Genomic DNA, 43,692 nt, shown 5'->3' on the forward strand with positions numbered 1-43,692 from the left:
AACACGTTCAGTTGACTGGTACTAATTGCTCGATAGGCTTGATTTGATCCAGTAGAAGCAAGACTTCGACTTATCTATCAAAAGCATACACATACAATCAGTTGTACATGACTTGGAAATAACAACGCTTTGCGCTTCAGTGGTGACGGAGCGGGAACGGGCATCCTTCGGATACCCTGCCTCCCGCCGTCGCTCTGCAGAGCAGAGCGCTTTATCAGGAATTTATTTGGTTTGGTGATCATAGCGCGAGCAAAACACCTGGTCCCATCCCGAACCCAGCCGTTAAGTGCCGTAGCGCCGATGGTACTGCGTCTTAAGACGTGGGAGAGTAGGTCATCGCCAAACCTAATAAGTTCCTAGTATAAAGTATCTCTCGATACGATGACCAATAACAAAACCGCCGCAGCAAACAAGCTGCGGCGGTTTTGCTTTGTTGGGACTTAGTCTTGGCTTGTCCTCAGTAGGCGCATAAGGCTGCACCTCAAAGCTTTATCCCAGCCGTTAGACCCAACGTGCCGCGCCTATTGGCATGAACTATGGTCCGCACTTTCGCATGGATAACTTTGGCGCGCGAAAGCTAAAGGCCGTGCAGAAAAACTCAAGAATTTTTCGATTATTCGTGCGAAGCCCCTTGCAGCCTCTCGGCGTTAAGTTTAGACGGAGGGCATTGGCGCGGGATGGAGCAGCCCGGTAGCTCGTCAGGCTCATAACCTGAAGGTCGTAGGTTCAAATCCTACTCCCGCAACCAATTAGATGCGCTCTAGCGCTTTCATAAAGGCCTGCCGCTTCGGCAGGCCTTTATGCGTTTGGGTATTCCGCTACCGGGCTGCGTGGGCCAGTCTCGGAAGACTGGTTTCAGCAGGCCGAACTGATGGAAGCATGATCAGCCAATAGAACGCAGCTTCCCCGCCCGTCGTCCGCATTGCGCTTATAGAGGGTAACTAAGACCCACTGAGCGATAATATCTTCAAGATAAAGCCAAGGACGCTAGAGGGGCGGAGCGATAGACCCTAATTCTATAAGTAGTTACTCGTCGAACCCTAGGTGGCGAACTCCCTCCGATCTAGCATGCCAGCGCAGTTGGTCTAATTCGCCTCGCCCGCCTACCGCGCCCGAAGAGCGCTTCTTCAAAAAGCGCAGCACTTCGGAACCCTCCAGCGTGGGAAAGTTGTTTTTCAGTCGAAGGATAGCGGAAGACGCTCCGCTAGCAGAGGAGGAAACGGCTATGTCTTATTGGAAATTTGCTGCGATGATTGTGACCTCGACAGTGGTCATGTTCATCCTCATGTACCTCAACACCTATCTAACCACCCACCTGTTCTGGTCAGAGACCCGCGCCTATATGGCTGTTCTCATGGGGGCCACGATGGCCTTTATCATGTTGGCCTACATGCTTTCGATGTATTCGAACAAAGCGTTGAACATTGCGATTTTTGCCGGGTCGATTGTCGTATTCGCGGGCTCTCTCTGGTTGGTCCGCAGCCAGACCACAGTAGGCGACACCAGCTATATGCGCGCGATGATCCCGCACCATTCGATTGCAATCATGACATCGAGCCGCGCGAATATCGAAGATGCGCGGGTGCGCAAGCTTGCTGACGAGATCATATTTGCGCAGGATAAGGAAATCGCAGAGATGCGGTATCTGGTGGATGATATCGACGCCCGTGGCGTGCAGTCGGAACTGGATAAAGAACCTAAGAAGCCGACAAAGATCGCCAGTCTTGAAGAGGCCCTTTCGACAGCCAATGTCGCCATCTTGGACCCGGGCTTCTTGGAAGATTCAGAAATTGAAGAGGCTCTTCCTAGTGGGCCAGTTTGCTCGTTCTCCTATACATCCGACAGCGATCCTGTGTTCGTGACCGGCGTAGCGCCTGAAGGTACGGCGGGCATTGTCAAACTGAGCGGCGATTTGGTTGGTGTCGATATGACCGATACACCGGACCTCGCCCGCGGGTTTGAGACAACGTCGGACGGCATGACGATCAAGATCCAATCTCCAAGCGGCGACGCGTTGAACGCCAGCGGCGCGACCCAAGAGGCGGATATGATCTTGGAGCTGGATGCTGGGCTGAGCGCGGGCTACCGCGGGTTCTATCGGTGCGCAGCGTAGGCAGGTTGTAGCGCCAATCGGAGAGGGGCGGCTCCCTCTCCGATTGGTTTGCGCTCCCATCTACCCGGTGAACGCAGCCGCCGCGGTAGAATGCGTGATTTTACTGCCCGGCGCGGCGTTATTGGCAGCGCGCACTTGACTTCCTGAGCGGCAAAAGGTGTACCTGGCCGAAACTGGAAACAGCCCTAGGAAGGGACCATCATGCACGCCTATCGCAGCCATACCTGTGCCGATCTGAGCCTCGAGAACAAGGGCGACGACGTCCGCCTGTCCGGCTGGGTGCACCGGGTGCGGGATCACGGCGGTGTGCTGTTTCTCGACCTGCGCGACCATTACGGCATCACCCAAGTCATCTGTGACCCCGACAGCCCGGCCTTTGCCGAGATGGAAAAAGTCCGCGCCGAATGGTGCGTGCGCATCGACGGCACAGTCAAGGCGCGCGACGAAAGCCTTGTGAACCCCAAGTTGCCCACCGGCGCGATCGAGGTCTATGCCCGCGACATCGAAGTGCTGGGCTCGGCCGCCGAACTGCCATTGCAGGTCTTTGGCGATCAGGAATACCCCGAGGAGACGCGTCTGCGCTACCGCTACCTCGACCTGCGCCGCGAGAAGATGCAGAAGAACATGACCCTGCGTTCGGATGTGGTGACCTCGATCCGCAAGCGCATGTGGGATCAGAACTTCCGCGAGTTTCAGACGCCAATTATCACCGCGTCGTCCCCCGAAGGCGCGCGCGACTTTCTGGTGCCCTCGCGCCTGCATCCGGGCAAATTCTACGCCCTGCCGCAGGCCCCACAGCAGTTCAAACAGCTGCTCATGGTCTCGGGCTTTGACAAATACTTCCAGATCGCGCCCTGTTTCCGCGACGAAGACCCGCGCGCCGACCGTTCGCCCACCGATTTCTACCAGCTCGACATGGAAATGTCCTTTGTCACCCAGCAGGACGTTTTTGATACGATCCAGCCGGTGATTGCAGGCGTTTTCGAAGAGTTCGGCGGCGGCAAGAAGGTCGACCAGACGTGGGAGCAGATCTCCTATAAGGACGCTGCGCTGTGGTATGGCTCGGACAAGCCCGACCTGCGCAACCCGATCAAGATGCAGGTGGTCTCGGACCATTTCCGCGATTCCGGTTTTGCGATCTTTGCCAAACTGCTGGAGCAGGACGGCACCGAGATCCGCGCGATCCCTGCGCCCACAGGCGGCAGCCGCAAGTTCTGTGACCGGATGAACGCATTTGCGCAAAAAGAAGGTCTGCCCGGCATGGGCTACATTTTCTGGCGCGATCAGGGCAATGGCATGGAAGCAGCAGGCCCGCTGGCAAAGAACATCGGGCCTGAGCGCACCGAGGCGATCCGCCAGCAGCTGGGCCTTGAGGTCGGCGATGCGGCCTTCTTCCTTGGCGGCAAGCCAAAGTCCTTTGAAGCTGTCGCAGGCCGTGCGCGGAACGTGATCGGCGAGGAGTTGAACCTCACCGACAAGGACCGTTTCGCCTTTGCTTGGATCGTGGATTTCCCGATCTACGAAAAGGACGAAGAAACCGGCAAGATCGACTTTGAGCACAACCCCTTCTCCATGCCCCAAGGTGGGATGGAAGCGTTGCAGGGCGATCCGCTCGAGGTGCTCGGCTATCAATATGACCTTGCCTGCAACGGCTATGAGCTGGTGTCCGGTGCGATCCGGAACCACAAGCCTGAGATCATGTTCAAAGCTTTCGAGATTGCGGGCTACGGCGAAGACGAGGTGCGCAAGCGTTTTGGCGGCATGGTCAACGCCTTCCAATACGGCGCCCCGCCCCACGGTGGTTGTGCGGCGGGCATCGACCGGATCGTCATGCTTCTGGCCGAAGAGGCCAACATCCGCGAGGTCATCCTCTTCCCGATGAACCAGCGTGCCGAAGACCTGATGATGGATGCGCCCAGCGAGCCGACCAGCGACCAGCTGATGGAACTGGGCCTACGGGTCATTCCGCAAGAGTGATCTGCATGAGGGCTCTTGCCCCGCGCTAGAACAGAAAAACGCACCGGCGCAGTCCGGTGCGTTTTTCGATTCAGAAGCGGTTTGCTTGGCGGTCAGTCTTCCAGACTGTCCTCGCGCTTTTCTTCAATCAGCTTGGCTTCCTTGTCCTTGCGCGTAAGGAAGGCCTCGCCAAACTTGTCGTTGTCCTCTTCACCGATCACTTCTTTGGCGCGGGAGAAGAGGTCTTCTTCTTCCTCGTCCATATGGTGCTCATAGTCGTGCTTCAGCTTTTTGAAGGTGGTGAGCCATGCAGAAGACGACATATCGGTCTCGCGCAGCTCTTCCATCAGGTCATCCAACTGCTGGTGCTCATGCACCGAGTGGCGCGCGTGATCCTGTCCCCATGTTTCGGACATGAGCTTGGAATAAAAGGTCTCTTCTTCGGCGGCGGCATGGGATTTTACGTCATTATAAAACGTCTCCCAAGCTTCTCGGCGCTCGGCACTGTCGCCTTCAGTCTCGGCGATGGTGTTCAGAAGGGTGCGGTGATCGTCGTGATCGGCTTTGATCGCATCATAAATGGAGGGCATGGGAATATCCTTTGGTGGTACCTTCGGATAACGCCGCAGCTGCCTGAGGGGTTCCGCCGCTAGAAGATCGCGCCACTCCCGGCGGATCTTGCGACCTGCTGGATCGCCCCGCCCGCATTTGCGTGGAACGCTGCAAGCACCACGATGCTGAGGCCAAGGATGTTGGCGCTAAGCACAATCCAGTCGACGGGCTGTGCTGCGGTCTGGGTTGGCGTCTGTTCTGCTTCGTCGCTCATGTCACCCTCCCGTGGGCCGTTCCTTGGTGATCAACATAAAGTTGAATGCTGAATGTGGCATGAATGTGTGGCCTTTTCGTTTCTTTCACGGCCTGTGGGTGTGGGACCAAGCGCGTTCTGCTCTTGGCGGTGTTCGGGGTTTGTGCATAAGTTTTTCTATGAACCAATCGCATGCCGATCGCCCGCTCGGGGCACCCGTTGAGAACTGGACACCGCCGCGTCGCCCGGGTGGGGAGGTGCTGGCCGGGCGCTATGCGCGGCTTGAGCCGCTCTCTGCCGTTGACCATGCAGCGCTGCTTTACCGGGCCTATGTCGGCGCGGATCATGTTTGGGACTACTTGCCCTATGGTCCGTTCTCTTCGGCCTCGCAGTATCACCGCTGGGTGCGCGACAGCGAAGCCAAGCCCGACCCCTATTTCATGGCAGTACAGAACCAGACTTCGGGGCAATGGGAGGGCGTCGCAAGCTTTTTGCGGATTGATCCGCAAGCCGGAAGTATCGAAGTCGGCCACATCAACTTCAGCCCCGCGCTGCAACGGACCGCGGCGGCCACAGAGGCGCTATTTCTGATGATGCAATGGGCCTTCGAGGCAGGCTATCGCAGGTTCGAGTGGAAATGCGATGCACTCAACCTTCCGTCTCGCCGGGCCGCGCAGCGGTTGGGGTTGAGCTATGAAGGTGTGTTTCGTCAGGCGACGGTGGTGAAGGGCCGCAACCGCGACACCGCTTGGTTTGCAGCAATCGATGTGGAATGGCCTGCGCTGAAAGAAGCCCTTGAGGCTTGGCTTTCCCCGAGCAATTTCGATGCGCAGGGCCAACAAAAGGAGCGGCTAGGCGATTTGACAGCACTCGTCCGGGCAGCGAGCGATCCGGCACTCTAGGCCCAAAGCAGCAGGCGCGTGAGCCTACGGTCTTTGTTAAATTGCGATCTTCTCTGACAGCCGATGTTGGATCATTCCCGCCAGCGCCGCCGTTTCTGACCCGGCAGGCTGCCCTAAGGCGCGTTTATGCGCCAATGCCCGAGCCGCAGCCTCAAGCCCGCTGTCATCCGCCGCACGCGCGACCCCGCAAAGGAACTGCGCCACATAGTCGAGCGCATGTTCATCTGGCGGGTCTTCCAGCACATCAGCGATATGGGCCATGTCGTCTTGATAGGCGATCCGGTCGGGGGCGACGGTTTCATCCGGCAGCATGCGCGGTCCTGTGGGCCGCCGGTCCGCGGGCAGGCTGGAGAGGATAGCTTCTTGGAACGATGAGAGCGAGGTGATCGGTTTGGACAGGAACCCATCGACACCTGCCGCGCGCGCATCCGGCTCCATATGAGTATCGCCGGAGATCGCGATAATGGCTTCAATCCGCGGCTGGCTTTGGGTCAGTTCCGTAATCAGGTCCAACCCGCTGCCATCCGGCAGGCCAAGGTCCACCAGCGCGACAGTGGGGCGGTACACCTGCAAGTGCCGGCGGGCGGAGCGCAGGCAGTCGGCCCGGCGAATACGCGCCCCCGAGCGCAGGCACAGCAGTCGCAACGCTTCGCAGGCAAAGCGGCTGTCTTCCACCACCAGAACGGTCAAGCCCAGCAGGGGGCGCGCTGCCGTGGGGGCAGGGGTGGCTTTCGCAAAAGGGTCGGTATCGTCCATCATCGCCTCCAACAGCATTCGTTTCGCAATGGTTACGCCGCGTTGGCTAATGACGCGTTAACGTGACGCATTGTTGTTTTGCAGTGGGGTGGGCATATTGCGGCCAAATCAGCAGGAGCTTGCAGAATGATCGGACGTCTGAACCATGTGGCCATTGCCGTGCCAGACCTTGAAGCCGCGGCGGATCAGTATCGCCACGCGCTTGGCGCCAATGTGGGTGCGCCGCAAGAAGAGCCGGATCACGGTGTAACCGTCATTTTTATCGAACTTCCGAACACCAAGATTGAATTGCTGCATCCGCTCGGTGCCGACAGCCCCATCAACGGGTTTCTGGAAAAGAACCCTGCCGGCGGTATTCACCACATCTGCTATGAGGTCGATGACATCATCGCCGCGCGCGACCATTTGAAATCCACCGGCGCGCGGGTGTTGGGCACGGGCGAGCCGAAGATCGGTGCCCATGGCAAGCCGGTGCTTTTCCTCCATCCGAAAGATTTCAACGGTGCACTCGTTGAGCTTGAGGAGGTCTGAGCATGGGCATCGTCTCGGGCCTCGTGCTCTTTGCCGTCATCTGGTCGATGACCTTTCTGGTCGCCCTGCCGATCCGGGTGCAGACCCAAGGGGACATGGGTGAAATCGTGCCCGGCACCCATGCAGGCGCACCGGAGCATCATCATCTGGGGCGCAAGGCGCTGTGGACGACGCTGGTCGCTGCGATCATCTGGGCGATCTGCGCGACGATTATCCTGTCGGGCTGGATCAGCGTTGCGGATATCGAAGGTTGGCTGCACCCGAACGCGGCACCAGCGAATGGTACAGGTGGGTAAAGGTCGCCGCTCCTAGGATCGGCACCAACAGGTTGATGAGCGGTACCGACAGCGGCACCGCCATCAGCACCCCGGCCATCCAGATCGTACCGGCATGGCGGCGGCGCAGGCGTTTCGCCTCGGCCCGGTCATGGCGGCGCAGGGCGGCGAGGGTGAAATACTCTCGGCCCAGCAAGAAGCCGTTCAGCCCCCAAAAGATAAACAGGGCCGCCGGGGCGAAGAGCAGGTAGAGGATCAGCGCCAGCAGGTTCGCCCCGATCAATACGCCGAGGAAGTTCACCGTATCGCGTATGGAATCGCCGAGGCCAATTCTATGAGCGGGGGGCAGTTGCGGGTAGTGGACCTCTTCCACAGCATCAGCCACATCGTCGAGAAACATTGATGAGATTGCCGAGGCCACTGGCACCATCAGAAAGACTGACAGGATCATCAGCAGCAAGAGCGCGCCCCAGCTGAGCAGATCGTCGAGCCAGTTGACTTCGCCCAGCACCGGCAGCCAAGCGTCTTCGGGCGTGACCCATTCCACCAGATAGGCAAATCCCGCCGTCGCCGCGATGAGCAGCGCTAGTGACAGGCCTACGCCCAGCAGGACCACCCGGCGAAAGCGGCTATCGCCCAGCTGACTTAACGCGCGGGTGAAGGACCGTAAGATGACGCCTACAGCCATGTGGTGATCCGGTCGATGTCCGGGCGCGGCCGCTCGGGCGGGGCGGTTGTCTCGGTCCCGATGTGAATGATTCCCGCGATACGCTCGTGCGAGGCGAGCGACAGCCCTTCCTCCATGAAACCGCGATCATGGCTTGGCCAACCGGTTAGCCAATTGGCTCCCCAACCTGCCGCCAGTGCTGCGTTCAGCAGCGCAAGGCAGACGGCACCTGCCGAATAGGTCTGCTCAAGAGGGGGGATCTTGGGCGAAGGCTTCTGCACCTCGATCACCGCAACCGCCAGATGACCTTGGTCAAACTGGCTGCGGCCTTTGGCGATGTCTTCGGCAGGTAGGCCAAGTGCCGCGCCGCGGGTCTCCACTACATTGGCCAGACGTTCCATCGCCGCCCGGTTGATGACGACGAAACGCCAAGGCTCAAGCTTGCCATGATCCGGTGTGCGCGCAGCAGCCGTCAGCAGCGGTCGGAGGGCTTCGGCCTCGGGCACCGGGGGGCAGAGCGTCTTGGCAGGTCGCGAGCGGCGGTTTTGCAAAAAGGCGAGGGCGGCGGGGTCAGGTGTTGGCATCAGGGTCTCTCATAGGTCCAGTTGCCGCGCCATATCGTCAATCGACTGGCGCAGGAAGGCATCAAAGTCAGGGGCCGGCTGGCGGATCTCAAAAGATCGGGCCAGCGGGTCGGGGGCAGCGGTGTTGCTGCCCGCTAGGGCGGCAATGGCGGCATGGCCGCAAAAGGGCACATAGGCTTCGGAATAGCCGCCCTCATGCACCAGCACCAGCTTGCCACCGCAGAGCTTTGCGGCAGTGTCACGCATACGCCGCGTCATCGCAGCGAATGTCGCCGCCGTCGCTTGCATCCTAGCCAATGGGTCGATCATAGCAGCGTCATAGCCGCAGGCGACAATGATCAAATCGGGCTCAAAGGCCTCAATCGCCGGGATCACTACCCGGTCCATCGCATGAAGGTACGCGGTGTGGCCCGAGCCTGCGTGCATCGGCAGGTTGATGTTGTACCCCTCACCGGCGCCGCGCCCGCGATCCTGCAAAGCGCCAGTGTCGAGCGGGTAGTTCCCCTGCTGGTGCAGCGAAATCGTCAGCACATCGTCGCGGTCGTAATAGATCGCCTCCGTGCCATTGCCGTGGTGCACATCCCAGTCTAGCACCACAACCCGCTTTGCCAGACCCTTGGCCTGAGCCGCCTCAATGGCAACGGGGATATTGGCGAGCAGGCAAAAACCGTTCGGATCCTCCGGCAAACAGTGGTGCCCCGGTGGACGGCTAAGCGCGTAGGCGTTGTCGAGTTCCCCTGTCGCGACCGCATCTACCGCCGCGACGGCCAGTCCGGCTGAGAGCGCGGCCAATTCGAAGCCGCCCTTACCAAAAGGCACGCAACGCCCCAATTCGCCGCCGCCTGCATCCGACAGACGTTTGAACTCGTCGAGGTAAGTTTCAGGATGCACCCGCGCTAACGCTTCATAGCTGGCAGGCTCTGCGCTGCGGTTGTCGAGTTCTGCAAACAACCCGGTCACTTCCAGCAGGTTCTTGAGCCGCCGCTTGGTCTCGGGGTTCTCCGGCAACCCTCCCGCCGTCATGGGCTGCACCAGCCCGCCCACTGGCATGGTAAAGACGTAATTGCCGCCCGCATGCCAGAAACAGCGTTCGTCCCAGAAAAAGCCTGTTGCCATGGCGTCGCCCCTTATCCCGTTAGACGCGAAACTGGCGCAGGGCGGCGGGATTGTCCATATGGCGGCTGTCAGCTGGCCTCGGCCAGCAACGCCGCGACGTCGAGCGGCGCGTTGACCATTTTCAATCCGCCGTCTGCATCCCGGGGCCAATCCGCCTCTGGCCGGTCACGGTAAAGCTCGACCCCGTTGCCGTCCGGGTCGCGGAGGTAAACCGCTTCGCTGACGCCGTGGTCCGCCGCCCCATCCAACGTAATGCCCGCCTCCAGTACCCGACGCAGAGCGCGCGCCAGTTGCAGTCGGTCAGGGTAGAGGATGGCGCTATGGTAAAGGCCGGTATGCCCCGGCGGGGGCGGTGTGGCTCCGGCGCTTTCCCATGTGTTGAGACCGATGTGATGGTGATAGCCACCGGCCCCCAAGAACGCCGCCTGATCGCCGTAACGCTGGGTTAAGGCAAAGCCCAGCAGGTCGCGATAGAAATGAATGGCGCGGTCAAGGTCAGCGACTTTGAGATGCACATGGCCGACGCTTGGGTGGGTCATCGCTCTGTCCTTTTGCTGTTCGGCCAAAGGTGACAGTGCAAGCAACCCAAGGCAATTGCGCAGGGGTGCAGAGGGGCTGTGCAGTCCTGCGCGCAGCCCCGTCCGTTAGCCGACCATGCCGATGATCTCATAAGTGCGCTTAAGGATCGGCGCAGTGATCTCGCGCGCCTGTTCTGCGCCGCGTGCAAGGATACGATCGATCTCGGCTTCGTCACCCATCAGCCGGTTCATCTCGGCAGTGATTGGCGCCATCTTGGCCACGGCAAGTTCTGCCAGCGCTGGTTTGAAGGTGCCAAACTGCTGTCCGCCGACCTCTGCCAAGACCTGTTCGACCGACTGGTCGCTCAGGGCTGCATAAATGTTCACAAGATTGCGCGCTTCGGGACGTTCCTTCAGCCCTTCTGCCTCGGACGGCAGTGCATCGGGATCGGTCTTTGCCTTGCGGATCTTCTTGGCGATCGTGTCGGCATCGTCGGTCAGATTGATGCGGCTTGCGGGAGAGGGATCAGACTTCGACATCTTCTTTGTCCCATCACGCAGGGACATGACGCGCGTGGCCGCCCCTTCGATTACCGGTTCGACCAGCGGGAAGAAATCGACGCCATAGTCATGGTTGAACTTGGCCGCGATGTCGCGGGTCAGTTCCAGGTGCTGCTTCTGATCCTCGCCCACCGGCACATGGGTGGCGTGGTAGATCATAATGTCGGCGGCCATGAGCGCTGGGTAGGCAAAGAGCCCCAGAGACGCGGCCTCGGCGTTTTTGCCGGCCTTGTCCTTCCACTGGGTCATGCGGCCCATCCAGCCCATGCGGGCGACGCAATTAAATATCCAAGCCAGCTGCGCGTGTTCGGGCACTTGGCTCTGGTTGATCAGGATGGATTTTTCCGGATCGATGCCCGAGGCGATGAAACCGGCGCAAAGCTCGCGGGTGCTTTTTTTCAGGTCCGCCGGGTCTTGCCAGACGGTGATCGCGTGGAGATCGACCATGCAATAGATCGACTGAACACCCTGTTCTTGCGCATCGGCAAAGCGTTTCAGTGCGCCCAGATAATTGCCCAAATGCAGGTCGCCCGAGGGCTGAATGCCGGAAAACACGCGCGGGGTGAACTGGTTCTCTGACATGGAACGTACCTCTGGGCTGGAAAGTCTTGCGCGGCAGGCTTACTTCTGGCCGCGAACCCCGTCAAGGAGCGCCCATGCAAGACCCTGATCTTCAGCCCCCCGTAAACCCACTGCCGCCCGCGGTCGTCGTGCTCTTTCTGGCCATCGCCGGGGTCGAGGTGGTGCTCTCGCTGGCCGAAGCCGGGCTGGTCGGTGGCCCCGGTGCAGTGGGCTGGCGTCTTGGGCTGGTGCGCGACTATGGGTTCTCCGGTCTGATATTCGACGCGATGATCGGGGCAGGTCAGTACCCGATTGAGCACATCTGGCGCGTGGTCACCTATCCCTTTGTCCATCTGGGCTTCACCCATGCGATCTTTGCCGTGGTGCTGCTCTTGGCATTGGGCAAGATGGTGGCCGAGGCGATGGGGCAACTGGCCTTTGTGGTGATCTTTGTGCTGTCAGGCGTCGGCGGCGCGCTGGTATATGGCGCGCTCCTGAACGATCCGGTTTGGTTGGCCGGTGCCTATCCCAACGTCTACGGCCTCATTGGGGGCTATAGTTTCGTGATGTGGCGACGGCTTCTAGGCTCAGGCGAGCCGCAGTATCAGGCCTTTACGCTGATTGCCCTGCTGATGGGCCTGCAACTTTTCTGGGGCATTTTCTTTGAGACCGGCCTTCTGTGGGTCGCGGAACTGGCCGGGTTCTTTTGCGGCTTTGGTCTCAGTTTCCTTGTCGCGCCCGGCGAATGGGCACGACTAAGGGCGCGATTGCAGCAGCGTTAACCGCGCCGCACGGCCTGTTTGAACTCGGAGAGCCGGAAGGCGCCGATCATTTGGCCAATGCCAAAATAGCTGACTGCGGCAATCAGGATGAGCAGTACCAACGCCAGCCCACGCCACCACGGCAGGCCCAGCATCGGTTGCAGCGCCGCGTTGCCAAGCCATAGCGCACCGCCCATCGCTGCCGAGGCGATCAGAATGCGCCAGATGCGCTTGTGAAAGCGCGCGTCGAACTTGGCTGCCGCGCCATAGCGCCGCGCACCGATGGCAAGACAGGCGAACATGGTCCAGCCCGCGGTCGTGGCGGCAATGGCAGGGGCGAGCCAACCGACCCAGGGGGCCAAGCCGACGGCGAGGGCGGCATTCACCACCATCGCGACAATGGCAAAGTGGAACGGGCGGCGGGTGTCTTCGCGGGCGAAATAGACTGGTTGCAAGATTTTTTGCAGCACAAATGCGGGCAGGCCGAGGCCATAGATCATCACCGCCGTGGCGATGGCCGCGGTGTCATCCACGCTCGACGCGCCGCGTTCAAACAGCACTGTTACCAGGGCAAAGGGAATGACGATCAGCGCGACAGCCGACGGGATGGTAAGTGCCAGCGAAATCTCAGCCGCGCGGCTAAGCGCGGTCTGCGCGCCGTCGTTGTCCCCGGCACGCAGCCGGCGAGAGAGGTCCGGCAACAGCACGATGCCTACGGCAATCCCCACCACCCCCAGCGGCAATTGATACAGTCGGTCAGCGGCAAAGAGCCATGAAACGGCCTTGTCGTATTGGCTGGCGACCAACTGCCCGACCACAAGGTTGATCTGCATGACGCCTGAGGCCAGAGCCGCGGGCAGGGCGATCAGGATCATCGCGCGCATGTCCGGTGTCCAGCGGGGCCGCGAGGGACGCAGCGCAAACCCAGCCTGCGCCGCCGCGCGCCAAGTCAGCGCCAGTTGCGCCACGCCTGCCAGCGGGATCGACCAGACCAGCCAGAGCGCAACGGTACCGCCTGTGAAGGCCGCAATGCTCATCGCGGCGATGACAAAGATATTCAGCAAAACGGGTGCTGCGGCAGCCACGGCAAAACGGCCCGTGGCATTCAGAATACCCGAAAACAGCGCCGCCAGTGACATGCAAAGGATGTAAGGAAAGACGATCCGGCCAAAACCGACAGTCAGATCAAATCGCTCGTCGCCGGTAAAGCCTTCGGCGGTCAGCCAGACCAGACCGGGCATGAAGATCATGCCCAATGCCGTCAGCACCAGCACCACCATCGCGAGCCCGTTGAAGGCATCGCGGGCAAAGGTGCCAGCGCCCTCTTCACCTTCCAGCTTCTTGGCAAACATCGGGACAAAGGCCGCATTGAATGCGCCTTCGGCAAAGAAGCGGCGGAACATATTGGGCAGGCGGAAGGCGGCGACAAAGGCGTCCATGACCGGGCCGGGGCCAATGAGCGACAGCAGCAGCACCTCACGAAGGAACCCGAGCACACGGCTCAGCAGGGTCCAGACCCCGACAGTGAAAAAGCCGGACATAAGACGAATGGGTTTCATTGGGGGAGCCTTGAGTTGCGCTGCTCATTCCCTAGCGCGGGCAGGCTGGCGGCGCAATGCAGCGCGGCCCGCTTGAGGGGGCCGCGATCTTGTCCGGCGGTGGGGCGCTCAGGCGCCGGTAGGGTAGATAAAGCCGTTGATCGGATAGGTCTTCCCAAAGCTGCCGGGTTGGCTCTCAACCCGCACAGCGGACCAGTCGTTGGCTTTGGACACATCGATCACCGCCATTTTCAGCGAGACCTGATTGCGCTTCCAATTGGCGTGGTCCACCCGAATTTCACGGGGCGAGACAACCTCGGACACCACGGCGATATGGCCCATGGGCATGGAGTTCGTCGCACTAAAGGCCATGACCGCACCCACGACAGGATCTTTCCCGCGCGGATAAAGCCCTTTTGCCTTGCCCCACCATTTTTCTGCATTTCCGCGAATTTGGATGCCGCTGACATTGCGGGCAAAGGGCACGCACCAAACGCGTTGGCCCTTGGCGCGCATGTCTTGCGCGGTCTGCACCGCCATGAAGTGACGCTGCGGATCAAGCCCGCCAAAATCATAGCTCTCGATAACAGCAGGCGCTTTGGCACAGGCGCTGGTAAGTAGGAGAATGGCCCCAAGGGCCATGAGGCCTCGCGATGGCGGTGTGGCGCGTGTGACGCTCATATGTCCCTCAGTCATGAAAACCCCGGCTTCAGCCGGGTTGGGGGGATTTTGATGATCCAGTGCCAGAAGCAAAGCTTTGATCTCGCGGGCGGCAAAACTTCGCCGATTTGCCTGCTGTTTTCTACTTCTCCGCGCGCTCGACCCCGGCCGCAATCGCCTCGCGCAAGCGTTTCTCCAACACGCGCTGCTTGGCTTCGGTATAGTATTTCAGCCCAAACATATCTTTGACGTAGAAGGTATCGACCACCTGTTCGCCATAGGTCGCGATGACCGCATTCGCGATATAAACATTGGAAGCCGCCAAAGTGCGCGTCAGGTCATAGAGCAGGCCGGGCCGGTCGCGGGTGTCGACCTCGATGATTGTGTAGATTTCCGACCCTTCATTGTCGAAGGTGATATGCGTTGGCACCTTAAAGGCCCGCTCGCGCTTTTTGACCTTGTCACGGGATTTAAGCGCATCGCGGGCGACGATCTCACCGCGCAGGGTCTTTTCAATCATCTCGCGCAGACGCGGCAGCCGTGCAGATTCAAACGCATGACCTTCGGAGTCCTGAATCCAGAAGGCATCGGTCACGAAACCGTCCTTAGTCGTATAGCTGCGCGCATCGACGACATTTGCCCCCACCAGTGCCAGCGCGCCCGCGAGACGCGCAAAGATGCCGGGGTGGTCGGCCATAACAAAGCAGGCACGGGTGGCGCCGCGGTCTTCGTCCGGGTGCAGGTCGATGCGGATGTCGTCATTGCCAATGTCCCGCAGCATTTCGGCAAAAGCGATATGGGCCGTTACATGCAGGCCCTGCCAATAGGGCGGATAGTGGCGCGCGGTTTCACGCTGCAACACCTTGCGCGGCCAGTCTTTCAACGCGGCACGCAGGGTCTTCTTGGCTTCGGCGCCCCGGTTCTCTCGGTTGAGGTCCTCGAGCCCGGTCTCCAGCGCCCGTTCTGTCTGACGGTAGAGCGCGCGGATTAGGACGGCTTTCCAATTGTTCCATGTGTTCGGCCCAACGCCGCGAATGTCGCAGACCGTCAGCACGCAGAGCAGGTCGAGCCGTTTGACCGTCTGCACCGCTTTGGCAAAGTCCCGCACGGTGCGCGGGTCGGCGATGTCGCGTTTCTGTGCCATGTCGGACATCAGCAGGTGGTAGCGCACCAGCCATTCTACCGTATCAACCTCATCGCGCTTCAGCCCCAGCCGCGGGCCAATCCGTCGCGCAAGCTTCGCGCCAATAATCGAATGGTCCTCGGGCCGCCCTTTCCCAATGTCATGCAGCAGCAACGCCACATAGAGCACCTTGCGGTTCACGCCGCGCTCGAGGATCGAAGAGGCGACGGGTAGTTCCTCTTCCAGCTCGCCTTTTTCGATCCGGGCCAGATGGGCGATACATTGGATCGTATGCTCATCCACCGTGTAGCTGTGATACATATTGAACTGCATCATCGCCACAATGGGCTCAAACTCGGGGATGAAGGCGCTGAGTACGCCCAACTCATTCATCCGGCGTAGGGCGCGCTCGGGATTGCCGTGCTTTAGTAGAAGGTCGAGGAAGATACGCCGTGCTTCGGGCGTGCGGCGCATATCGTCGTCAATGAGCGATAGGTTGGCTTTAATCAGCCGCATGGCGTCTGGGTGGATCAACATACCGGTGCGCAAAGCTTCTTCGAAAATGCGCAGCAGGTTCAGCTTGTCAGACAGGAATTCGTCGTCGTCCTTTACCGCGATCCGGTTGTGCACGACCTGAAAACCGTCGCGCATCTTGGGGCGCCGGCGAAAAATACGCTCTAACAGCGGCTCGGCCTTCATATGGCTGGCTTCCAGCCCGGTCACAAAGATGCGTGTGAGATCGCCCACGGCTGTGGCATGGCGGAAATAGGCCTGCATAAAGACCTCGACCCCGCGCCGTCCGCCGATGTCTTCATAGCCCATGACCTTGGCGACCTGCACCTGCATGTCAAAAGTGAGCTGTTCGGTGGCGCGGCCTGCAAGTAGATGTAGATGGCCCCGCACGGCCCAGAGAAAGGCTTCGGCCTCGCGAAACGTGTCGTATTCATCGGCGCGGAAGACGCCCAGTTCGACCAGATCGGCGACACGGTCGACGTCATGAATGAACTTGGCGATCCAGAACAGCGAGTGCAGATCGCGCAGCCCACCTTTGCCTTCCTTCACATTGGGTTCCACGACATAGCGCTCGCCCTGTTTTAGATGGCGGTTGTCGCGCTCTTCCAGTTTCGCTTCGATGAAATCGCGGCCCGCGCCGGCGAAGAGGTCGTTCTTCAGGCTGGTGTCGAGTTCATTCGCCAGGCTGATGTCCCCGTCGATAAACCGATGTTCCAAAAGGGCGGTTTGGATGGTGAAATCATCGGCACCGAGGCGGATACATTCGTCAATGGTGCGGGTCGCATGGCCGACCTTCAGCTTTAGATCCCAAAGGATATAGAGCATCGATTCAATGACGCTCTCGGACCATGCGGTAGCTTTGTATGGTATAAGAAACAGCAGATCGACATCCGAATGTGGTGCCATCTCGCCCCGGCCATAGCCACCCACGCCAATCATGGCGAGCCGTTCACCCTCGGTCGGGTTCGGATTGGGGTGCAAAATTTGACTGGCGATGCCCAGAACCGCCCGCATCAGTTGGTCGGTTAGATAGGTATAGGAAGAGGTCATCGCCCGGGCATCAAAGGGCGATTCCGCAAAAGCGGCGGCAATTGCGGCGCGGCCCGCTTCTTGTGTGCTGCGCAGCACCGCCACAATATCGGCCCGCAGTGCGGCGCCTTCGAGGGTGGTGTCGAGCTGTGACAGCGCCTGCTGTACGGCTTCGACGTCGAAAATCTGCTCGGGAGCGCAAATCAGGCGCGGGTGTCGACGCGCGCCTGATATTGTTGTCGTCTTAGCGAGGTCCAATTTAGAAACCGGCGCCGCCAAAGCCGCGGGGGGCGGGGTCAATCACCACAACACGGTTGTCACGGATCGTGGCCACAGCCAGCGCACGTTCGTTGGTCCCATCCCGGCGCAGACGGAAGATGCCGCTGGCGCCTTTGAAACCTGCGCCCTGTGTCAGCGCGGCACCAGAGAGAGCGTTGGACTTACCAGCTTTCACCAGCGATCCAATCGCTGCCATCCCGTCAAACGCCAGCCCGGCGAGCGGGTGCGGATCACTGCCATAGGCCGCTTTGTACTGGTTGGAGAAGGCCGTGCTCGCCGCCGTATCAGGCCGCGCGAACCAGCCACCCTGAACGCCGGGCAGTTCCAATGTCTGCGGAGGAATGTCCCAACGGGTCAGACCCATGTATTGCGTTGTCGCAGCTTGCACGCCAGCCTCCGGCAGCAATTGCGCAAAAAGCGGCAGGGCGCTGGCCGAAGAGGTCGTCAGGAACAAAGCATCCGCGCCAGTGCTGTCGATGGCCGCTTTGACCCGCGGCACGGCGGCGACAACGGACTCTTGGCTCAGGGCATAGTCAACGGTGCCTGCAAGTGTGGCGCGATTGGCGCTGATTGCTTGCAGAATGGCATCGCGTCCCAATTGGCCCGCAAGGTCTTGGCCATGCAGAACAACGATCTTTTCCTTACCGCTGCGCTTGGCGAAGCTCACCAGCCGGTTCGCGGTATTGGCAAAGGTGGGTCCAAGCACAAAGACGTTGCCGCCTGCAATGGTTGGGTTGTTGGAGAAGGACAGCACGTTCACACCAGATGCCGCGACAGCGACGCCCGCCGCATTCGCCGCTTCGCCGTAAACCGGCCCAAGGATGATCTTCGCGCCCTCATTCACGGCCTGAGAGGCAACGGAAGCTGCCTGGCTGGCATTGCCGGCTGTGCCATAGACGCGCAGATCGATTTGAACGCCGCCAAGATCCCGCATCGCCAGACGCGCTGCATTCTCAAGGTTCTGGGCAAGCAGATTGTCGCTTGCGGAGCCACCGCGGGGCACCAGAAGCGCCACCGGCACAGGGGCCGAAGTATCAATGCGCGGGCCGCCGGTATTGCCGCCGGTGATGGCGACAGGCTGACAGGCCGCGAGGACCGCCGCAAAGAGAGGCAGCAGAAGCAGGTGCATCTTCTTGCGGATGGCTCGGAAAAAGGCAATCATCGGTATTCACTCCCCGGTGGTGGCAGGACGGCAATGCCGCCGAAACATGGCCGCGATCATAGTGACTGCGAAAGGCGGGTCCAGCGTTGAAATTCCAGAAGACAGAGCTAACGCCGGGACTTTATTTTGTCGGTGTCCCGATCGGCACGGCCCGCGACATCACCCTGCGGGCGCTGGATGTGCTCGCCTCCGCCGATTTGCTCGCCGCCGAAGACACCCGTAGCCTGCGCCGATTAATGGAAATACATGGCGTTCCTCTGAATGGACGACAGGTGGTGGCGCTGCACGACCACAGCGGCGAAGCGGTGCAAGAGCGGCTCATCACGGCGATCCGTGAAGGAAAATCAGTGGCCTATGCCTCCGAGGCTGGCATGCCGCTCATCGCTGACCCCGGGTTTGAACTTGGCCGCGCGGCTGCCCAAGCAGGCGTAATGCTGACCAGCGCGCCCGGTCCTTCTGCCGTGCTGACGGCACTCGCGCTGGGCGGTCTGCCGACCGATGCGTTTTTCTTTGCAGGCTTTCTGCCAAATAGCAAAGCCGCGCGATTAACCGCTCTGGAAAAGCTCCGCGACGTGCCTGGCACCTTGGTGTTCTACGAATCGCCAAAACGGTTGGGGGCCATGCTGCGCGACGCCGCCACCGCGCTGGGTGCAGAACGTCAGGCTGCCATGTGCCGGGAGTTGACCAAGAAATTCGAAGAGGTGAAGCGAGACACGCTTGAGAATCTGGCCGAGGCCTATGCCGGCAAAGCACCAAAAGGCGAAGTCGTCGTGCTGATTGATCGGGGCCGTTTAGAATCTGTTAAGCAAGTTGACCTAGAAACAGACCTGACCCAAGCGCTGCAAGATCATTCAATGCGCGACGCGGTCGATCTGGTTGCAAAAGCGCATGGGTTGCCACGGCGGCAAGTGTACCAAGCGGCTTTGGCGCTCGGGAAGGATGGTTGAAAAGGTTTAGGGTTCATGGCGGTAGATTCACGTTCCAATACAAAGCGACAGCGTGGGCGAATGGCCTACCACGCAGGTCTCGCTGCTGAAAATCGGATCGCGCAGGATTATGAACGACGTGGATTCGCCGTTGCGCGGCGACGCTGGCGCGGCCGCGTCGGAGAAATTGATCTTATTCTGCGCGACGGCGCCGCGCTGATATTTGTAGAGGTCAAGCAAAGTCGCGACTTCGCACGCGCAGCCGAAAGTCTGTCTACACGACAGATGCAACGTATCTACAAATCGGCTGAAGAATTTCTTGCCGGTGAGCCCGCAGGAAGCCTGACAGAAGTCCGCTTCGACGTCGCCCTCGTGAACGGGCAAGGGGCGACCGAAATTATCGAAAACGCCTTTGGGTTGGGCTGACCTATTGCGCCCAACCCCCTGCTGCGCCATCTAAGAAGGGTCCTTCTCGCCCGGTCCAATTGGTCCGGGTTCGAATGTGACCGAGGCCAGCAGCAGGGAGACCCCAATGAAAATCGCCTTTCAGATGGACCCGATCGGGAACGTCGACATCAATGCCGACAGCAGTTTCCGCTTGGCCGAAGAGGCTCAGGCACGCGGGCATGAGCTGTTTTTCTATACCCCCGACCATCTGGCCTATCAGGAAGGAAGGGTTACAGCGCGGGGGCATGATTTCACTGTTCAACGTGTGCAGGGCGCGCATGCGCAGTTTGGTGAGGAGCGTGAGGTTGATCTGAGCGAATACGATGTGGTTTGGCTGCGCCAGGACCCACCGTTCGACATGCATTACATCACCTCGACCCATCTTCTGGACCGACTTAAAGACACGACTTTGGTGGTGAACGATCCATTTTGGGTGCGCAACTACCCTGAAAAACTGATGGTCCTTGATTTCCCGGATCTCACGCCACCCACGACCATCGCGCGCGATCTTGATACGATTAAAGCGTTCAAAGCCAAACATGGCGATGTGATCCTCAAACCGCTTTACGGTAACGGGGGCGCAGGCGTGTTCCGGCTGGATGCCAATGATCGCAACCTGACTTCGCTACATGAGTTGTTCACCGGCTTTTCGCGTGAACCCTTGATCGTGCAGAAGTTCCTGCCCGCCGTTTCAAAAGGGGACAAACGCGTCATCCTCGTGGATGGCGAGGCAGTTGGCGCGATCAATCGGGTACCGGCGGAAGGGGAAACCCGGTCAAATATGCATGTCGGCGGTCGGCCTGAGAAGGTGGGCCTGACGGAACGGGACCGCGAAATCTGTGCGGCGATTGGTCCTTTGTTGAAGGAAAAGGGCCAAGTCTTTGTCGGCATCGACGTGATCGGGGACTATCTGACCGAGATTAACGTGACATCGCCGACCGGCATTCAGGAGCTTGAGCGGTTCGATGGGGTAAACATCGTTGGAAAGATTTGGGAGGCGATTGAGGCGCGCCGCGGGTGAGCCTGCGCCGCCATTTGCTGAACCAGTGTCTGCGCTGGACGGAAAAACCTTTGCTTTCGCGCGGCTCGCCACAATTGCTGCGGCGGGCCTTGGAGGTGCAGGCGCGGTTGTTTTTTCGAACCCCGCGCGCCGTGAAAGCAGTCTGGCGGGAATTGCCCCTCGGGCCGCGGGCGCTTTGGCTTTCGCCGCCGCAGTCCGGGGCGCGGGTCATTCTATACATCCATGGCGGTGGTTTTGTTTTCGGCAGCCCGCTGACCCACCGCGCGATGCTGGCGCGGCTTGCGTTGCTTACCGACGCAGAGGTGGTGCTTCCCACTTACGCGCGTGTGCCAGAAGCGCGCTTTCCTGCAGCCGCGCGGGACGTGCATGCGGCTTGGGACAGCTTGCTGGCGCTCGGCATCGCGCCTCAAAATATCATTCTTGGCGGAGATAGTGCGGGTGGGGCGTTGGCATTCGATTTGCTGGCGCAGCTTTGCCAGGAGGGCGGTGGTTTGCCTGCCGGGGTATTCGGTCTGTCGCCTCTATTGGACATGACCTTTTCAGGCAGTAGTTTTCGCGAGAACGCAGGCTGCGATGTTCTCTTGCCGGCGCAGCGGGCGGCGGAGATGGCGGGCCTCTACCTTAATGGCAAGAGCGCGGATGACCCTCGGGCGAGTCCGCTTTTTGCAGATTACACCGGTGCGCCGCCGATATGGCTGACGGTCAGCGATAGTGAAATATTGCGGGACGATAGCCGTCGCCTTGCAAGCCGTCTGTGTAAAGCCGCCTTGCCTGTAACCCTGCAGGAAGAGCACGATCTTCCGCATGTCTGGCCATTGTTTCACAACCATTTACCTGAGGCGCAGCGCACTCTCGAAGCGCTCGGACAATGGATCAACGCCCTGCCGCCTGCACCGCTCGGCGGGCCGGATCGGGCAGGCGAAAGCTGATCGCTTCTGCCATATGGGGGCGACGCACATCTGCTGCGCCATCAAGGTCTGCGATCGTGCGGGCGACCCGCATCACCCGATGGTAGCCGCGCGCCGACAGGCCGAACCGTTCGGCTGCGCGCAGCAACAACGTTCGGGCCTCTTCGTCAGGACTGGCGATGACCTCTAGCATATCTCCCATCGCGTCGGCGTTCGCAGTTATCGCAGGGTGATCCTGAAACCGCAGGTCTTGCACCTTGCGGGCGGCGTGGACCCGAACCGCCACTTCAGCAGAGCCTTCGGCGCTCGGGGGCAGGTTTAGATCCGTATAGCTCACCGGCGGCACGTCGACGCGCAGATCGAAACGGTCCATCAGGGGGCCGGAAATGCGGCCCATGTAGTCCTCACCACAGGCGGGTGCGCGTGAACATGCGCGGGCTGGGTCGGGGAGATAGCCGCATTTACAAGGATTGGCAGCGGCAATCAGCATGAACTTGCAGGGGTATTTTACGTGAGCGTTGGCGCGGGCAATCATTACTTCACCAGTCTCGGTCGGTTGGCGCAGGGTTTCGAGGACGGTGCGGGAAAACTCGGGAAACTCGTCCATGAACAGCACCCCGTTATGCGCGAGGGAGACTTCGCCGGGCCGCGCCCGCCGCCCTCCGCCGATGATCGCGGCCATAGAGGCGGTGTGATGCGGCTCACGAAACGGGCGACCGCGCGAGATGCCGCCTTCGTCGAGCAGCCCGGCGAGCGAATGGATCATCGAGGTTTCCAGCGCTTCCATGGCGGTAAGCGGGGGGAGAATGCTGGGCAGGCAAGACGCGAGCATGGATTTGCCCGACCCCGGCGTGCCCACCATCATCAGGTGATGTCGTCCGGCAGCAGCGATTTCCAGCGCGCGTTTGGCGCGTTCCTGACCTTTCACCTCGCGCAGGTCGCGGGTGGTAGAGGGCGGCGGCACTTCGCCGGGTTCGGCCGGTGTGATAGGAACCTGTCCGGTATAGTGGCGCACCACATCGCCAAGGGTTGCGGCGGCGATGACCTGTGCTGCACCGACCCATGCGGCTTCGGCGCCTGACGCTGCTGGGCAGAGTAGGCTGCGGTCGTGGGTCGCCGCGGCCATGGCCGCCGGAAGGGCGCCCACGACCGGAACCAACGTGCCGTCGAGTGATAGTTCGCCTAAGGCCACGAGGTTCTGGGTGACGTCATCGGGCAAGATATCGAGCGCCGATAAAAGAGCGAGCGCGATAGGGAGATCGAAATGGCTGCCCTCCTTTGGAAGATCGGCGGGCGACAGATTCACGGTGATGCGTTTGGACGGCAGCGCGATTGCCATGGCGCCTAGCGCTGTGCGCACGCGGTCGCGCGCCTCGGAAACGGCTTTGTCTGGAAGACCAACGATGGAGAAACCGGGCAGCCCGGCGGTCACGGCGCATTGCACCTCGACCATGCGCGCTTCCACACCCTGAAATGCGACCGTATAGGCCCGCGACACCATCGCCCGATCTCCCGACAAGATATGGTTAATGGGTAGGCAGTGGGTGTTTAGGAATGGTTAACGCCAGATCAGGCGCCTTCAGGCCAGTCGCGTTTTGCTAGGCCAAGCTCATAGGGGAAGGGATCATAGACCTTTTCAAGCCCTGTGGCCCGCCACTTCTTGAAGGCGGGGTCGCTGATCGTCTGCGCGCAATAGGCCTGCGCTTCGGACGAGACGGGCAGGTCATAGCCAATAATACGCGCCGCCACCGGGGCATAGAATACGTCGGCGAGTGAATAGGCGCCAAAGAGCCACGGCCCCTCACTGCTGCGGGGCTGGCTGCGGGCATGGCGCCAGAGGTCTTCTATACGGGTCAGGTCTTGTTTGGTCTCGGCGTCGGGATCAAACCCCTCCCACACATGTTGCAATTGCATCGGACAAGCGCCGCGCAGCGCGGTGAAGCCCGAGGCCATTGCGGCACAGAGCCATCGAGCCGTGGCTCGGGCGGCAGGATCCGCAGGCCAAAGCCCGGCGTCGGGGTGCCGCTCGGCTAAAGTTTCCGCCATGGCGAGGCTCTCACCTACCACGGTACCGTCGGGCAGGCGCAAGGCGGGCACCAGCCGGGCAGGCGCGAGATGCGCCAGATCGTCGGCCATGGTGCCGCTGTAGAGACCGACGAGATGCTCACGGTAAGGCAGGTCAAATTTTTCCAGCATCAGCCAGCCGCGGAGGGACCAACTGGAGAAGGTGCGATCACCGATATAGAGGTCATATGTCATGCGCGCAGATTAGGGCGCAAAAGATCGCTGGGCCAAGCGCTTTCTGCAGCGCCAGCACTTAAGGGAGGTGGTTGATGCCATGTATCTGCCACGCGCCATCCTCATGGCTCAAATGCGTCACCGAAAGATTGTCGATCTTATGCGCCATCGCTTCTAGCGGACCTGTGCCGAGGGCCTGTTGGATCTGAGTGAGGATCACGCCGAAATGCGCCACAGCAATGACATGCGTATCAGGATGCTGCGCGTTGATACGGGCCACCACGCGATCAACCCGCGCCTTGGTCTGGTTCCAGCTTTCCCCTTCGGGGGCCACCACGTCGCCCGGGGTCTCCCAATAGGCGCGACTGAGCTCCGGATCGCGGGCGGCGACGTCTTGGAAATGCAGCCCGTCCCAAGCGCCGAAGTGCAGTTCGCGCAGATCACGCTCATGGGGCAGACGACGTCGACGCGGCGCGGCGAGTGCATCGGCGGTGGCGGCAGCCCGGCTGAGGTCCGAAGACACAAGCAAACCTACTGGCGGCAGATGCGCGTTCAGCCGTGCAAGCAAAGCTGCATCAGAGAGATCGGCAGGCACATCGCGCCAACCTACGAAATTCTTTTCATGCGTGGGCCCGTGGCGCACCCAATGCCAGATCGTCATGGAAGCTGCCCTTTCAACACCTGAGGCAGACCCGCGATGACCTGCACCACAGTGTCTGCTTCACCCGCCAACGCGATGTTCAGCCGCCCCTGCGCCTCGCGGAATTGTCGTGCCATCGCGTTGTCTGGCACGATGCCTTGACCCACTTCGTTCGAGACGATGATCCAAGGTGCGGCGCAGCTGCGCAAGGCCTGCAAAAGATCGGTCTGCGCCTGCCCGAGATCATTTCCGTCCATCAAATGATTGCTCAACCACATGGTCGCACAGTCGATCAGCACTATTTCGCCACTGGTGAGCCGTGACAACGGTTCCGCGAGATCGAGCGGACATTCGACCGTCTGCCACCCCGCATCACGCCGGGCGCGATGGATGTTCACGCGTTCTTGAACTTCACCGTCCCAGATGCGACCGGTGGCAAGGTAAGTCTTTCTCAAACCACAAGAATTTGCGACATCTTCGGCCCATTGGGACTTGCCCGATGCTGCCCCGCCTAGGGCAAAGGTATTTCTTGGCAACATCTTTTCACCAAATATTTGAACCAAATGGCATAGCTCTGCGTATCTCTCTCAACGGCGCATCACAAGCCAAGCCACGCTTCAAGGGGGATATCCAAGATGTCATTGCAGACCGCACGCGAATTTTCACTCACCCGCACCGCTATGAAGGCCGAGTTGCTCGACGCCGACACAGAGCTTGAATTGGCCTACGCTTGGCGCGACCAGCGGGACGAGGCTGCACTGCACCGTCTGATCACCGCTTACATGCGTCTGGCGATCTCCATGGCCGGCAAGTTCAAGCGCTACGGTGCGCCGATGAACGACCTGATCCAAGAAGCGGGTCTTGGCCTGATGAAAGCCGCCGATAAGTTTGACCCCGACCGCGGCGTGCGCTTTTCGACCTATGCGGTTTGGTGGATCAAGGCGAGCATCCAAGACCACGTGATGCGCAACTGGTCGATGGTGCGCACCGGCTCGACCTCCTCCCAAAAATCCCTGTTCTTCAACATGCGCCGTGTGCAGGCCCGGTTGGAGCGTGAAGCCTCCGCCATGGGCGAGACGCTGGACAAGCATCAGCTGCGCCAAATGATTTCGACCGAGATCGGCGTGCCGCTGCACGATGTCGAGATGATGGAAGGCCGTCTGTCAGGCTCGGACTATTCGCTCAATGCTACCCAGAGCGCCGAAGACGAAGGCCGCGAGTGGATCGAGGCACTGGCAGATGAAAGCGCGCAGGCTGCTGAGCGTGTCGAGGAAAGCCATGACACCGCCCAGCTACGCAACTGGCTGCTGACCGCGATGCAGGGTCTGTCGGACCGCGAGCAGTTCATCGTCCGCGAGCGCAAACTGCGCGATCCGTCACGCACCTTGGAAAGTCTTGGCGATGAGTTGAGCCTCAGCAAAGAACGGGTGCGTCAGTTGGAAGCGGCGGCCTTTGGTAAGATGCGCAAATCGCTTGAGATGCAATCGCGCGAGGTCTTTGCCTTCTTGGCCTGACCCATCGCCCCCTCCCGCTGGGGCTGGCAGATTGCTGCGGCCCGGATTAAGGTCTCCCGAACACCAACGGGGGGCCTTTATGCTGTCGGGCAAACATATTCTGTTGATCATCGGCGGGGGCATCGCCGCCTATAAATCGCTCGATCTGATCCGCCGGTTGCGCGAGCGCGGGGCGCGGGTGACCCCGGTGCTGACGCGTGCGGGGGAGGAGTTTGTCACGCCTCTGTCGGTCTCCGCACTGACGGGGGTGAAGGTCTTTCGCGACCTTTTTGACCTCGGGGATGAGGCCGAGATGGGTCATATTCAACTCAGCCGCGCGGCCGATCTGCTGGTGGTGGCCCCGGCCACGGCGGATCTGATGGCGAAAATGGCGCATGGCGCGGCGAATGATCTGGCCTCGACCCTGCTTTTGGCCACCGACACGCCGGTCTTGCTGGCCCCTGCGATGAATGTGCGCATGTGGCAGCACCCCGCGACGCAGCGCAACATGGCCACCCTGCGCGGCGACGGCATTGCCATGGTTGGCCCGAACGCCGGCGATATGGCCTGCGGTGAGTTCGGTCCGGGGCGCATGGCGGAACCTCTGGAAATCGTCGCTGCGATTGAGGCGCGCTTGGGGGCAGGGCCACTTAAGGGCAAACGCATCCTCGTCACCTCCGGCCCAACCCATGAGCCGATTGATCCGGTGCGCTATATCGCCAACCGCTCCTCCGGCGCGCAAGGCACGGCCATCGCGCGGGCGCTGGCGGCTTTGGGGGCCGAGGTGGTCTTTGTCACCGGCCCCGCGGATGTGCCGCCGCCTGAGGGGGTGCAGATCATCGCGGTGCAGACCGCGCAGGAGATGATGCAGGCCGCCGAAGCCGCGCTTCCGGTCGATGCCGGTGTCTTTGCCGCTGCCGTGGCCGATTGGCATGTGGTGGGCGCGGGGGACCGCAAGTTGAAAAAATCCAAAGACGGGCTGCCCGCGCTCAGCTTTGCCGAAAACCCCGACATCCTGAAAACGATCAGCCAGCGTACCGAGCACCGCCCCCCACTTGTCGTGGGCTTTGCCGCCGAGACCAATGACGTGCTCGCCCATGCCACCGCCAAACGCGCGCGCAAGGGCTGTGATTGGATCGTCGCCAATGATGTCTCGCCCGGCACCGGGATCATGGGCGGCCGCGAAAATGCGGTGACGCTGATCACCGAAGCGGGCGCCGAGGAGTGGCCGCGCATGGGCAAGGACGCCGTTGCCGCCCGTCTCGCTGACCGTATCGCCGCAGAGCTGGCCTAAGAGGGCATGATGATCACAATCAAACTCCGCTGGGCCGAGGGCGCGGACCAAACCCTGCCGCTGCCCGCCTATGAGACCACCGGCGCTGCTGGCGCCGATCTGCGCGCCAATCTGCCGGGTGGCGCGGTCACCTTGGCCCCCGGTGCGCGGGCGCTGATCTCGACCGGGGTCCACATGGCGATCCCGGAGGGGTTCGAGGTGCAGGTCCGGCCGCGCTCGGGCTTAGCGCTGAAACATGGCATCACGCTCATCAATAGCCCCGGCACGATCGACAGCGATTATCGCGGCGTCGTCGGCGTGATCCTTGGCAATACGGGGCAGGAGGCCTTCACGGTAGAGCACGGCATGCGCATCGCGCAGATGGTCGTGGCTCCGGTGTTGCAGGCGGGGTTTGATCTGGTGGACGGCTTGGATGAAACACCCCGCGGCTCGGGCGGTTTTGGCTCGACAGGGGCGGGCTGATGGCGGCGGTTCTGATCATTGCGGTCGCGATCTGGTTCGGCGGCGGCCTTCTGGGCATGCCGCGGGGGCTACGGGCTGGCTTGCTCACAGTGATGTTCGTGGCGCTGGTCGCCTTGCATATGGTGTTCCCATCAGACCATCCGCTGCGCCTCGCGACCGGCGGCAGCGCGGCGCCTTGGTTGTTGTTCGGCGGCTTCGCCGCGCTGGTGGCACTCTACCGAATGGGGCTTTCGACCCTGCGTGCACGGGCCACCCCTGCTGATGCGGCGCCTGCATCGGGCAGCTTCTCCGACAGTGAGCTGAACCGCTACGCCCGCCACATCGTCTTGCGCGAGGTCGGCGGGGCTGGGCAGAAGGCGTTGAAGAACGCCAAGGTGCTGGTTGTCGGCGCAGGCGGCCTCGGCGCGCCGGCGCTGCAATATCTCGCGGCGGCTGGGGTCGGGACCATTGGTGTGATTGACGATGACGAGGTCGAAAACGCCAACTTGCAACGGCAGGTGATCCACAAGGACGCGTCTATCGGCACGCCCAAAGTCTTTTCCGCTCAGGCCGAGATGACCGCCCAGAACCCGCATGTCACCGTGCGCCCCTATCACCGCCGTTTGACGGATGAGATCGCCGCCGAACTGGTGGCCGACTACGACCTCGTGCTCGACGGCACTGATAATTTCGACACCCGTTACCGCATCAACGCCGCCTGTGTCGCGGCTGGCGTGCCGCTGATTTCAGGCGCGCTGAGCCAGTGGGAAGGGCAACTCAGCGTCTTCGACCCCGCACGCGGCGCGCCCTGCTATCGCTGCATCTTTCCCAAAGCCCCAGCGGCGGGCCTTGCGCCTTCCTGCGCCGAGGCCGGTGTGATCGGCCCGCTGCCCGGTGTGATCGGCACGATGATGGCGCTGGAGGCGATCAAGCTAATCACCGGCGCGGGCAGCGTGCTGCGCGGGCAGATGATGATCTACGACGGGCTCTACGGCGAAAACCGCCAGATCGCGATTGCGCGGCGTCGGGGCTGCGAAACCTGCGGCGGGTGATTGCAAGTCCCCCTGCCGCGCCCCATCTTGAGGCCAAAGGAGACTTTCATGACAAATCCGCTGCTCGCTGACTGGGACACCCCTTTCGGCATCGCCCCCTTTGACCGTATTTCCGACGAAGATTTCGCGCCCGCGCTCAAGACGGCGCTTGCCGAACACCGGGCCGAGATTGACGCCATCGCGGGCAACCCTGACGCCCCCAGCTTTGCCAATACTGTAGAGGCGCTCGAAGCCTCGGGCCAAGCGCTCGACAAGGTGCTGAGCGTGTTCTTCACCGTCGCAGGCGCCGACAGCAACCCGACACGCGAGGCGTTGCAGCGCGACTTCTCGCCGGAATTGGCCGCGCATCAATCCGCCATCTCTGGCAACGAAGCGCTGTTTGCGCGGATCGCGGCAGTTTGGGAAGCGCGAGACGGTCTGGGCCTGACAGACGAACAAGCGCGGGTGCTGATGCTGACCCATCGTGGCTTTGTCCGGGCGGGTGCGGCGCTTACTGGCGATGCGGCGAAGCGGATGAAAGAGATCAAAGCGCGGCTGGCGGTGCTGGGCACCCAGTTCACGCAAAACCTGCTGGCGGATGAGCGCGCTTGGTTCATGCCGCTGGATGAGAGTGATCTCACGGGCCTGCCTGATTTCGTGATCGACACCGCCCGAGCGGCGGGGGAGGAAAAGGGCACGGACGGCCCGGTGGTGACCCTGTCGCGGTCGCTGATCGTGCCCTTCCTGCAATTCTCTGACCGCCGCGACCTGCGCGAAAAGGCCTTCCGCGCATGGGAAGCACGCGGGGCGAATGGCGGCGAGACCGACAACCGCGAGATTGCCGCCGAGACACTGGCACTGCGGCAAGAGCGGGCGGAATTGCTCGGCTATGAAAACTTCGCGGCCTATAAGCTGGAAACTGAAATGGCCAAGACGCCGCAGGCCGTGCGTGACTTGCTGATGTCGGTCTGGAAACCCGCCAAGGCGCAGGCCGATGCCGACGCGCAGGTGCTGACCGCGCTGATGCAAAAAGACGGTGTCAACGGCCCGCTAGAGCCGTGGGACTGGCGCTACTACGCCGAAAAACGCCGTGCAGCGGAGCATGACCTCGACGAGGCCGCGTTGAAACCCTTCTTCCAGCTCGACCGGATGATCGACGCGGCTTTTGACTGTGCCACCCGTCTCTTCGGTCTCCAGTTCGCACCGCTCGATGTGCCCCTCTACCATCCCGATTGCCGGGCGTGGGAAGTGACGCGAGACGGCAAACATGTGGCGGTCTTTATCGGGGACTATTTCGCGCGCGGCTCAAAGCGCTCTGGCGCGTGGTGCTCGGCGATGCGGGCGCAGGCGAAGTTCCCGCAAGACCAAGCGCCCGTGGTGATCAACGTCTGCAACTTTGCCAAGGGTGACCCGGCACTGCTGTCTTATGACGATGCCCGCACCCTGTTTCACGAGTTCGGCCATGCGCTGCACCAGATGCTGTCGGATGTGACCTATGAAAGCGTCAGCGGCACTTCGGTGGCGCGGGACTTTGTTGAGCTGCCCAGCCAGCTTTACGAGCATTGGCTGGACCAGCCGGAAGTCTTGCAGGAGTTCGCCACCCACGCCCGCACGGGCGAGGCGATGCCGCGCGAGATGCTCGAAAAAGTGCTGAAGGCTGCGACCTTCGACATGGGGTTCCAGACGGTGGAATACATCGCCTCGGCGCTGGTCGATCTGGAGTTCCACGACGGCGCAGCCCCGACCGATCCGATGGCGCGGCAGGCTGAGGTCTTGGACAGCATCAGCATGCCGCAAGCCATCCGGATGCGTCACGCCACACCGCAGTTTGCCCATGTCTTTGCAGGCGACGGCTATTCCAGCGCCTACTACAGTTACATGTGGTCCGAGGTGATGGACGCCGACGCTTTCGCGGCCTTCGAGGAAGCGGGCGGGGCCTTTGATGTCGAACGCGCCAAGGCGCTGGAAACCCATATCCTTTCAACAGGCGGCAGCCGCGATCCGGCGGAACTCTACACCGCGTTCCGGGGGCGTTTGCCGGGGGTCGAGGCGCTGCTCAAGGGACGCGGGCTGGCAGCCTGAACAAGGGGCCGGGGGTCAGTACCCCCGGTCGCGGTCCACCAGATGCAGCAGAGGCTCCCCGGCTTCGCTGCGGCGAATGTTCTCGGCAATCACCTCGGAGGCCGTGTCATTCCGCGTCGCGGCGGCGATATGCGGGGTCACGGTGACATTGGGATGCGCCCAGTAGGGGTGATCCTCGGGCAGCGGCTCGACCCGGAAGACATCCAGCGTTGCATGAGCGATCTGGCCACTGTCGAGTGCTGCGAGCAGCGCGTCGTCATTAATCAGCGGACCGCGCCCGGGGTTGATGATAAAGGCCCCTTTGGGCATCTGCGCGAGCGTTTCAGCGTTGATGACATTCTGCGTCGCGGGCGTGTCGGGCATCAGCAGCACGGCGATCTGAGCGCTCTTGAGCGCTTCGGTCAAACCCGCGTCACCATGTAGACAGCGCACGCCATCGACCGCCTTCTCACTCCGCGACCAGCCGCTGACGTTAAAGCCCAGCCCAACCAGCGCCTCGGCCACCGCCTGCCCAAGCGCGCCGAGCCCAAGGATCGCGACACTGCGATCACGGGCGAGCGGCTGGCTGCGCGGCTCCCATTTGGCGTCTTGCCGGGTGATGTCGATATCCAGCCCCAGATGATAGCGCAGCACATGGCCGGTGACCCATTCGACCATGCCGTGGGTCAGGCCAAAATCAACCATCCGGGTCAGCGGGATTTTTAGGGTCTCGTTGCCGGTGATGTTCTCCACCCCGGCCCAGAGGTTCAGCACCGCTTTGGCGCGGGTGTAGGGGGTGAAATCCTGCAAATCGCTGTTGGGCGCATAGACGATGTAATCGACCTCTTCGGGCGCAAATTTCGTGGCGAGTTTGAAATTCCGCCCCGCCAGCGCCTTGGTCAACGCATCCGTCAGGGGCTGTTCATACCCGGTCCAGCGTTCGGCTTTGGCGGCGAAAAGAATGTTGAGCGTCATAATTTACCTTGGTCTGTGAACATGCGCCGATTGCACGAGGCCAAAGGCCAAGAGCAGCACCAACATGGCTGAACCACCGTAGCTCACCATCGGCAGCGGCACGCCCACCACCGGGGCCAGCCCCATGACCATCGACATGTTGACGGCGAAAAAGAGAAAGAAGTTGAGCGCGATGCCTAGCGTCAGCAGGCTTGCGAAACGGTCTTTGTTCTTGATCGCCGAGACGATGCAAAACAGGATGATGAGTGCATAGAGGCAGAGCAATGACACGCCACCAAGAAAGCCAAACTCTTCGGCCAAGGTGGTGAAGATGAAGTCGGTGTGTTTCTCGGGCAGGAAGTTCAGCCGCGACTGTGTGCCTTGCATGAACCCCCGCCCAGACCAACCGCCCGAGCCGAGCGCGATCTTGGACTGCGTAATGTGATAGCCCGCGCCCAATGGGTCTTGGCTGGGATCAATGAAGGTATCAATGCGGCGGTATTGGTAGTCTTTGAGCAACTGCCATGGCGTGCCGCGTGACTGGAAAACCGCTGTGACCAGCCCGATGGCGGCAGCGATGACAGCGGCGAAATAGGCCCAGTGGACGCCCGCGAGGAACATCAACCCGCCGCCTGCGGTCAGCAGCAAGATCGAGGTGCCAAGGTCGGGCTGTTTCAGCACAAGCGCGGTGGGCACGACGATGATTAGAATAGGCAGCAACACCCAAAAGGGGCGCGAGACCTTTTTCACGGGAAGCCAGTCGTAGTAGGCCGCCAAAAACAGCACCAGCGTGATCTTCATCAATTCCGACGGCTGTAGCCGCATGAAACCAATGTCGATCCAGCGCTGCGCCCCCATGCCGACAGAGCCGAAAAGCTCAACCGCCACCAAAAGCACCAGCGTCGCCCCATAGGCCACGCCCGAGAGGTTGCGCCAAAGCCAGATCGGCACCATTGCCACGGTGAACATGATCGCCAGTCCCAGCCCAAACCGCTTGATCTGCGGCTCGGCCCAAGGGCTGAACGACCCGCCCGCCACGGAATAGAGCATCAAGAACCCGACGCCTGCGACAGAGGTCAGTAGGATCGCCAGCGGCCAGTTCATAAACAGGATCTTGCGTAGCCCGGTGGGGACGTGTTTGACCGTATGTTCGAGGTAGCTCATGCCTGATCTTCGCCCTCTTTCGCGGCGACGGTGCCGGGGGCCAGATCGCGCAGTTTTTCCTGTTGGGCTTGGATGCGACCCCGGTCGGACTTGGGATAGGCTTCGAGCGGTGGCTCGCCTCCGGCCATTGCCTGCAGCATCACATCGCGCGCGATGGGGGCCGCTGCGGTCGAGCCGCCGCCACCGTGTTCGACCAGCACGCAAGCGGCATAGCGCGGTTTGTCGAAGGGCGCGAAGCAGACAAAGAGCGCGTGGTCACGGCGTTCCCATGGCAGGTCGGCGTTGCGGGTCACGCCTCGGGCGCGTTCGGCAGCGGTGATATTGCGGACCTGACTGGTGCCTGTCTTGCCCGCCATGCGCATCGTATCGTCGATGATGCGACTGCGGTAACCGGTGCCGCGGCGGTCATTGACTACGTCATACATCGCTTTGCGCACCTGCCGTAGGTGGTTTTCGTTCACCCCCATCGGCTCGCCCGCACCGCTGGGCTGTTCGACACCGTCGATGGATTTGATCAGCCGCGGATCGACCGTGCGGCCTGTCGCGATGCGCGCGGTCATAATGGCAAGCTGCAAGGGGGAGGCGAGGTTAAAGCCCTGACCGATTGAAGCGTTGACTGTATCCCCCACGACCCACTCTTCGCCTCGTGCCGAGCGTTTCCACTGTTTCGTCGGCGTCAGCCCTCCGGCGACCGAAGAAAGTGCCAGATCATGCTTCATGCCAAGGCCAAAGCGGTTCGCCATGGCGGTGATCTTTTCGATCCCGACCTTCACGGCCAGATCGTAATAATAGACGTCACAGGACTGCTTGAGCGAGTTTTGCAGATCGACCCAGCCGTGGCCTGCGCGTTTCCAGCAGTGGAAACGGCGCCCGGCGACTTCGAGATGGCCGGGGCAATAGACGGTTTCTTCGGGGCCGACGATGCCTTCTTCGATGGCGGCCAGGGCCACGATCATTTTGAAGGTCGAGCCGGGCGGGTAGGTGCCCTGCACCGGCTTGTTCACCAGTGGCCGGTATTTCGAGTTCAGCAGCGGGTTGTAATCGGTCGAGGAGATGCCGCCGATAAAGAGGTTCGGGTCATAGCTGGGCGAGGAGGCCAGCGCGGCCAGATCGCCATTCTGGCAGTCGATGATCACCACCGCGGCGCTTTCCTCGCCCAGACGCGCCTGAACGTACCGTTGCAGGTTAGCGTCGACCGTCAGTTGCAGGTCCGCGCCGGCCTGACCTTCGCGCCGTTCCAGCTCGCGCATCACGCGGCCCGTGGCGTTGACCTCGACGTTCTTGGTCCCCGCACTGCCGCGCAGCAGGCCCTCAGCGCGGGCTTCGACATTGATCTTGCCGATCTGGAACCGGGGGATACGCAGCACCTGATCGGGGTCTTCGAGCGCATCAAGGTCGGCTTGGCTCACCCGCCCCACACGTCCCACCACATGGGCAAAGTCCTCGCCGCGCGGGTAGACGCGGGTCAGGCCGACTTCGGGGGTGACGCCGGGCAGGGCAGGGGCATTAACGCTAACCTTGCTCACGACCTCCCAACTGACGTCATCGACTATAGTCACCGGCAGGAAGGGCGCCGTGCGGGCCATCTCGGCTATCGCGCGCTCGCGGGTTTCTTCGTCGATCTCGATCACCTGAGCGAGCCGTTCCATCACTGCTTCGACATCGCCCGCGTCCTCGCGCACCATGACGATGCGGTAGGAGGGGACGTTCTCGGCCAGTTGTAACCCGTTGCGGTCAAAAATCTCGCCCCGGGCGGGCGGGATCAGCCGAATGTTGATGCGGTTTTCTTCGGCCAACAGGCGGAACTGGTCCGCCTGATCAATCTGAAGGTAGCGCATCCGCGCAGCCAACCCGCCCATGAACAGCAATTGCGCCCCGCCCAGCAGGGCCGCGCGGCGGGTCAGTTTGAGGTGGCTTGCGTCATTGTCAGCGCGGTTGCGTCTCATCTCATCAGCCTCCGATCAAACCCGTTTGCCGAGCGCGTCGAGATCGCCCGGTGCGGTTTTGCGCACGCCCATGATACCATGAGTCGCGAAAACAATCAGCGGGTAGACCACCAGTGTTCCAGCCATTTCGGTAAGGTTCAGCGTCCAAGAGGGCGTGGGCAGCAAGGCGAGGCCCAAGAGGAAACGGTTGCCAAGGATCACAAGGCTAAGCACGACAGCCACGCTGAGCCATTCGGCGGCAAAGCTCGCATCCCGCAAATGGCGTCCACGTGATTTCAGGTTCTCGACGCCAATCAAAGCAAGCGCGGCCCAGAGGCCTGGGGGGCGTTGTAGCAGCAAGTCAGCAAGCAAGAAGACACCAGCCAAAATCATCGCAGGCACATATTCCGGACGTCGCAGCCCCCATGCGCAGGCAAAGCCCAGCAACAGGTCCGGCCCGGCCCATGCCCGCGGTGTGGTTTCGAGCGGGAGCAGGTGAAAGAAAAGGATCACCAGCGCCAGCGCGACAAAACCGGACCGCATAAGCCAAAGGCGGCTGCGCGAGAGGTCGGTCATTGGGTCACCCCCACAGGGGCAGCGGGGTCGGCCAGGGGGCCATCCGAGGTGATGACATGGGCCGTGTCGGGCACTTTTTCATTGCCGTGGTGGCGCAGCACCCGCAGAAATTCCAGCCGCTCGTAATCCGCCGCAAGCCGCACCCGCAGCCGCCCGCCGGGGTCGGCAGCGACCTGACCGATCAGGATGCCCGCCGGAAAGACCCCACCATCGCCAGAGCTAATGACACGGTCACCGGGGCGGACCAATTCAGGGTTCTCGATAAAGTCCAATGGCGGTGCCGCGCTGTTGTCGCCCGTCACCATCGCACGCTGGCCTGAAGGTTGGATCGTCGCCGGAATGCGGCTGCTGGCGTCTGTCAGTAGGATCACGCGGGCGGTGTTTTTGCCCACCCCTGCAATGCGACCCACGAGGCCAATGCCGTCCATCGTCGCCCAGCCCTCGATGAGCCCGTCGCGAGCGCCGACGTTCAGCAGTACCGATTGCCGGTAGGGCGAGCCGCTATCGGCCAGTACGGTACCGGTGATGAAGGTGAGGCGCGGGTCAAGGCGGACGTTGTTGAGATCCAAGAGCCTCGCGTTTTCCTGTTCCAACTGCAGCGCCGCTTCTTTCCACGCCTGCATCTGGCGCAGTTCCGAGCGCAGCTCGCGGTTCTGTTCGCTAAGGCGTTGGTAGCTTTGGAAGTCACGCAGCAGGTTAATCGTGCCCGTGACCGGAGCCATCGCCCAATCGAGGTTTGGCACGAAGCGATCCGTGACCTGTGCGCGGAAGCGCTCTACCCGCGGGCTGTCGATGCGCCACAGCAAGAAAACCCCGGTCAGTGCCAGCACCAGCACAGCCATCAGCAACCGGCGCAGGGGGCCGGTGAAATCGTTGGAGCTGGAACGGTCCTTGGCCATCTGTGCTGAAACTCCCACCCGGTCAGGCGGGGCGTTCTCGCCGCGTGCCGGGTCTGGCTACCTTGCCAGTGTTAACTGTCGTAGTCGATTGCGTGACGCAGTTGCTTCTCGTATTCCAGCGCCTTGCCGGTGCCGAGGGCCACACAGTTCAGCGGCTCATCCGCGACCGAAATCGCAAGGCCGGTCTGTTCGCGCAGTGCGAGATCCAAGTCACCCAAGAGCGCGCCGCCGCCGGTGAGCATGACGCCCCGGTCGACAATATCGGCAGCGAGGTCAGGCGGCGTGGTTTCCAGCGCAGTCATCACCGCTTCGCAAATCTGCTGCACCGGCTCGGCCAGCGCCTCGGCGATCTGAGCTTGGGTGACTTCGATCTCCTTCGGCACGCCATTGAGGAGGTCGCGCCCACGAATCTGCATCGAGGTGCCGCGCCCGTCGTCGGGCATGCGTGCCGTACCGATAGAAGTCTTGACCCGTTCAGCCGTGGTTTCCCCGATCAGCAGGTTCTGCTGGCGGCGCAGGTAGCTGATGATGCCCTCGTCCATCCGGTCACCACCGACGCGGACCGAACGGGCATAAACGATGTCGCCGAGGCTCAGCACCGCGACTTCGGTGGTGCCGCCGCCGATGTCGACGACCATATTACCGGTAGGGTCGGTGATCGGCATGCCCGCGCCGATGGCGGCTGCGATAGGTTCAGCAATCAGCCCCGCGCGGCGTGCACCGGCGCTCAGCACCGATTGCCGGATCGCGCGTTTTTCCACGGGGGTCGCGCCATGCGGCACGCAGACGATGATCTTGGGCTTGGAGAAGGTCGAGCGCTTGTGCACCTTGCGGATGAAGTGCTTGATCATCTCCTCGGCGGTGTCGAAATCGGCAATCACCCCTTCGCGCATTGGGCGGATCGCCTCAATGCTGCCCGGCGTCCGGCCCAGCATCAGCTTGGCGTCTTCGCCTACGGCGAGCACTTTCTTGACACCGTCTTTGACGTGGTAGGCGACGACCGACGGTTCGCTCAGCACGATGCCCTTACCCTTGACGTAAACCAGCGTATTCGCGGTGCCGAGGTCGATCGCCATATCAGAGGAGAACAGACCGCGGAATTGATCGAGGATGGACATGAGGTAGCAGCGCCTTGCAAATATTCGGACAGGCCCGCGAACATCGAAATGCGCGGGCTATTGGCCCTTATAGGACGCGCGAGGTCAGGGTGAAAGGGGCAAGGCGGCAAAGGTGGCGCGATATTGCCATCGCGCTATGATGCAGTGGTAGATTTACCGGAATTCAGGGCGGAGGTTGGCGACATCATGCAGAAAATTCAGACACTCGGGGTGCACCACATCACCCTCACTGGCGCCGACCGGCAAAGCTCGATCGACTTCTGGGAGGGGGTCTTGGGGATGCCCTTCATCTTTGATCAGCCGAATATGGACGATCCGGACGAGGGGCATCTTTACTTTGATCCCGGTGACGGGCGGTTGATTACCATCTTCACCAATGAGACTCGCAAACCGGTGCATAAACGCACGCCGACCGATCCGGGTTGTGTGCACCATCTTGCCTTCGAGGTAGACCGCGCGATGTTCGATCAGGTGTTGGAGCGGTTAGAGGCACGGGGCATTGGGCATTCCGGGGTGAAGGATCGGGGGTTTATGCACTCGATCTACTTCAAGGATCCGCTGGGTTTGTTGATAGAACTGGCCTGCTACACCTTCATCCCGCCGCGCGGGTCGAGCCATGCTGAGGTGATGCTCGAGGCGCATAAGTTGCGGGTGGCGGCGGGGGATGACCACATTCAGCGCGGGCATCTCGCGGATGCGGTGGTAAAGATTGTCGAGCGGGGCCAGGCGTCACTGAGCGAGGATCGCGGGGCGAAGAACCCCTATTGAAACGGTGAGGCTGGCACTGGGCCCGGAATCAAGCCGCAGGCGCCGAGCCATTGCCTGCCCGCCCGTCACGCCGGAAGCGTGCCGTTATTCATGACGCACCTTTGGTGCGACGGGTAGGCGATTTGGTAAGGCTGGGTGGGGCATTGCGAAGGTGCATCTTGGCTGAGCCATAAAGTGGCAGCGACGTGAGGTTAGATCGCCGACCCACGGTCAGGCGCTGGCCCTCGTTTTCGATGGCTTCTGGTGTCACCGGGGCGCCGATGGCAGTGAAGAGGGCACTAACCCTCTTTCTCGAGGGGCTTCCATGCCACCCCAGCCCGGAATCAAGCCGTAGGCGCCGGGCCATCGCCTGCCCGCCCCCCGGGTAGGCGATTTGGTGAGGCTCGGCGTGACATTGCCAACGCTCATCATAGTTGAGCAATAAAGTGGCAGTGACATGACGTCGGATCGCCGACCCGCGGACAGGCGATGGCCCTCCAGCGAAAAGGGCGGGGTGTTACCCCCGCCCCGCCATTCAGCTCACATCTTTGTAGTTGATCTCACGCTTGTCCGTGCCGCCCTTCTCGCGCCGCACCAGCAGGCGGTTCAGCGCGTGGATATAGGCCCGCACACTCGCCACCACGGTATCGGTATCGGCAGACTGCCCGGTCACGATCCGGCCCTCTTCCTCCATCCGGACCGACACCGTCGCCTGCGCGTCAGTACCTTCGGTCACCGCATGCACCTGATACAACTGCAGACGCGCCGTATGCGGCACCAGCGCCTTGATGCAGTTAAACGCCGCATCGACTGGGCCATCGCCGGTCTGGTTGGTGCTCTGCTCTGCGCCATCCACATCCAGCACCATCTCCGCGCTCTGCGGGCCTTCGGTGCCACAAACGACCTTCATCGACTTGAGGCGAATGCGATCTTCCTCCGGGTCCGTCGCGGTGCGCATCAGCGCGATCAGGTCATCCTCGTAGATTTCCTTCTTACGGTCCGCCAATTCCTTGAACCGCACAAAGACATCCTTGAGCTGGTTGTCCCCCAACTCAAAGCCAAGATCCTCCAACTTCGACCGCAATGCCGCGCGGCCCGAGTGTTTGCCCATGACGATATTGGTTTCGGTCAGACCCACATCTTCGGGGCGCATGATCTCGAATGTCTCGGCGTTTTTCAGCATGCCGTCTTGGTGGATGCCAGACTCATGCGCAAAGGCGTTCTTGCCGACAATCGCCTTGTTGAACTGCACCGCAAAACCCGAGACCGTCGCGACCCGGCGCGAGATGTTCATGATCTTGGTGCTGTCCACTCGCGTCTCGTAAGGCATGATGTCATTGCGCACTTTCAGCGCCATGACGACCTCTTCGAGCGCGGTATTGCCCGCGCGCTCGCCCAGACCGTTGATGGTGCATTCGACCTGGCGCGCGCCGGCCTCGACCGCGGCGAGGCTGTTGGCCGTCGCCATGCCCAGATCATTATGGCAATGCGTGGCAAAGACGATCTCATCCGCGCCCGGCACTTTTTCCAGCAACATGCGGATCAACTCGGCGCTTTCGCGCGGCGCGGTATAGCCGACGGTATCGGGGATGTTGATCGTGGTGGCCCCGGCCTTGATCGCAATCTCCACGGTACGGCAGAGGTAATCTTCCTCCGTCCGGGTGGCGTCCATCGGTGACCATTGCACATTGTCACACAGGTTGCGCGCATGGGTTACGGTTTCATGAATGCGGTCGGCCATTTCGTCCTGCGTCAGGTTCGGAATAGCGCGGTGCAGAGGCGAGGTGCCGATGAAGGTGTGAATGCGCGGTTGGGCTGCGTGTTTCACGGCTTCCCAGCAGCGGTCGATGTCGCCAAGCTGGGCGCGGGCGAGGCCGCAGATCACCGCGTTCTGGCTCTGCCGCGCGATCTCGCTTACCGCTTTGAAATCGCCTTCCGAGGCAATCGGAAAACCGGCCTCAATGATGTCGACGCCCATCTCATCCAAAAGCGACGCGATCTCGAGCTTCTCAGCATGGGTCATCGTCGCCCCGGGGGACTGTTCGCCATCCCGCAAGGTGGTGTCAAAAATCAGCACACGGTCCTGTTTCGTCATATCTGTCATCCTGGGTTCTTTCTTTGCTGTCATCCGTGGCGCGCGACACAACCCTCTGAGCGGGCGCGCCGAAGGGCACGCTCAGAGGCGAATTAGTAGCAGCAAGGTGGCGCGCAGCAGGCCCGCGCAATGGCGCGGCAGGGTCGGGATATGGACGGCCTGTGTCATGGCGATAGTTATACGCCTGTCTTTTCAAATGAAAAGGGGGTGTTCCGGGTTTTGTTTGCCCCTGCGTCACTCCCCGCTAGTTCTTTGGCATTAAGGAGTGTCGTAACAATGCAAGATCAGCGGAAGCAAGTGCAGAAAGCGGGCAAATGAACGCCCGCGTTCTCGTTATCGGGGCCAGCGGTGGTATCGGCGCGGCTTTGGTAGAAGGGTGCCGGGCCAGGGGTGATGCAGTCACGCCGCTGTCGCGCTCGGCGGACGGGCTCGACTTGACGGATGAAGCCTCCGTGTCCGCGGTGCTGGAGGCGGTCGCGAGCCCATTCGATGCGGTCTTCATTGCAACGGGCGCTTTAGAGATTGATAGCGTGTCGCCTGAAAAATCCATTCGTTCGATCACGCAAAAGGCTATGATGGATCAGTTCGCGCTGAACGCTGTTGGTCCCGCGCTGGTGCTGCGCCATGCAAGCAAACTCTTGCCCCGCGACAGGCGCGCGGTCTTTGCCGTGCTCTCGGCGCGGGTCGGCTCGATTGGGGACAACCGTTTGGGCGGCTGGATCAGCTACCGCAGTGCCAAAGCGGCGGTAAACCAGATCGTTCATACCGCCGCGATTGAACTCAGCCGCAGCCATCCGCAAAGCATTTGCGTTGCATTGCACCCCGGCACAGTAGAAACGCCTTTCACAGAAAAATACCTGGGCCGACACCCTGCCGTTCCCCCGGAAGAAGCCGCCGGTAATCTGCTTAATGTCGTCGACGGGCTCACGCCTGCCGAGAGCGGCGGATTTTTCGACTGGGCCGGAAAGGCGGTGCCGTGGTGACCCGCTTGGTTTTGGTGCTGGGCGACCAGCTATCGCAGGATCTTTCAGCCTTGCGCGAAGCCGATAAGGCCCGTGATGTCGTGGTCATGGCCGAGGTCGCACAAGAGGCCGAATATGTGCGCCACCACCCCAAGAAGATCGCGCTGGTCTTTGCCGCCATGCGCAAATTTGCCCGCGCGTTGGAGGAGGACGGTTGGAACCTGCGCTACACGCCGCTGGACGATCCCGAAAACGCGGGCTCCATCGTCGGGGAACTCCTGCGCCGCGCGGACGGAACCGGTGCCGGCGACGTTATCGCGACGGAGCCGGGGGAGTGGCGATTGATCGAAAAGCTGAATCACGCGCCCATCCCGACCCATATTCTGCCCGACGACCGTTTCATTGCCAGCCGCAAGCGTTTCGAAGATTGGGCCGAGGGTCGTAAGGCCTTGCGGATGGAGTACTTCTACCGCGAGATGCGTCGCGAGACCGGGCTATTGATGGAGGGTGACGACCCGGCGGGCGGCAAGTGGAATTTTGACCACGACAACCGCAAACCGCCGAAAGAGGGCTTGAACTTTCCCGCGCCGGTGACTTTCACGCCTGATGCCGACACCCAAGCCGTATTGGAGCTTGTGGCAAAGCACTATGGCGACAACTTCGGCGATCTTGAGCCTTTTGATCTGGCCACCACGCGGGAAGAGGCGTTGCAAGTGCTTTCGCATTTCATCACCCATGCCCTCCCGCGCTTTGGCGATTACCAAGACGCGATGATGCAGGATCAACCCTATCTCTTCCACGCGCTTATCTCGCCCTATATGAACCTCGGCCTGTTGAACCCGATGGAGGTTTGCCGTGCCGCCGAAAAGGCTTGGCAGGATGGCGATGTGCCGATCAACGCCGCCGAAGGTTTCATCCGGCAAATCCTTGGCTGGCGCGAGTATGTGCGGGGCATCTATTTTCTCGAAGGGCCGGACTATGCCGAGCGCAATGCCCTTCGGCACGACCGCGATTTGCCGGACTTCTATTGGGGTGCTCAGACCCATATGAACTGCGTGGCGCAGGCGGTTGATCAGACCAAACGCTATGCCTATGCGCATCACATTCAACGGCTCATGATCACCGGAAACTTCGCCCTGCTCGCGGGGGTCGACCCACACCAAGTCCATGAATGGTATCTGGAGGTCTATGCGGATGCCTATGAATGGGTCGAGGCGCCCAATACCGTCGGCATGAGCCAGTTTGCCGATGGTGGGGTAATCGCGTCCAAGCCCTATGTCTCGTCCGGCGCCTATATCAACCGCATGTCGGATTACTGCAAAGGCTGCACCTATAGTGTCAGCGCCAAAACAGGCGAGAACGCCTGTCCGTTTAACTTGCTCTACTGGCATTTCCTCGACCGCCATCGGGATCGCTTTCAGGCCAACATGCGGATGAAGAATATCTATGCCAGTTGGGACAGAATGGACGCCGACCGCCGGGAAACCGTTCTGCGCGAGGCGGGTCAGTGGCTCGCCCGTTTGGATGCGGGAGAGACTGTCTAACCTATCCGTCGCGCGCTGGGTGGACCTCTTGGCTATCCTGCGGCGCCTCTGCCCGGTCGAACATACCATAGTCGCGGATCACATGGGCGATGCGCAGATGGTAATCGGTGAAAATTCCCGCGCGCCCGGCTGCCTGCGCACCCCGGTGGGCGGTCAATTCGCGCCATGAGCGGACCGCTTCTTCATCGCGGAAAAAGGACAGCGACAGCAGTTTGTCGGGGTTGGTCAGGCTCTGGAAGCGCTCGACCGAAATGAAACCGTCAATTTCGTCCAACAGAGGGCGCATCTCAGCAGCAATGTCGAGATATTCGTCGCGGCGATCCGGGTCAGGCAGGACTTCGAAGATGACGGCGATCATAGGGGTTTCCCAAGACGTACTAAAGCTTGCCTTCGGGATATACGCAAATGCGCGATAGAGGAATAGCCACCACAGCCGTAGCGCTCTTTCAAAGTGCTGCCTCCGCATGAGAAAGGAGATATGGGCAAAAGTTGGTGATGCCTGATCAGGCGGCAGTTTGAAGCTGGCTGATCCCATCGCGGAACTCAACCCCTTGGATGATCTCGGGCAGACGGTTCTGTCCATCGAGTTTGCGCCATCTCTTCTGCGCTGACATCATTAGCTTGAAGGCCATGGCCAACCCGGTCGTGCGGCTGAGGCATCCTTTGGTGCGTTTCGTGCGGTGCCGGACGGTGGCGAAGGTGCTCTCGATCGGGTTTGACGTCCGGATGTGCTTCCAGTGTTCCGCCGGATAGTCGTAGAAGGTCAGCAGCGCATCCCGGTCCTTGACCAGCTTGGTG

The 43,692-nt window shown here is 61.2% G+C and carries 43 protein-coding genes, 1 tRNA gene and 1 rRNA gene; 20 read left to right on the forward strand and 25 right to left on the reverse strand.

The features are described from left to right. Positions 1-230 precede the first annotated feature (230 nt). The 4 genes from rrf to aspS all read left to right on the forward strand — a co-directional run bounded on the left by rrf (position 231) and on the right by aspS (position 4,090). Positions 231-345 (forward strand): 5S ribosomal RNA (rrf, locus tag BLS57_RS18205). Positions 346-671: 326 nt separating this feature from the next. Then, positions 672-748 (forward strand) — tRNA-Met (locus tag BLS57_RS18210). A 477-nt stretch (positions 749-1,225) separates the two neighbouring features. Further along, positions 1,226-2,113 carry a DUF305 domain-containing protein gene (locus tag BLS57_RS18215; RefSeq protein ID WP_093744083.1) on the forward strand — a complete coding sequence of 296 codons (888 nt, stop codon included), beginning with the start codon at positions 1,226-1,228 and terminating at the stop codon, positions 2,111-2,113. Positions 2,114-2,314: 201 nt separating this feature from the next. Next, a complete protein-coding gene (gene aspS, locus BLS57_RS18220; protein ID WP_093744084.1) occupies positions 2,315-4,090 on the forward strand; it encodes an aspartate--tRNA ligase in 1,776 nt (591 codons plus the stop codon). Between the two features lie 92 nt (positions 4,091-4,182). Here aspS and BLS57_RS18225 read toward each other — a convergent pair whose 3' ends face one another. Together BLS57_RS18225 and BLS57_RS19815 are read right to left on the reverse strand one after the other, a co-directional pair. Continuing rightward, positions 4,183-4,659: a hemerythrin domain-containing protein gene (locus tag BLS57_RS18225; RefSeq protein ID WP_093744085.1), complete on the reverse strand. Its 477-nt coding sequence runs from the start codon at positions 4,657-4,659 to the stop codon at positions 4,183-4,185. 59 nt (positions 4,660-4,718) lie between these two features. After that, positions 4,719-4,895: a hypothetical protein gene (locus tag BLS57_RS19815; RefSeq protein WP_167356469.1), complete on the reverse strand. Its 177-nt coding sequence runs from the start codon at positions 4,893-4,895 to the stop codon at positions 4,719-4,721. Positions 4,896-5,053: 158 nt separating this feature from the next. On the opposite strand from BLS57_RS19815, the gene BLS57_RS18230 reads away from it, so the two are divergent. After that, on the forward strand, positions 5,054-5,776 hold the full coding sequence (locus BLS57_RS18230) for a GNAT family N-acetyltransferase (RefSeq protein ID WP_093744086.1): 723 nt from the start codon (positions 5,054-5,056) through the stop codon (positions 5,774-5,776). 36 nt (positions 5,777-5,812) lie between these two features. On the opposite strand, the gene BLS57_RS18235 is transcribed toward BLS57_RS18230, so the two are convergent. Further along, positions 5,813-6,532: a response regulator gene (locus tag BLS57_RS18235; RefSeq protein WP_093744118.1), complete on the reverse strand. Its 720-nt coding sequence runs from the start codon at positions 6,530-6,532 to the stop codon at positions 5,813-5,815. 126 nt (positions 6,533-6,658) lie between these two features. Here BLS57_RS18235 and mce point away from each other — a divergent pair, with 126 nt between their 5' ends. Together mce and BLS57_RS18245 are read left to right on the forward strand one after the other, a co-directional pair. Then, complete coding sequence (gene mce / locus BLS57_RS18240) at positions 6,659-7,063, forward strand: methylmalonyl-CoA epimerase (protein ID WP_093744087.1); 405 nt, start codon at positions 6,659-6,661, stop codon at positions 7,061-7,063. A gap of 2 nt (positions 7,064-7,065) precedes the next feature. After that, positions 7,066-7,359, forward strand: coding sequence for a DUF1467 family protein (locus BLS57_RS18245; protein WP_093744088.1), 294 nt, complete (start codon positions 7,066-7,068; stop codon positions 7,357-7,359). On the opposite strand, the gene BLS57_RS18250 is transcribed toward BLS57_RS18245, so the two are convergent. The 5 genes from BLS57_RS18250 to trpS all read right to left on the reverse strand — a co-directional run bounded on the left by BLS57_RS18250 (position 7,292) and on the right by trpS (position 11,366). Continuing rightward, positions 7,292-8,026: an EI24 domain-containing protein gene (locus tag BLS57_RS18250; protein WP_093744089.1), complete on the reverse strand. Its 735-nt coding sequence runs from the start codon at positions 8,024-8,026 to the stop codon at positions 7,292-7,294. The genes BLS57_RS18245 and BLS57_RS18250 overlap by 68 nt on opposite strands. Next, entirely contained in the window at positions 8,017-8,589 is a 573-nt protein-coding gene (locus BLS57_RS18255) for a nitroreductase family protein (RefSeq protein WP_093744090.1), read from the reverse strand. Before BLS57_RS18255 ends, BLS57_RS18250 begins: the two co-directional genes overlap by 10 nt. Positions 8,590-8,598: 9 nt before the next feature. Further along, positions 8,599-9,705: a class II histone deacetylase gene (locus BLS57_RS18260; protein ID WP_093744091.1), complete on the reverse strand. Its 1,107-nt coding sequence runs from the start codon at positions 9,703-9,705 to the stop codon at positions 8,599-8,601. Between the two features lie 68 nt (positions 9,706-9,773). Next, the gene (locus BLS57_RS18265; RefSeq protein ID WP_093744092.1) at positions 9,774-10,244 is read right to left on the reverse strand and encodes a VOC family protein; all 471 of its coding nucleotides are present in this window, start codon (positions 10,242-10,244) and stop codon (positions 9,774-9,776) included. A 105-nt stretch (positions 10,245-10,349) separates the two neighbouring features. Then, positions 10,350-11,366, reverse strand: coding sequence for a tryptophan--tRNA ligase (gene trpS, locus BLS57_RS18270; RefSeq protein ID WP_093744093.1), 1,017 nt, complete (start codon positions 11,364-11,366; stop codon positions 10,350-10,352). Between the two features lie 74 nt (positions 11,367-11,440). Here trpS and BLS57_RS18275 point away from each other — a divergent pair, with 74 nt between their 5' ends. Further along, a complete protein-coding gene (locus BLS57_RS18275) occupies positions 11,441-12,127 on the forward strand; it encodes a rhomboid family intramembrane serine protease (protein ID WP_093744094.1) in 687 nt (228 codons plus the stop codon). On the opposite strand, the gene murJ is transcribed toward BLS57_RS18275, so the two are convergent. From murJ to BLS57_RS18295, 4 genes are all read right to left on the reverse strand, one after another. Then, positions 12,124-13,665 (reverse strand): murein biosynthesis integral membrane protein MurJ, encoded by a 1,542-nt coding sequence (murJ, locus tag BLS57_RS18280; RefSeq protein WP_093744095.1) that lies wholly within the window; start codon positions 13,663-13,665, stop codon positions 12,124-12,126. The genes BLS57_RS18275 and murJ overlap by 4 nt on opposite strands. Before the next feature lie 108 nt (positions 13,666-13,773). Then, positions 13,774-14,325, reverse strand: a complete 552-nt coding sequence (locus tag BLS57_RS18285) for a CHAP domain-containing protein (protein ID WP_167356470.1) — start codon at positions 14,323-14,325, stop codon at positions 13,774-13,776. Between the two features lie 121 nt (positions 14,326-14,446). Beyond that, positions 14,447-17,227, reverse strand: a complete 2,781-nt coding sequence (locus BLS57_RS18290) for a [protein-PII] uridylyltransferase (RefSeq protein WP_093744120.1) — start codon at positions 17,225-17,227, stop codon at positions 14,447-14,449. Between the two features lies 1 nt (position 17,228). Further along, positions 17,229-18,410 (reverse strand): penicillin-binding protein activator, encoded by a 1,182-nt coding sequence (locus BLS57_RS18295; RefSeq protein WP_093744096.1) that lies wholly within the window; start codon positions 18,408-18,410, stop codon positions 17,229-17,231. 86 nt (positions 18,411-18,496) lie between these two features. On the opposite strand from BLS57_RS18295, the gene rsmI reads away from it, so the two are divergent. The 4 genes from rsmI (at position 18,497) to BLS57_RS18315 (ending at position 21,733) form a co-directional block, all read left to right on the forward strand. After that, positions 18,497-19,357: a 16S rRNA (cytidine(1402)-2'-O)-methyltransferase gene (gene rsmI / locus BLS57_RS18300; RefSeq protein WP_093744097.1), complete on the forward strand. Its 861-nt coding sequence runs from the start codon at positions 18,497-18,499 to the stop codon at positions 19,355-19,357. Positions 19,358-19,417: 60 nt separating this feature from the next. Then, on the forward strand, positions 19,418-19,762 hold the full coding sequence (locus tag BLS57_RS18305; RefSeq protein ID WP_244153730.1) for a YraN family protein: 345 nt from the start codon (positions 19,418-19,420) through the stop codon (positions 19,760-19,762). A gap of 106 nt (positions 19,763-19,868) precedes the next feature. Then, entirely contained in the window at positions 19,869-20,804 is a 936-nt protein-coding gene (gshB, locus tag BLS57_RS18310) for a glutathione synthase (RefSeq protein WP_093744099.1), read from the forward strand. Next, on the forward strand, positions 20,801-21,733 hold the full coding sequence (locus tag BLS57_RS18315; protein WP_093744100.1) for an alpha/beta hydrolase: 933 nt from the start codon (positions 20,801-20,803) through the stop codon (positions 21,731-21,733). The genes gshB and BLS57_RS18315 overlap by 4 nt, the downstream gene beginning before the upstream one ends. Here BLS57_RS18315 and BLS57_RS18320 read toward each other — a convergent pair. The 4 genes from BLS57_RS18320 to cobU all read right to left on the reverse strand — a co-directional run bounded on the left by BLS57_RS18320 (position 21,678) and on the right by cobU (position 25,129). Continuing rightward, a complete protein-coding gene (locus tag BLS57_RS18320) occupies positions 21,678-23,213 on the reverse strand; it encodes a YifB family Mg chelatase-like AAA ATPase (RefSeq protein ID WP_093744101.1) in 1,536 nt (511 codons plus the stop codon). The genes BLS57_RS18315 and BLS57_RS18320 overlap by 56 nt on opposite strands. Before the next feature lie 68 nt (positions 23,214-23,281). Beyond that, complete coding sequence (locus BLS57_RS18325) at positions 23,282-23,971, reverse strand: glutathione S-transferase (protein WP_093744102.1); 690 nt, start codon at positions 23,969-23,971, stop codon at positions 23,282-23,284. Between the two features lie 58 nt (positions 23,972-24,029). Beyond that, positions 24,030-24,611: a histidine phosphatase family protein gene (locus tag BLS57_RS18330; protein WP_093744103.1), complete on the reverse strand. Its 582-nt coding sequence runs from the start codon at positions 24,609-24,611 to the stop codon at positions 24,030-24,032. Next, on the reverse strand, positions 24,608-25,129 hold the full coding sequence (gene cobU, locus BLS57_RS18335) for a bifunctional adenosylcobinamide kinase/adenosylcobinamide-phosphate guanylyltransferase (RefSeq protein WP_093744104.1): 522 nt from the start codon (positions 25,127-25,129) through the stop codon (positions 24,608-24,610). The genes BLS57_RS18330 and cobU overlap by 4 nt, the downstream gene beginning before the upstream one ends. Positions 25,130-25,225: 96 nt before the next feature. Here cobU and BLS57_RS18340 point away from each other — a divergent pair, with 96 nt between their 5' ends. The 5 genes from BLS57_RS18340 (at position 25,226) to BLS57_RS18360 (ending at position 30,931) form a co-directional block, all read left to right on the forward strand. Further along, positions 25,226-26,104 carry an RNA polymerase factor sigma-32 gene (locus BLS57_RS18340; protein WP_093744105.1) on the forward strand — a complete coding sequence of 293 codons (879 nt, stop codon included), beginning with the start codon at positions 25,226-25,228 and terminating at the stop codon, positions 26,102-26,104. A 79-nt stretch (positions 26,105-26,183) separates the two neighbouring features. Further along, the gene (gene coaBC, locus BLS57_RS18345) at positions 26,184-27,377 is read left to right on the forward strand and encodes a bifunctional phosphopantothenoylcysteine decarboxylase/phosphopantothenate--cysteine ligase CoaBC (RefSeq protein WP_093744106.1); all 1,194 of its coding nucleotides are present in this window, start codon (positions 26,184-26,186) and stop codon (positions 27,375-27,377) included. Between the two features lie 9 nt (positions 27,378-27,386). Next, positions 27,387-27,839, forward strand: a complete 453-nt coding sequence (gene dut / locus BLS57_RS18350; RefSeq protein WP_093744121.1) for a dUTP diphosphatase — start codon at positions 27,387-27,389, stop codon at positions 27,837-27,839. Next, the gene (locus tag BLS57_RS18355; RefSeq protein WP_093744107.1) at positions 27,839-28,870 is read left to right on the forward strand and encodes a HesA/MoeB/ThiF family protein; all 1,032 of its coding nucleotides are present in this window, start codon (positions 27,839-27,841) and stop codon (positions 28,868-28,870) included. The genes dut and BLS57_RS18355 overlap by 1 nt, the downstream gene beginning before the upstream one ends. 48 nt (positions 28,871-28,918) lie before the next feature. Further along, entirely contained in the window at positions 28,919-30,931 is a 2,013-nt protein-coding gene (locus BLS57_RS18360) for a M3 family metallopeptidase (protein ID WP_093744108.1), read from the forward strand. 15 nt (positions 30,932-30,946) lie between these two features. On the opposite strand, the gene BLS57_RS18365 is transcribed toward BLS57_RS18360, so the two are convergent. From BLS57_RS18365 to BLS57_RS18390, 6 genes are all read right to left on the reverse strand, one after another. Beyond that, positions 30,947-31,885 carry a 2-hydroxyacid dehydrogenase gene (locus BLS57_RS18365; RefSeq protein ID WP_093744109.1) on the reverse strand — a complete coding sequence of 313 codons (939 nt, stop codon included), beginning with the start codon at positions 31,883-31,885 and terminating at the stop codon, positions 30,947-30,949. Positions 31,886-31,888: 3 nt separating this feature from the next. After that, a complete protein-coding gene (gene rodA / locus BLS57_RS18370; RefSeq protein WP_093744110.1) occupies positions 31,889-33,028 on the reverse strand; it encodes a rod shape-determining protein RodA in 1,140 nt (379 codons plus the stop codon). Next, positions 33,025-34,974, reverse strand: a complete 1,950-nt coding sequence (gene mrdA, locus BLS57_RS18375) for a penicillin-binding protein 2 (protein ID WP_093744111.1) — start codon at positions 34,972-34,974, stop codon at positions 33,025-33,027. The genes rodA and mrdA overlap by 4 nt, the downstream gene beginning before the upstream one ends. A 15-nt stretch (positions 34,975-34,989) precedes the next feature. Next, positions 34,990-35,529, reverse strand: coding sequence for a rod shape-determining protein MreD (locus BLS57_RS18380; RefSeq protein WP_093744112.1), 540 nt, complete (start codon positions 35,527-35,529; stop codon positions 34,990-34,992). Beyond that, a complete protein-coding gene (gene mreC / locus BLS57_RS18385) occupies positions 35,526-36,428 on the reverse strand; it encodes a rod shape-determining protein MreC (RefSeq protein ID WP_093744113.1) in 903 nt (300 codons plus the stop codon). The genes BLS57_RS18380 and mreC overlap by 4 nt, the downstream gene beginning before the upstream one ends. A 71-nt stretch (positions 36,429-36,499) precedes the next feature. Beyond that, positions 36,500-37,546 carry a rod shape-determining protein gene (locus tag BLS57_RS18390; protein WP_040700660.1) on the reverse strand — a complete coding sequence of 349 codons (1,047 nt, stop codon included), beginning with the start codon at positions 37,544-37,546 and terminating at the stop codon, positions 36,500-36,502. Between the two features lie 186 nt (positions 37,547-37,732). Between BLS57_RS18390 and BLS57_RS18395 the strand changes: the two genes are divergently transcribed. Next, a complete protein-coding gene (locus BLS57_RS18395) occupies positions 37,733-38,314 on the forward strand; it encodes a VOC family protein (protein WP_093744122.1) in 582 nt (193 codons plus the stop codon). A gap of 514 nt (positions 38,315-38,828) precedes the next feature. Here BLS57_RS18395 and BLS57_RS18400 read toward each other — a convergent pair. Further along, positions 38,829-40,397, reverse strand: coding sequence for a 2-isopropylmalate synthase (locus BLS57_RS18400; protein WP_093744114.1), 1,569 nt, complete (start codon positions 40,395-40,397; stop codon positions 38,829-38,831). Between the two features lie 305 nt (positions 40,398-40,702). On the opposite strand from BLS57_RS18400, the gene BLS57_RS18405 reads away from it, so the two are divergent. Together BLS57_RS18405 and BLS57_RS18410 are read left to right on the forward strand one after the other, a co-directional pair. Continuing rightward, positions 40,703-41,371: an SDR family NAD(P)-dependent oxidoreductase gene (locus BLS57_RS18405; RefSeq protein WP_093744115.1), complete on the forward strand. Its 669-nt coding sequence runs from the start codon at positions 40,703-40,705 to the stop codon at positions 41,369-41,371. Then, positions 41,368-42,894, forward strand: a complete 1,527-nt coding sequence (locus tag BLS57_RS18410) for a cryptochrome/photolyase family protein (RefSeq protein ID WP_208597606.1) — start codon at positions 41,368-41,370, stop codon at positions 42,892-42,894. Before BLS57_RS18405 ends, BLS57_RS18410 begins: the two co-directional genes overlap by 4 nt. 1 nt (position 42,895) lies before the next feature. Here the strand turns inward: BLS57_RS18410 and BLS57_RS18415 are convergent, their stop codons facing one another. Both BLS57_RS18415 and BLS57_RS18420 read right to left on the reverse strand, forming a co-directional pair. Next, a complete protein-coding gene (locus tag BLS57_RS18415) occupies positions 42,896-43,252 on the reverse strand; it encodes an antibiotic biosynthesis monooxygenase family protein (RefSeq protein ID WP_093744117.1) in 357 nt (118 codons plus the stop codon). Between the two features lie 145 nt (positions 43,253-43,397). Continuing rightward, the coding region (locus BLS57_RS18420; RefSeq protein WP_208597607.1) for a transposase at positions 43,398-43,692 on the reverse strand (295 nt) is incomplete at its 5' end.

This window comes from Sulfitobacter delicatus (genome assembly GCF_900102535.1).
Lineage (GTDB): Bacteria > Pseudomonadota > Alphaproteobacteria > Rhodobacterales > Rhodobacteraceae > Sulfitobacter > Sulfitobacter delicatus.

Bases quoted from the DNA above. Each gene is read 5' to 3' on its own strand.
- BLS57_RS18215 (WP_093744083.1), top strand. From the start codon at position 1,226: ATGTCTTATTGGAAATTTGCTGCGATGATTGTGACCTCGACAGTGGTC.
- aspS (WP_093744084.1), top strand. From the start codon at position 2,315: ATGCACGCCTATCGCAGCCATACCTGTGCCGATCTGAGCCTCGAGAAC.
- BLS57_RS18225 (WP_093744085.1), bottom strand. From the start codon at position 4,659: ATGCCCTCCATTTATGATGCGATCAAAGCCGATCACGACGATCACCGC.
- BLS57_RS19815 (WP_167356469.1), bottom strand. From the start codon at position 4,895: ATGAGCGACGAAGCAGAACAGACGCCAACCCAGACCGCAGCACAGCCC.
- BLS57_RS18230 (WP_093744086.1), top strand. From the start codon at position 5,054: ATGAACCAATCGCATGCCGATCGCCCGCTCGGGGCACCCGTTGAGAAC.
- BLS57_RS18235 (WP_093744118.1), bottom strand. From the start codon at position 6,532: ATGGACGATACCGACCCTTTTGCGAAAGCCACCCCTGCCCCCACGGCA.
- mce (WP_093744087.1), top strand. From the start codon at position 6,659: ATGATCGGACGTCTGAACCATGTGGCCATTGCCGTGCCAGACCTTGAA.
- BLS57_RS18245 (WP_093744088.1), top strand. From the start codon at position 7,066: ATGGGCATCGTCTCGGGCCTCGTGCTCTTTGCCGTCATCTGGTCGATG.
- BLS57_RS18250 (WP_093744089.1), bottom strand. From the start codon at position 8,026: ATGGCTGTAGGCGTCATCTTACGGTCCTTCACCCGCGCGTTAAGTCAG.
- BLS57_RS18255 (WP_093744090.1), bottom strand. From the start codon at position 8,589: ATGCCAACACCTGACCCCGCCGCCCTCGCCTTTTTGCAAAACCGCCGC.
- BLS57_RS18260 (WP_093744091.1), bottom strand. From the start codon at position 9,705: ATGGCAACAGGCTTTTTCTGGGACGAACGCTGTTTCTGGCATGCGGGC.
- BLS57_RS18265 (WP_093744092.1), bottom strand. From the start codon at position 10,244: ATGACCCACCCAAGCGTCGGCCATGTGCATCTCAAAGTCGCTGACCTT.
- trpS (WP_093744093.1), bottom strand. From the start codon at position 11,366: ATGTCAGAGAACCAGTTCACCCCGCGCGTGTTTTCCGGCATTCAGCCC.
- BLS57_RS18275 (WP_093744094.1), top strand. From the start codon at position 11,441: ATGCAAGACCCTGATCTTCAGCCCCCCGTAAACCCACTGCCGCCCGCG.
- murJ (WP_093744095.1), bottom strand. From the start codon at position 13,665: ATGAAACCCATTCGTCTTATGTCCGGCTTTTTCACTGTCGGGGTCTGG.
- BLS57_RS18285 (WP_167356470.1), bottom strand. From the start codon at position 14,325: ATGAGCGTCACACGCGCCACACCGCCATCGCGAGGCCTCATGGCCCTT.
- BLS57_RS18295 (WP_093744096.1), bottom strand. From the start codon at position 18,410: ATGATTGCCTTTTTCCGAGCCATCCGCAAGAAGATGCACCTGCTTCTG.
- BLS57_RS18305 (WP_244153730.1), top strand. From the start codon at position 19,418: ATGGCCTACCACGCAGGTCTCGCTGCTGAAAATCGGATCGCGCAGGAT.
- gshB (WP_093744099.1), top strand. From the start codon at position 19,869: ATGAAAATCGCCTTTCAGATGGACCCGATCGGGAACGTCGACATCAAT.
- BLS57_RS18320 (WP_093744101.1), bottom strand. From the start codon at position 23,213: ATGGTGTCGCGGGCCTATACGGTCGCATTTCAGGGTGTGGAAGCGCGC.
- BLS57_RS18325 (WP_093744102.1), bottom strand. From the start codon at position 23,971: ATGACATATGACCTCTATATCGGTGATCGCACCTTCTCCAGTTGGTCC.
- BLS57_RS18330 (WP_093744103.1), bottom strand. From the start codon at position 24,611: ATGACGATCTGGCATTGGGTGCGCCACGGGCCCACGCATGAAAAGAAT.
- cobU (WP_093744104.1), bottom strand. From the start codon at position 25,129: ATGTTGCCAAGAAATACCTTTGCCCTAGGCGGGGCAGCATCGGGCAAG.
- BLS57_RS18340 (WP_093744105.1), top strand. From the start codon at position 25,226: ATGTCATTGCAGACCGCACGCGAATTTTCACTCACCCGCACCGCTATG.
- coaBC (WP_093744106.1), top strand. From the start codon at position 26,184: ATGCTGTCGGGCAAACATATTCTGTTGATCATCGGCGGGGGCATCGCC.
- dut (WP_093744121.1), top strand. From the start codon at position 27,387: ATGATCACAATCAAACTCCGCTGGGCCGAGGGCGCGGACCAAACCCTG.
- BLS57_RS18355 (WP_093744107.1), top strand. From the start codon at position 27,839: ATGGCGGCGGTTCTGATCATTGCGGTCGCGATCTGGTTCGGCGGCGGC.
- BLS57_RS18360 (WP_093744108.1), top strand. From the start codon at position 28,919: ATGACAAATCCGCTGCTCGCTGACTGGGACACCCCTTTCGGCATCGCC.
- BLS57_RS18365 (WP_093744109.1), bottom strand. From the start codon at position 31,885: ATGACGCTCAACATTCTTTTCGCCGCCAAAGCCGAACGCTGGACCGGG.
- rodA (WP_093744110.1), bottom strand. From the start codon at position 33,028: ATGAGCTACCTCGAACATACGGTCAAACACGTCCCCACCGGGCTACGC.
- mrdA (WP_093744111.1), bottom strand. From the start codon at position 34,974: ATGAGACGCAACCGCGCTGACAATGACGCAAGCCACCTCAAACTGACC.
- BLS57_RS18380 (WP_093744112.1), bottom strand. From the start codon at position 35,529: ATGACCGACCTCTCGCGCAGCCGCCTTTGGCTTATGCGGTCCGGTTTT.
- mreC (WP_093744113.1), bottom strand. From the start codon at position 36,428: ATGGCCAAGGACCGTTCCAGCTCCAACGATTTCACCGGCCCCCTGCGC.
- BLS57_RS18390 (WP_040700660.1), bottom strand. From the start codon at position 37,546: ATGTCCATCCTCGATCAATTCCGCGGTCTGTTCTCCTCTGATATGGCG.
- BLS57_RS18395 (WP_093744122.1), top strand. From the start codon at position 37,733: ATGCAGAAAATTCAGACACTCGGGGTGCACCACATCACCCTCACTGGC.
- BLS57_RS18400 (WP_093744114.1), bottom strand. From the start codon at position 40,397: ATGACAGATATGACGAAACAGGACCGTGTGCTGATTTTTGACACCACC.
- BLS57_RS18405 (WP_093744115.1), top strand. From the start codon at position 40,703: ATGAACGCCCGCGTTCTCGTTATCGGGGCCAGCGGTGGTATCGGCGCG.
- BLS57_RS18415 (WP_093744117.1), bottom strand. From the start codon at position 43,252: ATGATCGCCGTCATCTTCGAAGTCCTGCCTGACCCGGATCGCCGCGAC.